Here is a 54,746-nt window from a genome sequence, read left to right on the forward strand (position 1 = left end):
CGGCCTTGCCGAACACGCTTTCCACTTCGGGTACGGTCTTGATGAGCCGGTCGGTGAGCTGGAGCAACTGACCTGCCTTGGCGGTCGAGATGCCGGGCAGCGCGGAAGGCATGTAGAGCAGGTCGCCCTCGTTCATCTGCGGGATGAACTCGCCGCCAAGCTGACTGATCGGCCAGAGGCTGGTCGCAAACACCAGGCCGGCGATGACCAGCGCCTGCTTCGGCCGCGCCAGTACCCAATCGAGCGCGGGACGATAGATGCGGGTGAGGACGCGATTGATTGGATTGGCATTCTCGGATGGGATGCGACCGCGGATCAGCAACCCCATCAGCACCGGGATCAGCGTGATCGACAGGATTGCAGCGCCAGCCATCGCATAGGTCTTGGTAAAGGCGAGCGGCGCGAACAGGCGCCCCTCCTGACCCTGAAGCGAGAAGATCGGCACGAACGAGAACGTGATGATGAGGAGGCTGAGAAAGAGCGCCGGGCCGACTTCGACCGCAGCGGCGGTGATGACGCGCCAGCGCTCAGCACCCGCTAATGTTTCGTCCGGATGATCGTGCGCCCAATGCTCGAGATGTTTGTGCGCGTTTTCGATCATGACGACGGCCGCATCGACCATTGCGCCGATGGCGATGGCGATGCCGCCCAGGGAGAGGATATTGGCGTTCAGTCCCTGCACGCGCATCGCAATGAAGGCGATGAGGATACCGAGCGGAAGCGTAAGAATGGCGACCAGCGCCGATCGAACGTGCCAGAGGAATAGCGCGCAGACGAGCGCCACGACGATGAACTCTTCGATCAGCTTACTGCGCAAATTGTCGACCGCGCGATCGATCAGGCCCGACCTGTCATAGGTGGTGACGACCTCCACGCCGGGTGGCAGGCTCTTCTTCAATTCCTCGAGCCGGGTGCGTACCCCGTCGATCACCTCGCGCGCGTTCTTGCCCTGGCGCATCACGATGACACCGCCTGCAACCTCACCCTCGCCGTTGAGCTCGGCCAACCCGCGCCGCATTTCCGGACCGATCTGAATTGTGGCGACGTCGCCGAGTGTCACGGGGACACCGCCAACCGTCTTGAGCGGCACGCTGCGGAAATCGTCGAGCGTCTTCAGATAGCCGGTCGCGCGGACGATATATTCCGCCTCGGCCATCTCGAGAACCGATCCGCCGCTCTCCTGGTTGCCGCGCTTCAGTGCTTCGGTCACCGCCTCGTGGGTGATCCCGTAAGCGGCCAGCTTCTGCGGATCGAGGACGACCTGATACTCTTTCACCATGCCGCCGATGCTCGCGACCTCGGCGACCCCCGGCACGGTCTTCAACTCGTAGCGCAGGAACCAGTCCTGGATGCTGCGGAGTTGTGCGAGATCGTGACGCCCGGTCCGGTCGACCAGTGCATATTCATAGACCCAGCCCACCCCGGTAGCATCCGGGCCGAGCGATGCCTTTGCACCCTCGGGCAGACGGCTTTGCACCTGGCTCAGATATTCAAGGACCCGGCTGCGCGCCCAATAGAGATCGGTAGTGTCGTCGAACAGCACATAGACGAAGCTGTCGCCGACGAACGAATAGCCGCGCACGACGCGCGCGCCCGGCACGGACAGCATCGTCGTCGCGAGCGGATACGTGACCTGGTTCTCGACGATCTGCGGGGCCTGGCCCGGATAGGTGGTGCGGATGATGACCTGGACGTCGGACAGGTCGGGCAGCGCATCGACCGCGGTCGAGCGCAAAGCGCCCACCCCGACGACGATCAGCGCGAGTGCTGCGAGCAGGACGAGGAAACGCGCCTTGACGGACGCCTCGATGATCCGCGCGATCACTTCGTGTCGCCCGTGATCGGGCGCGCGGCGATGCCGGTCAGGCTCGCCTCGCTGTCGAGCAGGAACTGGCCCGATGCGACGACCTTCTCGCCTGACGCCAGTCCGGCTAGGATTTCGGTCTGGCCGCTTGCCTCGCGCCCGATACGGACCTCGGCTGGTCGGAAACGACCCTTGCCGTCGGCGAGCATGACGAGCGTGCGCTTGCCGGTGCGGATCACGGCTTCACTCGGCACCAGCAGCGCGGTGTCGGAAGTGCCACCCAGGTGAACGGTCGCGAACATGCCGGGGCGCAGGCGACCGCCCGGGTTACGCAGCTCGACCCGTACCGTGAGCGTCCGGCTGTCCGCCTGCGTCGTCGGCAAGACGGCGATGACGCGGCCGGTGAAGCGCTCGCCGGGGAACCCCGCCAGCTCGGCATTCGCGGTCTGCCCGACTTTGACTGCGGTTGCGCGCACTTCCGGCACCGCAGCGTTCAACCAGACCGTGCCGAGGCCGTTGACCTGCGCGAGCGTCTGCCCGGGCGCGAGCGTGACCCCGGCGCGCGCATCGAGTGTCTGGATAACCCCCCCGATCGGGCTGCGGATGGTGGTCATCCCGCGCCCGCCCGCCACGCCGCCCGGAATGCCGATCAGTCGCAGACGCTGGCGTGCGGCAGCGATCAACGATGGATCGCCGGTTTTGCGCACCGCTTCATATTCGCCCTGCGCGCCGCCCCATTCGGGGACCAACACGTCGGCGATCGGCGCCCCGGCACGGATTATGTCGCCCGGTGCGCGGCCATAGACGCGTTGGATGAAGCCTGCGGCACGTGCCTGCACGATTGCGATGTCGCGCTGATTGAAGTCGATTGCGCCGGTCACATCGAGCGTGCCGGCCAACGTGCCGGTGGTTGCGGTCGCGAGCCGGATGCCGAGGCTCTGCATCGCCGAAGGGTCGATCGTGACGCTTGGCTTTGCCGTTGGGCCGCTACTCGCGTCGGCATATTTGGGGACCGTCTTCATCCCCATAGACGACAGGGAATCCGGATTGTCGTAATGCTCCTGCGGCACCATCGGGTCGTAATAATAGAGCGGCTTGCGAGGAGTATCCGGTGTCCCTGCGGAAGGTGCCCCATTTCGCGAGCCGGCCAGATAATAGCCTCCAGCACCCGCGACGAGGGCGACAGCGGCAAGCGTCGCAGCGAGCTGCGACGGTTGAAGTGACGTGGTCATTGGTCGGCGCTCCCGAACAGGAGAATGAGCCGCGCGCCGTCCGCGGCGACAGTCGCCTCGCGATCGAGCGTGGTGAGGACCGCGTCGGCAAGCGCGGCGTGCGCGTCGGCGATATCGGTGAGGGTGGCGCGCCCGGCGCTGTAACTGCCGGTCTCGAGCGTCACCCGCTGCTCGGCGAGCGGCTGCAGCACGTCGCGCGCGCGCGACCATTGCGCGTGGTGCATCGCGTGATCGGCAAGACCTGCTTCGAGATCGGCGGTCAGTTCGCGCAAACTGGCATCTGCGCTGGCGCGCGCGCTGTTGGCATCGGCAGCGCGGGCCGCGATCAACGGTTCCTGGCGCCGCTTTTTGAATAACGGCAGGCCGATCGTGACGCCTGCAGACACATAATCGCCGAACCGGGGATCGCGGCGTTGGTAGGACAGATCGACGCCGAAATCGGGACGCCGTTCGGCCTCGGCCAAGCGAAGGTCGGCATCCGCGCGACCGATCGTGGCACCGGCCAACACCAGAGTCGGATGCTCGCGGAGCGATGCGCGCAGGCGCGCAGGCTCGACCGTGAAGTCCGGGATCGGACCTGCGATGTCGGGGTCGGCTTCGCCGGTCCAGCGCGTGAGGTCGGCGCGCGCGCGGCCGACCATCGACACCAGTTCGTCGCGCCGGTCCTGTAATTTCGCAACGGCTTCGCGCCCGGCGAGCACCTGTGCTGGCCGAGATGCACCCGACGCGACCGCACCGGGTGACGCTTTGACGAAGCGGTCGAGGCGTTGGAGCACCGTGTCGAGCGCCGTAAGTCTACGCTCGGCATATGCGAGACTGATCCATGCAAGCGCGGCTTGGACCTTGACGATGCGGGCTTCCACGCCGGTCTCTGCGTCGGCGACGCCTATGTCCGCTTCCGCGCGACCACGTTGCGCGCGACGCTTGGCAAGATTGGGAATGTCCTGCGAGACACCGACGCGCACCCAGGTGAAGTTATCGCGCTGTGGCGCGAACGCGAGCGGTCCCGAGATCGGAAAGCTGTCGATCCCGAGCGCGAGCTTCGGATCGGGCAACTGTCCTGCGGCGCTTCGCGACGAACGCATAGCATCGGCACCGAGCGACTTCGCCTTGATCGACGGCGCATCGGCAGCGGCTTTTTGCAGCGCCGCGTCGAAGGTCATCGGTCCAGCAATCGCCGGCATACTGACCGACGCGAGCGCGAGCCATACCAGCGCGCGCGACGCACGGCGGCGTAAGAAGGTTCGCATGTCGTCATGTCCTGATCCTTGAGTTCACATCGCGTCGTACCCGGCGCATGCGCGCCGGGTCGCGTGACGAGCACGCGCGCGGACTTGAAATCAGATCAGGATCGAAGGAGGTTCTGGCTCGGGGGCGGTCGAACGGCCGCGCAAGGCTGCGAAGATACCGATCTGCTCATCACGATCGGAGTGCGCCGCAGCCTGGAGAACCATCGATGCGTCGGACAGCATCATCGTCCCGCCCGCCGCCATCATGGCGATGCAGCCGGCCAAGCCGCACTTGCACGGCTTGTGGGCTGCATTCTTCTCCGCCGCTGACATGCAGTCCGGCATGGATGCCATGTCGCTGGGTGCCATCGCTGCCATGTCCATCGCCCCTGCCGGGGCGGCAAGCGCTTGGGCCGGCTGCTGCACAGCCAGTCCGACCATCACGCCGATCAGCATCAGGAAAAGGAACAGGCGTTTCACATGCACTTCCTGCGGGGTGCCTCTCAACCTGTCAATCGGCCAAGTCTTCTTCGTGGGATCATCGATTTGGTTACATGATGAAATCGAAAGCCCCGCCCTGTTGCCCGTGCTTGGGGAAACAGAGCGGGGCAACACCCGTTATTGCGGGCGCTTACCGTGCTTGCGGAGCCACGCCTGTAGCCCTGCAATATCCTTTTCCTGTTTGGTGATCGTCATCTGCGCCATCTGCCGCGTCTCGGCATCCTTGGCGTCGCGCACCGCGACACGCGACATGGTGATCGCGCCGCGGTGATGCTCGATCATCTTGCGGGTCCACATTTCCGATGGGTCGCCCTGCTTTGCGGCCATCATCTTCTGGTGCATGTCCATCTCGGCCTGACCGTACGGATTGCCAGCCATCATCGTGGCCATATCGCCGTGGTTCATGCCCTTCATCTGGCTATGATCCATGCCCTGCATCCCGCCCTGCTGCGCGAGCGCGGGGGTGGCGAGGATCGCGAAGGCTGCAAACATCGGTATCAAACGCATTCTCGATCTCCTCGGTGATTACTCAACCTTCTACGCGGCAAAGCATCGCATCCCTCACGCCGTCAGCGGATCGGCTGCAGGGTGTTCACCCCGGCGCTCTCGTCGGTTTCGGGCGGGGGAGGGGGAACCTGCTTGTCGCGGTAGGACGGTAGGTCCGGCGCGCCGTTCGGCATGGGGTGCGCTTCCAGCCGCGCAATCATCCGCTTCATGTCTGTGATTTCGCGAACCTGGGCATCGATAATCCCGTCGGCCAGTCGGCGAACCTCAGGGTCTTTGATATGCGCCCGCTCGCTCGTCATGATCGCGATCGAGTGGTGTGGGATCATCGCCTTCATGTAGCTCACGTCGTCCACCGTCTCCTGGCTGCGGACCAGCCATAAGGCGAGCACGAAGACCACGGCGCTGCCAGCAAGAATCGCCAAATTGACGGTCCGGTTCTTATACATCGACCACATGAAGCCGAGCATGATGACGGCCATCGTCGCTCCCATGACGACGGCCATCCATGTTCGGGTCTGGCTATATTCGACGTGACTCCACGTGTAGGTGTTCAGATACATCAGCCCGAACATCACGACGGTCGAAGTCGCGATCATCGCGGCAAAACGACCGTAACCCGTTCCGCTACTTTTCTCGTGGTTGTCCATCTTCGTGTTTCCCTATTTGTGCCCCCGCGTCTTTCATCGTCAGAACCACACCCGCACACCGGCCACGAAGCTGGTGGTGGTCGGATCTTTGCCCTCGGCGCGTGTGAAATCGGCGGTACGTCCGGTCTGTGCGACATAGGAGACGCCGATATAGGGCGCGAACTGCCGCCTGATGTCGTAGCGGAGCCGGAGCCCCAGCTCGGCGTCGGTCAGCCCCGCGCCAAGCCGGTTTTCGGGCACGTCCTGCGCCGATAGATTGAACTCGACCCGCGGCTGAAGGATCAGCCGCTGTGTGATGCGCTGGTCGTAATACCCCTCGAGGCGACCGAGCAGATCCCCCTTGGTCGACAGGAACAAAGCGCCCTCGACCTCGAACATATAAGGCGAAAGACCCTCGAACCCGACGGTCGCATAGGTGCGGTCGGGTGACGGCTGGAAGTCGTGGCGGACGCCTGCCTGAAGGTTGAAGTACGGACCGACGGCTCGACTGTAGAGCGCCTGGACTTCGGCACTTTCGACACCCTCGCGTAACGCGCCCTCGCCCTCGCTCTTCAGCCACAAGCGATTGATGTCACCGCCGAACCACGCCTCGCCATCCCAACGATATCCGTCGCGGCCTTGGCGTGCCTGATATTCGGCAAGATTGAACATGGCCTGGTAGAAGGGCTGGCCGCCTTGCTCGAACATCATGTCGTGCCGCGCCTTGGCCATATCGGCCGGCGCGAACTGACGATCGGCGTAATGATCCATCGGTGGCGCGGGGGCCGGTGCGTTCCCGGCGGAAAGCGCCGTGCCGGTCTGCTCCATTTCGGGCATCGCCATCCCGACCATGCCCGGCATGGCCTGCATATCATGACCGCTGTGCTGGTCGCCGGACATATTCATCCCCGGCATTGCCTGCTGGGCGCCCTGTGGAGCCGTTTGGCCGCTCGCGGGCATCACCATTCCCGGCATGGATTGGGACGCGCCCGGCGCTGGCTTTGAGGCATCGCCGGGCATGGTCATGCCCGGCATCGCCGAATGGTCCATGCCCGCCATGCCGACCATCGGGTCAGCCGTTGCGTTCGCGGGCGCCTTGCGCTTCGCGGCAACGGGCTTTGCCTTGACGCGCTTGGCTGGCGCGGACGATTTGGCCGCAGGTTTCTTCTGAGCCGGCATCGTCATGCCGGGCATGTTCATGCCCTGCATCGACTGCGCAGCGACCGGAGCCGCGAGGGTGAGCATGGCGCCCGACGCCAACATGGGAGCGAGGCGCGTCATGCGGCGTCTCCCCGCGGACGGACACTCACGGTTCGCATCATGCCGGCGTGCATGTGGTAGAGGAGATGGCAGTGGAACGCCCAATCGCCGACCGCATCGGCGGTAAAATCCCACGTTACCTTGCCGCCTGGCTGGACGATGACGGTGTGTTTGCGCGGCGCGTGATCGCCGTGCCCCGTCACCAGCTCGAAAAAGTGGCCGTGGATATGGATTGGGTGCCCCATCATGCTATCGTTGATGAGGTTGATCCGCACACGCTCACCTTCGAGGAAGGGAATCGGCTCCATTTTGTCAGACATCTTCACGCCGTCGAACGACCACATGAAGCGCTCCATGTTGCCGGTCAGGTGAATGTCGAGGCTGCGGCTGGGAGCCCGCACGTCCGGGTTGCGTTCCAGCGCCATCAAGTCCCGGTAGACCAGCACCTTGTGGCCGACATTCTCAAGCCCCTGACCGGGGTCGCCGGTGCGATCCATCGGCATCGGCGAGATCGTCTGGACACCCGGTCCTTTCTTGACCTGCGGGGCTTTGGAGAAGTCGCGCATCTTCATTGACCCCATGTCCATGCCGGCCATGCCCTGCTGGCCACCCATCGAACTGTGGTCCATCCCCGCCATGCCGCCCGCGCTGCCGCCCGTCGCCATCGCACCGTGGTTCATCGCCGAATGATCCATCCCTGACATCGTGCCGCCTTGCGGCATTCCGCCCATTGCCATCGCGCCTGCTGCCGTGCCGGCGCCGAGGGTGGTGAGACTGGCGGACGGGTTTTTCTCATTGGTCGGGTCGGGGCCGCGCATCCCGCCGCTCGACACATCCATGCCGCCCATCGACGACATATCCATGCCCATGTCCTTCATCGTCGCGAGCGGGCGCGGACGAAGCGCAGGCACCTCGGCCGCCATGCCGGGGCGCGGGGCGAGGGTGGCGCGCGCCAGGCCGGATCGGTCGATTGCCTCGCCGACAAGCGTGTAAGCGCGGTCGTCGACTGGAGTGACGATTGCGTCGTAGGTTTCGGCAACACCGATCTGGAACTCGTCCACCTCGACCGGCATGACGTTTTGCCCGTCAGCCTGGACGATGCTGAGCTTGAGACCGGGGATGCGGACATTGAAGGTTGTCATCGACGATGCATTGATGACGCGTAGTCGCACGCGCTGCCCGGGCGTGAACAGCGCGGTCCAGTTGTCGCGCGGGCCGTGACCGTTGACAAGATAGGTATAGGCGGGGCCGGTCGCGTCGGAAATATCGGTGGGGTCCATCCGCATCTTGCCCCAATCCACACGGTCCTTGAGCGGCTGATCCTTGCCGGAAAGCAGGCCGGCGAGGGTCTGACGCTGATAGTTGAAGTGACCGGGGTCGACTTTCATGTCGCGGAAGATGGTAGCGGGGCTGAGCTGGCTGTGGTCGGACAGCACGATGACATGTTCGCGGTCGGACTGCACCGGATCGGCGCCGACAGGATCGATCACGATCGGCCCGTAATGCCCAAGCTGTTCCTGAAGCCCGGAATGGCTGTGATACCAATACGTGCCGTTCTGCCGGATCGGAAACTCATAGAGGAAGCTCGAACGGGGCTTGATGCCGGGGAACGAGATGCCGGGTACCCCATCGAACTGCGGGGGAACGAGCAGTCCGTGCCAGTGGATCGAACTGTCCTCGTCGAGATCGTTGATGACATTGAGCCGAACGGTCTGCCCCTCGCGCAACCGGATCAGCGGGGCCGGCACGGTGCCGTTGATGCCGATCGCCTTGGACGCGCGGCCATCGATCATCATCGTCTGGCGCGCGATGCGGAGCGTAATGTCGTTGCCGGTGACGGTCGGCAGCGGCGTGATGATGCCTGCCGAATTGGTCTGCGCCCATGCCGGCATGTAGGCCGACAGCGCGAGTCCGCCGCCTGCAAGGGCGGCACCGCGTAGCATCTGGCGGCGGTCGATAATGCGGCTCATACGATCCTCAAGGCTTTCGATCGGGGATGTCCCTCTAGCCTTGATACGCGGTGCGTCGTGCTACCCCTCAACGATCGCCTAATTGCTCGAGCAGCTTGGCACGTGCGCGATAAAGCCGTGTTTCCACAGCCTTCTCGCTGATCGACAACACCGCAGCGGTTTCCGCCTGGCTCAAGCCTTCGATCGTCCGCAGCACCAGCGGCTCCTTCAAGGCAACGGGGAGGGCAGCAATGGCGCGCGTCACCCGGTCCAGCTCCTGCCGATCGCTGGCGGCGTCGTCGATCGGCACCTGATCGTCCGTAACCGCCTCGGCCTCGATGCCGACCGGGATCGCGAATGAGAGGAAGCGGCGCACGGTCCGCTTGCGTCCCCAATCACGGCATTTGTTGAGCGCGATCGTGGAAAGCCACGCCCGCATCGACCGATTGCCATCGTAACGCGGCATGGCTTGGTGGGCAGCAACGAAGGTCTCCTGCAACAGGTCCAGCGCCTCGTCGGGTTCACCGACGCAGGCGCGGACCATCCGGAAAATCGGTTGCCGATGACGACGCATGATCTCGGCAAAGGCCGCTTCCCGCCCCGCGATGCTGAGCGTCGCAAGCTCGGCCTCGGTGAGCGAGGTCCAGTCGAGGCTCAACGCTGATCGTCGGTGAGCGCCTTGACCACCGCCTGGTCGAACTGCCCGGTCTGGTTAGGCCGGAGAAGCTGTCGCATGGCGAATATATGCGCGAGCGTCGCCTTCTGGAGCTCGCCCATGACGGCGTGGCTCCGATCGACTGCCGCGACAACGCGCGGCCCGTTGCCGTGTTCGACTTCGATAGCCTCCGCGAGACGGGCATTGTCGGCCCGCAACTCCAGCTCGAAGGCGCGGCGTTGGACCGCGAAGCGCTGTTCCAGCGCTTGCAGGCGTGCCTGCTGGTCTGCGTCCAGCGCCAGCTTGTGATGCAACACCTCGTGCAGCTCCGCGCCGGGCTGCACCGGCGAGGGGAGAAGTGCCCGTCCGATGAACACACCGCCGATCGCCGCTACAAAGCAGGCGATCACGCACAATATCAGCCGGACGCGACCGCTCATGGCGCGCCGGCGAGCAAGACCGACGGGGCGAGCGGCGACATTGGCCCGAGTGGCGAAAGCGCAGAAACCGCTCCGGCCTCTCTGGCCGGAAAGCCCGCGCCCAAGACGCCCATGACGAGCGCTACGGCGATCGTCACTGCGCCGATGCCCGTGCCGGCTCGTGCCGCTGGCCGCGCCGCGATGCGCGCAAGCACTCTGGCTTCCATTCCGTCGAGGCTGGCGGGCACGGGAGCGTGCGCCATCCTCGTCAATACTGCGTCGAGGTCATCCATGTCGTTCACTCCACCCCTCTAGCATAGGTTACGCATGCCGCAGCCCAATCCCTCAACACGACCTTTCGAGGGGTAGTCGATTGGGGCGCGTAACGTAGGATAGTCCCCGTTACGAAGGAGCCATCCATGCGCCGCTTCCCTGTCCTGATCGCCACTGCCGCAAGCCTTGCACTCGCCGGCACCGCCTACGCGCACCCCAAACTGCTGTTCGCGAGCCCGTCCGCGAATGCGACCGTTGCCAAGCCGACGCATATCGAGCTGCATTTCAGCGAAAAGCTGATGCCAGCCTTTTCCAAGGCAGAACTGACTATGGCGGCCATGCCCGGGATGGCAGCCATGAAGATGGCCAGCGTAGCAAAGCTGGGGCCTGATGGCCGTACGCTGATCGTCACTCCCAACGGCTCGCTCCCGCACGGCCGCTACAGCGTGGCATGGCAGGTGGTGTCGACAGACACGCACAAGGTCGCCGGAAGCTATTCCTTCGCGGTGAAGTGAGACGATGACCGATTGGTCGCTGATCGGCATCCGCTTCGCGCTCTACCTGACGCTGGCGGCGCTGTTCGGCCTCGCTGCATTCGGCATCTATGGGCTGCGAGCTGACGAGCGCGGTGATGCGCTCGCGCTGCGCGCATGGCTGGTCGGCAGCGCCGCCCTCGGCCTCTTATTCTCGGCCGCCTGGATCGTGCTGATGGCCTCCTCGATGGCGGGAACGCCAGCGTGGCCGATCGATCGCGAAGCGATCGGCGCGCTGCTCACCGGGTCTGCGATCGGGGCGGCCTGGAAGCTCCGCATGGTCGTGCTTGTTGTCGCAGGTGTGGCGGCAATGATGATTGCCCGCCACGTAATCTGGCTGTGCATCGTCGCGCTTTGCGGCGTCGTTGCGATCGGCACGCTGGCATGGACCGGGCACGGTGCGATGGATGACGCCGCGATCGGCTGGGTTCACCTCGGTGCCGATATTCTGCACCTGGTCGCTTCGGCGACTTGGGTCGGCGCCTTGTTCGGCCTGATCCTTCTTGTCTCGCGGCCCGCTGCGCGGGTCGATGCAGCACACCTCGAACTGACGCACCGCGCGCTGTACGGGTTCGGGATGGTCGGAACGGTCGTGGTCGCTACGATCGTCGTCACCGGCTTGATCAACGGCTGGATGTTGGTCGGTGTCGACCGCCTCACGGACCTCGGCAAGTCGCTCTATGGTCGGCTCCTGCTCGCCAAGCTGGTGTTGTTTGCAGTTATGCTCGGTCTTGCCGCCCTCAACCGCTTTCGGTTGACGCCGACTTTCGAGCGATCCATCGTCAGTGCCGATCATCGCAGGGCTATTAGTGCGTTGCGCGCGAGCCTCGTAACCGAGACCGGGTGCATCGTCGTCATCCTCGGACTCGTCGCCTGGCTGGGGACCCTCGCTCCCCCTGCATCGGCGATGTGAGGATCGGCCGGGCGGTCCTCGTGGCTCCCGGCCTCCTGCTCTGATGGATCAATCGGAGGACCACTCCCGTTTGTTTCCAAGGGTAACCGACCCCGGCCGCGTAGAGTCTAGGTAGGCGGGCTTGACCTTGACACGATGTCAGACCCTACATGCCCTCGGGTAGAAGGAGTCTCACGCCATGAACGACCCTCAGTCCCATACGCCTCAAGCCAGCGGGTGCGGCTGCTCCGGGCAGAGTACCACGGAGCCTGCGGCCGCGACTGTCTCTCCCGCGCCAGCGGCCTGCTGCTCGGGTGGAGCGGCTGAGGGGCCTCCCGAGACGGCGAAAAACGAAGAACATCACCCTCAGGCTGGAGGTTGCTGCGCTGGCGGCAAGGTCTCTGAAGGCGCAGCGACGGTTACGGACCCGGTGTGCGGGATGACGGTCGATCCGGCGAAAACGGCGCATCATGCCGAACACGCCAGCCAAACCTACCATTTTTGCAGCGCTGGTTGCCGGACCAAATTCGTCGCCAACCCTGACGCCTATCTCGGCGACAAGCCGAAGCCTGAGCCAACGGCGACGCCGGGGGCTATCTGGACGTGTCCCATGCACCCGCAAATCCGCCAGGAGGGACCGGGGACATGTCCGATTTGCGGCATGGCGCTCGAACCGGAAGAACCGTCGCTCGATGATGGGCCTAATCCGGAGCTGGTCGACTTCACGCGTCGGCTGTGGGTGGCGGGCGTGCTCGCCGTGCCGCTGCTGGCAATCTCGATGGTCGCCGAAATGCTCGGCATCCATGTCGTCAGTGCTGCCGCATCGCCTTGGGTACAGCTTGCGCTGAGCGCCCCGATCGTACTGTGGGCGGGCTTGCCGTTTTTCCAGCGGGGATGGACCTCGCTTCGCACCCGCCATCTCAATATGTTCACGCTGATATCTATCGGGGTCGGTGCAGCCTTCCTATACAGCCTGGTCGCGACGGTCGCGCCCGGCATCTTTCCGCCGACCTTCCGCATGCACGGCGGCGTGGTCCCGGTCTATTACGAGGCGGCCGGAGTGGTGGTAGCCTTGGTGCTGCTCGGACAGGTCCTCGAACTGCGTGCCAGAGCGGCAACAGGACGCGCGATCCGCGCCCTCATGGACCTTGCCCCCAAGACAGCGCGCCGACTGCGCGCAGACGGGTCCGAGGAAGAAGTCAGCCTTGCCGACGTGGCGGCCGGTGACCGGCTACGCGTTCGTCCCGGGGATGCCATCCCCGTCGACGGCGTGGTAATCGAAGGACGCTCCTCGGTCGATGAATCCATGCTCACTGGCGAGCCCGCCCCTGTCCTGAAGGAGGTCGAGGCGGCCGTCACGGGTGGTACGGTCAACGGCACGGGCAGCCTGGTCATGGAAGCGCGCGCGGTCGGGTCGGATACGATGCTGGCGCGGATCGTCCGCATGGTCGCGGACGCGCAGCGCAGCCGTGCGCCGATCCAGGCAGTCGCCGATCAGGTGTCTGGCTGGTTCGTGCCGTTGGTCGTGCTGGTTTCTATCGCGACGTTCGTGGTGTGGTCGCTGGTCGGTCCTGAGCCGCGCATGGGCCACGCCATGCTCAATGCCATTGCCGTGCTCGTCATCGCCTGCCCCTGCGCGCTGGGTCTCGCTACGCCCATGTCGATCATGGTCGGGACGGGCCGCGGGGCTCAAGCCGGCGTTCTGGTGAAGAACGCCGAAGCGCTACAGGGGCTAGAGAAAGTCGATACACTGGTCATCGACAAGACGGGAACGCTCACGGAAGGCAAGCCTAAGCTCATCGCGGTCCAGACGATCGGCGCCGTCATAGAGAACGACATGCTCGCCCTCGCTGCGGCCGTCGAAGGGCAATCGGAACACCCGCTCGCACACGCGATCGTCGTTGCCGTCAAGGATCGAGAATTGCAGCTCGGCACGGTCACGGACTTCGCCTCGCAAACCGGTCGAGGAGTCAGCGCCACGGTCGATGGCCGTTCGGTCGTGATCGGGAGCGCCGAGCAAATGAGCCGAATTGGCGCCGATCCCAAGGCGCTCGATGCCGATGCCGATCGTCATCGCGGCGAGGGTGCAGGCGTCATCCTGGTGGCGATCGACGGCGCTCTTGCCGGCTTGCTCGCGGTCGCCGATCCGGTGCGCGCCAACGCCAGAGAGGCAATCGCTGCGCTTCGCCAGCAGGGGCTTCGCGTCATCATGCTGACCGGTGACAATCAGACGACTGCCGATGCGGTCGGCCGCGCCGTCGGCGGACTCGACGACGTGCGCGCCGGTCTGCGCCCGGAGGACAAGGCGCGTATCATCGGCGAACTGAAAGCGTCCGGTGCCAAGGTCGCGATGGCCGGCGACGGAATCAACGATGCGCCCGCTTTGGCGGCTGCCGATGTGGGCCTCGCGATGGGCACGGGAACAGACGTAGCGATCGAAAGTGCCGGCATAACGCTCACGCGCGGCGATCTGTCGGCGATCGTGCGAGCGCGGAAGCTCGCCCAGGCGACGATGCGGAACATCCGCCAGAACCTGTTCTTTTCGTTCCTGTTCAACGGGATCGGCGTGCCGGTCGCGGCCGGGGTGCTCTACCCCGTGGCGGGCATCCTCCTCTCGCCGATGCTGGCCGGCGCGGCGATGGCGCTCTCGTCCCTCACCGTGGTCCTCAACGCGCTGCGGTTGAACACGGTGAAGCTATGAACATCGGGGCGGCATCGGATGCCAGCGGCGTCTCGCAGCGCATGATCCGCCATTACGAGAAGATCGGTCTCGTGCCCGCGCCGCCCCGGCGTGGGAGTTACCGCGACTATGCCGACCCCGACGTTCACCGCCTTCGCTTCATTGCCAACGCGCGTGACCTCGGGTTTCCGATCGAGGAAATTAGGACACTGCTCGGGCTGTGGTCCGATCGCAGCCGATCCCGCAGTGAAGTCAAAATGCTAGCGCAAGCGCGCGCTGATGAACTCGGGCGTAAGGCGGCTGCGCTCGAAGATATGCGATCGACGCTGCTGGAATTGGTGAACCGCTGCCACGGAGACGATCGACCGGACTGCCCGATTCTTCGCCGCATGGAAGCATGAGGTCGCGCCGAGTCGCTAGGGCGACGAGCAACGCCGTCCCGCCACGGTCGTTGCGAAGAGCGAAGCGTGATCCGCAGCGACGCTGCCCGGCCGCGGATCGCGTCCATCGTTCGTCCCATCTCGCGCGCGATCTCACCGATGGTCTGCTTGGCCGCCACGCGCCGGCGTAGCTCGGCGTCGGTCTCGGCGGTCCAGCGTGTGCCAAGCCGACCGGTCAGCTCAATATCTCCTCGATCAGGAGGAGCCCCAAAAAGCCGATAAAGAACATGGCGCTGATGAGTGGGGTATCAGGCTTCTCGTGCGCCTCGACCAACAGCTCCTCGGTGACGAGGTAGAGCAAAGCCATCAGCCCGAAACTCAGAAACCCAGCGATGACGACGGGCGAGAGTAGTGCAACGGGTGTTGCCAGCGCCGCACCAATCGGGAGCAGCAGCGCGATCCCCACTGTGATGACGACGATGCGGGCCTTTGACCGGATCGTTTCACCGAGTTCGGTCGTCACGGTCAATCCGAGGAACAGCACCTCGAGCGTCAAGGCGATGGTGAGCAATATGCCCGCCTTGCCGCCGGCGACGAACGCCAGCCCTAGCACCAGTCCATCGATCAGGATGTCGACGCCGACTGCGCCGAGCATCGCTATAGGCCCCTTGGCCCGACCCTCGATGGCTTTCAATGAAAGCATGACGATGATGCCGATCGCCCCCCCGATGAAGGTCGCGATGGGCGAGCCTTCGTGCATCACCTGCGGAAGGATCTCGACTGCCGCTGCGGCGAACACCACGCCTGCCGCCAGATGCTGCATCGCGCTTACGACGGCTTCGCTCGGTCGTCTGGTAACGGCAACCAGCGAACCGAGCAGTACGGCCGCGACCGGGATCAGGGTGAAAACTATTGCCTGCATGTCGGGAGCCTCAAACGGTCTTGTCGGATTCGAGCGCGCACGGCGTACCCGGGTCGGTCTCGATCTGGATCGTCGCGTGGTCGATCCCGAACTTTTCCTTCAGATCTGCCGCGACGCCGGCCGTGTAGGCGTCGCCGGGATGCGATGCCGTAACCGGCCTCGATGATGACGAAGCCGAGATTAGGGCTGTGCCGATCGCGAACGCCTTGCCGAAGCTCTTGGGGGCATGGCTGTGCCCATGCTCCCCGTGAGCGTGGCCGTGATCGTGATTACCCGGTTCGCTATGGTCATGGGCGTTTCCGCCCGCATGATCGTGCATGATCTGTCTTTCAGTGTGCCGGAGCAGGCAGCGGAGGCAGTTCGAGATGGCCGTCCGACGATGCCGGCAGCGTGCGCGCGCCGAAGCGGGCGTAGAGCGTCGGCAACACGAACAGCGTCAGAAGGGTCGCGGAGATCAGACCGCCGATGACGACGGTCGCGAGGGGCTTCTGCACCTCGGCACCGGCACCGTGTCCCAGCGCCATCGGGACGAACCCGAGCGACGCGACCAGCGCGGTCATGGCAACCGGCCTGAGCCTGGCTAGCGCCCCTTGGTGCGCCGCCACGGCCCGTTCCACGCCGTCGCGCATCAGGTCGTGGATGGAGGACACCATCACCAACCCGTTGAGGACTGCGATACCCGAGAGCGCGATGAAGCCCACGGCTGCGGAAATGGAGAACGGCATTCCTCGCAGCACCAGCGCCAGCACACCACCCACCAGCGCCAAGGGCACGCCGGTGAATACGATCAGCGCGTCCCGTACCGAGCCTAACGCCCCGTAGAGCAGCAGCATGATGACGGCGAAGCAGATCGGGACGACGATCGCCAGCCTGTCGCGCGCGGATGCCAGATTCTCGAACTGGCCACCCCATTCGAGATAGGTGCCCGGGGGCAGCTTCACCTTGGCGTCGATCGCAGCGCGTGCGTCCGCGACGACACCCGCCACATCGCGGTCGCGGACGTTCGCCTGCACCACGACACGCCGCTTTCCGTTCTCCCGGCTGATCTGGTTGGGACCGTCAACGACGGCAATATCCGCGACCGTCGACAGCGGCGCGAAACCGCCGGCTGCGGTCGGCACGGGCACCTGGGCGACCGCGGTCAGATCGGATCGTGCGCTTTCCGCCATGCGGATTACGACGGGGAAGCGGCGATCTCCTTCGAAGATGACGCCAGCCTGACGTCCCCCGATCGCAGCGGCAACCGTGTCCTGTACGTCGCCGGCGGTCACCCCGACCCGCGACATAGCGGTGCGGTTGGGACGGATGTCGAGCATCGGCAGACCTTCGGTTTGCTCGACCCGGACGTCTGCGGCGCCGCGTGTCCCGCGCAGGATGCCGGCAATGCGATTTGCGGTCGCGTTCATCTCGCCGAAGTCGTCGCCGAACACCTTGATCGCGATATCGCCGCGTACGCCGGCGATCAGTTCGTTGAAGCGCATCTGGATGGGCTGGGTGATCTCATAAGCGTTGCCCGGCAGGGTGGAGAGACGCTTTTCCAACTGCTCGACCAGCGCCTCCTTGGACAGACCAGGGTCAGGCCATTCCGTCTTCGGTTTCAGGATGACGAACGTGTCGGTCGCGTTCGCCGGCATCGGATCGGACGCGATCTCGGACGTGCCGGTGCGCGAAAAAGCGAACCGGACTTGCGGCGCCTTGGCGAGTGCCTTTTCAACCTGGAATTGCATGGCCTGGCTCTGGTCGACCGACGTGCCCGGGATGCGGACCGCCTGTACGAGGATATTGCCTTCATCGAGCTGGGGCAGGAACTCCTGGCCCAGGGTGGTGAAGGCGACACCGGCAAGCGCGAGCGCGCCGACCGCGACACCGATGGTGAGGCTCGGCCGGCGCATGGCCGCGCCGAGTCCCGGTTCGTAGCGTCGCCGCAGGAATGCGACGATGTGGCTTTCCTTCTCCTCGACCCGCTTGCTGAGCCAGATGGCGATGGCTGCGGGCACGAAGGTCAGCGACAGGATGAAGGCGAAGACGAGCGCGATGATGACGGTCAACGCCATCGGCTCAAACATCTTGCCTTCGACGCCGGAGAAGGTGAGGAGCGGCGCATAGACGAGGATGATGATCGCCTGCCCGTAGACGGACGGGCGGATCATCTCGCGGGCGGACGCGGCGACTAAACCGAGCCGCTGTTCCATCGTCAGCTCGCCGTCGCGGCCGTGCTGCGCCTCGGCGAGACGGCGGAGCGCATTCTCCACGATGATAACGGCGCCGTCGACGATCAGGCCGAAGTCGAGCGCACCGAGGCTCATCAGATTGGCGGAAACTCCGGCTTTCAGCATGCCGATGCTGGTGAGCAGCATCGTGATCGGGATAACGAATGCAGCGATCAGTGCCGCCCGGAAATTGCCGAGCAGCGCGAACAGGACGACGATGACCAGAACCGCGCCTTCGGCGAGGTTGCGGGCAACCGTAGCAATGGTGGAGTTTACCAGTTCGGTCCGGTTCATCACCGGCTTCACCACCACATCGACCGGCAAGGATCGGCCGATCTGGGTCAGCCGCTCGGCCACGCCCGTCGATACGGTACGGCTGTTCTCCCCGATCCGCATTACCGCCGTCCCGACCACGACTTCATGGCCGTTCTCGGACGCGGACCCCATGCGGAGCCCCTGCCCAGTGCGCACGGTCGCGATCTGGTTGAGCAGGATCGGCACGCCCTCGCGCGTGGCAATGACGGTGCGGGCGAGTTCGTCGGCGTTGCGCACACGTCCGTCCGAGCGGACGGCAAGCCCTTCACCGTTGCGGTTGACGACACCAGCGCCGGCGCTGGTGTTGTTGCGCTCGAGCGCGGTCGACAGATCCTGCAGCGTGAGGCGCATCGCCGCCATCCGCTGGACGTCGGGAACGACGAGATATTCCTTGGTGTAGCCGCCAAGGGAGTCGACGCCAGCCAGGCCCGCCGTGCTCTTGAGCTGCGGCGTGACGATCCAGTCCTGTACGGTACGCAGGTAAGTCGCCTTGTCAGCATCGCTGACGAGGTGATCGCCTTCCGGGGTGATGTAGCTGCCGTCGCGTTGCAGGCCGGGTTCGCCGTTACGGTGACGAGTCTGATCCAGCTCGCGATATTCGACCGTCCACATGAAGATATCGCCGAGACCGGTCGCGATAGGCCCCATCTCGGGATTCACCCCCTGCGGAAGGTTTTCCTGGGCGGAGCGCAGGCGCTCGGCGACCTGCGCCCGTGCAAAGAAGATATCGGTCTTTTCTGAGAAGACCGCCGTGACCTGGGCGAAGCCGTTGCGGCTGAGCGACCGGGTATAGTCGAGTCCGGGGATGCCTGCGAGCGACGTCTCGACGGTGAACGCGACCTGCTTTTCGATCTGATCCGGGGAAAGAGCAGGGGCAACGATATTGATCTGCACCTGATTGTTGGTGATGTCTGGCACGGCGTCGATCGGAAGCTGGCGCAGCGCGCCGATCCCGACCAATGCCGCGGCGACGGTGAAAAGCAGAACCAGCCAGCGCTTTTCGACGGACAGGGTGACGATTCTACCGATCATGGCTCAGTCCTCGTCCTTGGCTGCACTTTTGCCGAGTTCGGCCTTGAGCGTGAAGCTGTTGGTGGAGGCGATCCGCTCGGAGCCGGTGAGGCCCGATGTCACTACGACCTGACCACCGTTGGTCCGGCCCAATGTCACGGGCATCGCGCGGAATCCTGTCGGGGTCCGGACGAAAACGAACGACTTGTCCTCGATCATTTGCACCGCGGCCGAAGGCACGGCGACGGTGCGGTCGCCGCCTGAAGGCACGAGGATCGACACGTTGACCGTCTCGCCGACCCGCCAGGTGCTGCCGGCGTTATCGAGCGTCGCGATCACAGGCACCAGCCGGGTCGTCTCGTCCAGCACGGGCGAGACAAACGTCACCCGACCCTCCTGACGCCGACCGGGGGCCGTGACCTCGACGCGCGCGCCGGGCTTCACCCGGCCTGCATCATTCGGCACCAGCGACGTTGTGACGGTGACTTTCGAAAGATTGGCGACGCGGAACAGTTCGGCGTCGGCCGCGACCGTCTGCCCGAGCGTGGCGGACCGTGCGATGACCTGACCGCCGATCGGAGAGCGCACCGCAATGCGGTTAAGCGCACCGCCCCCGCTCCCGGTCGCAGACAACTGCTGTTGCGCCAGGCGCAGTGCGATACCGGCTTCCGTCGCAGCGGTCCGCGCGGCGACAAGATCCTGTTCGGGCGAGACGCGCTCGGCGAACAGGCGCTGTTCGCGGCGCAGGTTGGACCCGGCGAGGGCGGCACGTGCGCGCGCTGCCTCGACTTCGGCCTTGAGCGATGCTGCTTCCCGGCTCTCGATAATCGCGAGCGGATCGCCGCGGCTGACGGATTGGCCGAGATTGCGGGTGAGCGAGACGAGGCGCCCTCCGACCGAGGCCGACACGACCTGTACGCCCTGTGGATCGCCTTCGATCGTCGCGGACAGCTCGATCGCGCCGGCTTCGCCGCCCACGGTCGGGCGCGTTACTTCGATCCCGGCATCCGCGATCTGCGGCGCGGATAAGGTGACGACATCCTTGGCCGCTTCCTTGGTTTCGCCGGCTTCGGTTTTCTCCGTCTTTTCAGCTCCGGCTTTCTCGCCGGCTTCGCCGTTGCTGGCGCCACTACCGCAGCCCGCAAGGATGAGAGCAAGGGTCACGGGTGCAAGCGCCCGGATGATGATCTTCGTCATTGATTGGTGTCCTCGAACGAGGGCGCGGCGGCTACGAGCCGTTGGAGGCGTGCCTTCGCGTCATGATAGGTGGCGAGCGCGTCGATCGCGGCGGTTCGCGTTTCGGACAAGGTCCGCTCGGCATCGAGAAGGTCGAGCTGGCCGAACTTGCCTTCGCGGTAGCCGATCCGGGCGATCCGCGCGGCCTCGGTTGCCGACGCGAGCGCCGGTCCGCTCGCATTGCGGGCGGACGTGGCCGCATTCGCCACCTCGACTTGGGCGCGTGCGATATCCTGTGCTGTATCCAGCTCGGCTACACGTCGAAACGCCTGCGCCTGATCGCTCTGGGCGCGGGCCTGGGCAACGGCCGCCTTCCCGTTGTTGAAGACGGGGAAGGGGATCGACACCCCGAATACTGCCGCGACGTCGTTGGTCGCCTCGAGACGACGCGCGCTGGCGCTAAGCGTCACGTCGGGGACGCGCTGGGAGCGTGCGAGCCGCACCTGTGCTTCGGCTGTGGTCGCGTCCGCGCGCGCGGCGGCAAGAGCAAGCGTACCAGCGGTCGCAATCGGCTGCGCCGGACCATAGCCCTCGACGCGATCAAACCACGCCATATCGAGGGCGCCGGTGACGGGTTGGCCGATGCGGCGCGTCAGGTTCTCGCGTGTGACGTCTGCGAGACGCTGCGCGCGCTCGACGGCGGTTTCGGCATTGATGCGCAGCACGTCGGCTCGCTGCTGTTCGAGGGGCGACGCCCGCCCCGCCTGCACGCGGACGCCGGCTGCGCGCAGCGCTTCCCGGGCGATGCCGGCCTGCTCACGCGCCGTGACGAGGCGACGGTCGGCGGCCGTCGCTTCGATGTAGAGTTGCGTGACGGCAAGCCGTAGATCGGCTTCGGCCAAGGCAGAGCCGATCCGGGCGCGGCTACCGAGCGCGTCGGCGACTGCGATCCGTGCGGACCGCTTGCCCCCAAGCTCGATAGGGAACGCCAGGCCTGCCGTTGTCTCAGCGCTGCGCACCCCGCGATATTGGCCGCTGCCCGCGACGTTTTCGGTTTCCGCGACGATCGAGGGGTTGGGGCGATAGCCCGCAACGGTGCGACCCGCCTCTGCCGCCCGGACCCCGGCCGTCGCCGCGTCTAGCGCCGGCGCGGTCGCCCCGGCGAGCGCCAGCGCCTGTTCGAGCGTAAGAGTTGGACCGGTCGATATCGGTTCGGAGGATTGCGCCTGCGCGATCGACGCGCACGACGCCACGGCCAATAGGGCCGCGATTAAACGCTGCATGGGTAAGGATCTCCTGACAAACACTGGAATCCGCGCGGGTTTGCCGGGCGGAGCTTATACGTCGGTCAGGCTTGGGGAGGTCGCAGCGCCGGGTCCGACGGCGCCATCGTCATCGGACCATTGTTCCAAACTGAGGGCATTACGCGCAGATCCGTAGCGGATGCGACTGCATCAGATGCCATCGGAACGCCGATATCATGGCCATGGCATCCGCCATGATGATGGGGATAGCCCTTCTGGCTGTCCGCCGGCACCTGGTCGCCATCGCCATTGGCATGGCCGATCGACGTAGAGGCAGATACTTCCACGGCCGGCCCCTCGGCCGCGTGCGCGACCGATCCAAACCCGAGCGACAGCGCGAGCATCAGACAGAGGAAGAAAGCGGACAGGCGCTGCATCGGCCCGGCTCGTAGCAGCTTACCGATTGCCATGTAATGATCCTTGGAAATCGGCGGGCGCGGATCGCGGGTAAGACCGCAACTCGGAACGGGCCTGTCGCATGATCTGGAAGCCGCCAGCCAGTCCCAGCGTCGCCATCAGCGCTGCGACAACAAGGTCGGGCCACGCACTGTTCAGGCCGAACACGCCGCATGCGGCCAGGACGACGGCGATGTTGCCGATCGCGTCGTTGCGCGAGCAAATCCAGACTGATCGCATGTTCGCATCACCGCTGCGGAAGCGGTAGAGCATCACTGCCACCACGAGGTTCGCGATCAAAGCCACGATGCCGACGATGCCCATCATCTCGGCATGCGGCACAGTTCCGTGAACCGCCGCCCATCCTGCCGCGATCAGAACATAGAGACCAAGTAGCGCAAGAGTCGCACCTTTCAGGACCGCCGCGCGGGCGCGCCAGGCGAGGGCCATACCTGCGACGCCCAGACTGATCGCGTAGTTCGCCGTATCGCCGAAGAAATCGAGGGCGTCGGCCTGAAGCGCCTTCGAGCCGCCTGTGATGCCGGCGACGATTTCAACTCCGAACATGGTGCCGTTGATCGCAAGCGCAATCCAAAGCGCACGCCGCCATTTTGGGTCGTTGAAGGTGCCCGTCTTGTCGGACGCGCAACTCGTACAGGCCATGTTCGCCACCTCGATAGAATTGATCTGGCAGCCTATATGCACCCTCTAGTCGCTAGAGGGTCAAGCGCCATGTCCGAAAAACTGACGATTGGGAAGCTGGCCGGCGCAACCGGCACCAAGGTCGAGACGATCCGCTATTATGAGCAGATCGGTCTGCTCCCGGCTCCCGCGCGATCGGCAGCGAACTACCGGACGTATGACACCGCGCATCTTCGTCGCCTGTCATTCATTCGACGCGCGCGGGATCTAGGATTCTCGATTGACCAAGTGCGGGAATTGATGGGGCTTGCCGATCGGCGCGACCAATCCTGCATGGCCGTCGACGTTATTGCCAACCAACACCGCGACGCCATTACGCGCAAGATCGCCGACCTGACGGCTCTGGCAGGCGAACTGGATACGCTGATCGATTCCTGTAGCCGCAACACCGTTGCTGATTGCCGGATCATCGAAGCCTTGGCGCCGACCGTCTAGGCAAGCACCGACCGCTACTGCTCCGCGAAAAGACAACGCCCTATGCGGGGCGGGGCCCAGGCAACACGTCGTTTCCGACGATCGCTAATGGCGCACCCGGTCCTCGCAATCGGCCACTGGTCGTCACGCCTGCGGCACTCGGTTGAGCTTATTAGATCGCACCAATACGGCTGAGACCACTTAGACCGGAATAGGCCATATAGCCGGCGATTACGAGCATAAGGCCGGCCGATGCGTACGGTGCCTTGCGCGCGAAATCGCCGAAGCCGGACCAGCGCTTTTGGATCTGGTTGACGCTGAGCGCGGCGATCACACCGGCGCTGACCATCGTCACCGCCAAGCCGACGCTGAACGCGCTGACCAAAACGACACCAAGCGAGAGGCGCTTGAGTTGGAGGCAGAGCAGGAGAACGGTGACGGCTGCGGGGCAGGGGATAAGCCCGCCCGTGAGGCCAAACAGCGCGATCTGGCCGGTCGTCACCTTCCGGTCGGCGAAACGGCGACTGATGTCGGAGGCATGGGCGCGCTCGTGCGCGTCCATGTAGGCGTTGTCGCCTAAAACCTTGAGGCCATCGCTCGGCGCTGCGTGGTCATGTTCGTGTTCGTGTTCGGCGAATGTGAGATCGTAGTCGTGGCTATGACCGCCATGCCCGAGCGACACCCGTGCCGCGAACGCGTGCGGCTCCGGTATTTCTTCGACGCTCTCAAGGAAATCGCCACGATCGACGAAGCGGAAGGTCTGCGACCGTCCCTCGTCGCGGGTCGTGGTGACGGTCACGTCATCCGCCTTCCAACCGCCCTTGCCGAAGTGCGCGCGCCAGCGAGGCGGTACGCCGTCCTCGAAGATTTCGAGACGCATCATGCCGTGGCCGGTATCGATTGAGCGGACCTCATCCTCGCCGTGATGATGATGGTGATCGTGCGCGGCCTCCGCCTTCTGGTCCGCACGCGTGCGCCAGACCATCCAGAGGCCGATGCCGAGCACCATAACCGCGGAACCAAGCAATAGGTAAGGCTCGGTCGTCTCGGTGTTGATGCCGCGGCCAAGATACTGTCCGCCGAGCGCAATCCCCCAAACGATCGCAGTATGCGACAAGGCCGCGCAAAGACCGAGCAACACGGCTTGGCCAACCGTGCCGCGCACCGCGATAATGAACGCGGCCATCATCGTCTTGGAATGACCGGGCTCCAAACCATGCAACGCGCCCAGCAGTAACGCGCTCGGAATGAACAGCCATAGGTTCGTACTGCCCTGCTGAATAAGGTCTGCAAACGAGGTCATCATGCTTCCCGATGTTTCAAAACACCCAAACGATAGCTGTGCCTGGGTGCCGAGGTCGGCCTCCTATATCCCCCAGGGGGATACAGTATATCCCCCTGGGGGGATGCTCGACAATCGTTCAAGGAATGTCCTACATGGGGTGACATGGCCCACAGCGATCATTCCAATCATCCTGCGATCATCAAGCGCCTGAACCGTGCGAACGGCCACCTTCGGAGCATCGTCAGCATGATCGAGGAGGAGCGCCCGTGCGTCGACATCGCGCAGCAGCTTCAGGCGGTCGAAAATGCGATCGCCAGCGCCAAGCGCGCGCTGATCAACGACCATATCGATCATTGCCTTGTCCACGCGGAAGAGGGCGAAGGGACCAAGGCCGCGGTGGAACAGTTTAGAGCAATCTCGAAATATTGGTGACACGGCTCAAAACGAAGCCGAACGTCACCACCACCAGCGATCTCGTCCTTCTGCAGCTTCGATGATTCCCCTGCATCGCCGGTAGCGGCTCGTGCCGAATGTCACGGCAAACACTTTCACTGCCGTTGATATCCGCTATGCTGGATATATGGAAAACGAATCGGCAATCTCCGCACTCGGTGCGCTCGCACAAGGTACACGTCTAGACGTGTTTCGCCTGTTGGTGCGCCACGAGCCGGATGGCTTGGCGGCGGGCGAAATTGCCCGCCAGCTCGACGTGCCGCAAAATACCATGTCCGCACACCTCGGCATTCTGGCCCGTGGCGGACTGGTACGATCCGAACGGCATAGCCGCTCGATCATCTACCGGGCCGATCTCGACGGCCTGCGCGCGCTCACGCTGTTCCTCGTCAAGGATTGCTGCGCCGGCAATGCGGAACTGTGCGCTCCGCTGATCGCCGAGCTTACCCCTTGCTGCTGAAAGGACGCCCCTTGGCCGTCGATATCGTCGTCTATCACAACCCCGAATGCGGCACGTCGCGCAACACCCTTGGCCTGATCCGCAATGCCGGCATCGAGCCGCATGTCGTGGAGTATCTGAAAACCCCGCCCTCGCGCGCGTTGCTGGTCGAGCTGATCGAGCGCGCCGGGATCACGCCCCGCGAGCTGCTGCGCGAGAAGGGCACGCCCTATGCGGAGTTGGGCTTGGGCGACACGTCGCTGTCCGATGATGCGCTGGTCGACGCAATGATGGCGCATCCGGTCCTTATCAACCGGCCGCTGGTCGTTTCGCCGCTCGGCGTAAAGCTCTGCCGGCCGTCCGAAGCCGTGCTCGATCTGCTGCCGGACGATCAGCTCGGCGCATTCGCGAAGGAAGACGGACAACAGGTGGTCGAAGCCGCGGGACAGCGCGTCGCCTGATGCTCCTTGCCGTCCTGATCTTCGTCGCCACGATCGCGCTCGTCATTTGGCAACCCAAGGGCCTCGGCATCGGGTGGAGCGCGATGGGTGGTGCCATCGTGGCGCTGCTTGCGGGCGTAGTCACGCTGTCCGACGTGCCGGTAGTGTGGGGCATCGTCTGGAACGCGACGGCTGCGTTCGTTGCAATTATCGTCATAAGCCTGCTGCTCGATGAAGCCGGTTTCTTCGAATGGGCGGCGCTGCATGTCGCGCGCTGGGGGAGGGGGCATGGTCGCCGGCTGTTCGTTCTGATCGTGCTGCTCGGCGCGGCGGTGTCCGCGCTGTTCGCCAACGATGGCGCGGCGCTGATCCTGACGCCGATCGTCATCGCCATGCTGAGGGCGCTGGGCTTCAAGGACAAGGCGACGCTGGCGTTCGTCATGGCGGCCGGGTTCATCGCCGACACGGCCAGCCTGCCACTGGTCGTGTCGAACCTCGTCAACATCGTGTCGGCCGACTTCTTCAAGATCGGCTTCGGCACATATGCGTCCGTGATGGTGCCGGTCGATCTGGTGTCGATCGCCGCAACGCTGGGCGCGCTGCTGCTTTTCTTCCGGCGCGACCTCCCAGACAACTATGACGCAGGCGCGCTGCGCGCGCCCCGCGAAGCGATCCGTGACGTCGCGACCTTCCGCGCCGGATGGATCGTGTTGGCGCTGTTGCTCGCCGGCTTCTTCCTGCTCGAACCGTTTGGCGTGCCGGTCAGCGCCGTCGCCGCTGCCGGCGCGATCCTCCTGCTGGTAATCGCGGCGCGGGGCCAAGTGATCCAGACCGGCAAGGTGCTGCGCGGCGCGCCGTGGCAGGTCGTGATCTTTTCTCTCGGCATGTACCTGGTCGTCTACGGACTGCGAAACGCGGGTCTGACCGACCATCTGGCGGTGCTGCTCGATCGCACCGCTCAAGGCGGCGTGTGGGGCGCCGCATTCGGCACAGGCGTGATCGCGGCCGTCCTGTCGTCGGTGATGAACAACATGCCGACCGTGCTGGTGGGCGCGCTGTCGATCGACGCGGCCCATGCCACGGGGGCGGTGAAGGAAGCGATGATCTATGCCAACGTCATCGGCTGCGATCTCGGTCCCAAGCTGACGCCGATCGGCTCGCTTGCGACTCTTCTGTGGCTTCATGTTCTTGGCCAAAAGGGCGTGCGGATCGGATGGGGCTATTACTTCCGGGTCGGTGTCACGCTGACGGTGCCGGTGCTGCTCATTACGCTGGCGGCGCTCGCGATCAGGATCAGCGTCGCGTGACGAGAATGGCAGCCTCGTTGCTCGATCCGGGCGAGCTCGCCGGGTTGGCATGGTGTCTCGACGCCGCGAACCTGCCGAGCGCCGATCTTGCCGATCCTGGCCGCGTGTTCTTCCGGTTCGAGGCGGATAGCCTCGTCGGTTATGGCGGCCTCGAGGGGGAGGGGGCCGACCGCCTGCTCCGCTCGATTGTCATCCTCGCCGATCGCCGCGGGCATGGCCTGGGGCAGGCGTTGGTCGCCTCCCTCGAACAACAGGCCCGCAACCTCCGTGTGGAGCGCCTGCATCTGCTGACGACAACGGTTGCACCGTTCTTCCGAGCGCTAGGCTATGCCGACGCCGATCGCGGTGCCGCTCCCCAAGCCGTCGCCGCACCGCGCGAGTTTACCGCGCTGTGCCCCGCATCGGCCGCCTATCTCGTGAAAGCTCTCTGATGCCGCTCCGCACGCTCCACGATCCCGACACCTTGCCGGCGCTTGATCCTGCCTATGCCATCCAGCGGCCGGCCCTGGGGCTCGGATCGCTCGATCCCGCGCCGCGTATCCTGTTGCTCTAAGGTAGCTTACGCGAACGGTCCTTTTCCCGGCTGTGCGTCGAAGAAGCGGCGCGCCTGCTCCGCTTCTTCGGGTGTGAAACGCGCATCTTCGATCCTTCCACCCTGCCGCTCCCTGACCAACACGCCGGCGACGATCATCCGGCTGTCCACGAGCTGCGAGAGTTGTCGCTATGGTCGGAAGGACAGGTGTGGTGCAGCCCCGAACGGCACGGCCAGATTACGGGTATCATGAAGCTGCAGATCGATCATCTGCCGCTGTCGATGGGCAGGATGCGACCGACCCAGGGGCGCACGCTGGCAGTCATGCAGGTGTCGGCGGGGTCGCAGTCGTTCAACAGCGTCAACACGCTGCGCGTGCTGGGCCGCTGGATGAGGATGGTCACGATCCCGAACCAGTCGAGCGTCGCCAAGACGTTCAACGAGTTCGACGATGCCGGGCGCATGAAACCGTCCAGCTACTATGACCGGATCGTCGACGTGATGGAGGAACTGGTGCGGTTCACGGTGCTGCTGCGCCCTCATGCGGTCCAGCTCGTCGATCGCTACTCGGAACGGAAGGAAGCCGGCGTGCCGATCGACACGGCGACGGATCTGTCGAGCGTTGCGACCGCCCCCCAAGGATAGCCTGACAGATTTCAGCGCTAGTCGACGTCAAAGCTGACGACGCTCGGCGAGCAGCCGCTTGGTGGTCCCTGCGCTGGCGGGCCTCCGGGGCGGGGTGCGGCGCATGACGGGCTCAGTGCCGCGCATGCGCGCGGGGCGATAGGTGTGCCACGTGGCACACCTCACGGGAGGATCGTCATCCGTCAGGGCTGAGACGCCGGTGCGGTGGCTCGGTTGGCAGAAACGTGCCGATAAAGCCGGCTCCGGCGGAGTCGTGCCGCAAGCCCCTTAAATCAGGCCAGATCGCTTCTGCGTCCCAGCCGGCCAAGAAACCGCTTTGGAAGAGACTTGCGAACGGCATCGTAGGGAACGCTTGCCAGTGCGCCTTCATGCGGGACGGCCAGAATGTCCCGGGATTGATCCGCCTGACGAAGCAGCTGGCCACGGCCACGACACCATTTACACGCGTGCGCCGCTCCAGATCGCCATCAATATGCACGAGCTGCGGTGCCTCGAACGGCTTGCGCTCCAACGGCTAATGATGCCTGCGTTCCACAGACGGGCATGATGCGCGCTGATGTTGCGCACGAACGCGAGCGTCTTGATCCAGCTCACCAGCGTGTTGGGAAGAAGGCCGTAGCGCTTGCCGGTGGCGGCACGATCGTTGGGATGCGCCATCTCGAGCAACCAGGACAAGGTCTCGAAATTCCATGCCTCGACTGCCATTCATATCGGCACGACCAAGCCGCGCGGTTTGAGAAGCGCGATCTGATCGGCGAAACTAAGGAGAGGGCGTGGTATAGGGCGCAAGCATCCGGCCCAGATACGGAGAAGGCCGCCCCTTGATGCCAGCGGCAACAGAGGGGAGGGCCATGTTGCGTCCGATATAGGCCTGGATGCATGAGGGTTCAAATAGGATTTGAAAGCCGGTCAGGGAGTTATCTAGCTTTCTTCGGGGGATGACCGCGCTCCTGCAACTCAACGTCGCCGGAACGACTTGGACATCGCGACCCGAAGATGCGCTGCTGATCGGCCAATTACGTCGCAGTGATCAACGCGGTCCGTGGCGCCATGCAGGCATGATCTGAGAGAGAGTGTGCCACGTGGCACACCTGCAACGTTTGCTGGGCGCCATTCGGCTGCGATTGTAGAACGCGCTTTGATATCGACGGCGATCGCGCGACCGGCTGTAGCGGAGAGAGGCCACAGGCGTTATCTTGAGATAACGATTTAACCTTGCCGCAGGAGGGTAGGATATGGCGACCCACGCGATAATTCAGCTTGGCAACCCCAAGGTGAGAAGGCGCAAGACCCGCTTCGGAAGCGTGACGGTGACTGCACCCGCGCCTTCCGAGGCGGTGGTCCAGCACAACGTGAAGGCCAGCACGCAAGCGCTCGAGCGGGTAACGGGACGTTTGGCCAAAGCCGGCGTTCGGCTTTACGCCAAGAAGGACGTGCCCCTCTATTCGCTCGACAGCGACAATCCCGAAGTGATGATCCGCAGGCTCAACGGTAAGGTCGAGCGAGGCAGCTTCGTCGATGGTACCTTCAGGGCGGCGGGTTGACGCCTGCGCTCAAAGCAAGCCGCCAAGTTCGTGAAACCCAAGATAAGCACAAACGCCCTTGCGATCAGTCCCACGGGAACGCCGTAAGGCAGGTATTGCGGTTTTCTTCTCCGCTGCCCTTATATATATAGAGTGAACCTGCGGCGGCTTATCGGGCGTGTCCGTTTCCCGAGAGGGTACTAACAGACTGGGGCCGCCCAAAAAAGGCGGCCCTTGGTTTATCTGCTCTCGAGGAGTGCCACTCCACGCGCAGATCATTCCCGGCGCTTGAAGATTTCATTTCGCGACTCTAGCCGCAGCAACTCGCCACGCCCCCGGTCAGCCGAGCCTCCTGAATGGGCGGGCATGGGATGTCGGCAAACGAACAGTAGACGCAGCAATCACCAGCGTTCGGCCGGAGCACTGCGGCACAACCCTTGCAGTCGTAGAAAAATTGGCACGCATTCGTCGGCATCGTCTCGGTTTCCACGTGTCCGCACTTCGGACAGGTAATCGTCGATCTTGGTTCGATCGCCGTCGCGTCAGCCCCCCGGCTCATCGTGTCGCAATCCGTGCGGGATAACCGACCTTGGTCGAGGCCGCCGCGATCCCTGCAGGCGTCGCGCGCGCCGGGTCGTAATTCACTGTCGCGATCTTGGTCGAGAAATCCACAGTAACGTGGGTGACGCCGGGCACGCGTCCCATCGCCGCCTTCACCGCGATCGGGCAGGTCGGGCATGTGAGATTGCTGACCGCAAACGTGACGCTTCGTTCAGGGGCGGCGATGGCCGCTGAGGGCAGGCAGAACGCAGCGAGTGTGAGCACGAGATGTCGGTTCATCGGGATTCCTAGTAGAAAACGGGTGCCCACCACCGAGTGGTAAGCGCGAGAATGACCAGCACGGCACCGAGCCAGAGCACTGTCCGGGTGAGCGTCCGGCGACGGATGCTTGCGCAGGCCCCTTCAGCGCATCTGTTTGGCTGCCCGTGATAGGCGTGCCAGAGACCTACTGTGATCAGCCCCAACGTCACGACCGCGAACAGCGGGGTGTAGGGCTCGAGCACAGCAAGATTGCCGATCCACGCACCGCTGACGCCGATCAGGACGAGACTAAGAGGCAGCAAGCAGCAGGACGACGCAAGCAGCGCGCCTGCGATGCCGCCTGCGGCGAGCCAGCCGGCACGGCGATCACTCAGGCTGCCGGATGTTGATGGTCGATCCATTCCAGGTTCCGATCCTTGTATGAAAAGACTATAGGGTCTGTAGTGACTACAGGTTCAAGAGGTATTTTAATGGTGATTGCGGGACGGTCCAGGAAGCGTGGCGACGTTGCCCGGCGGTTCGGATGCAACATCGAGACCGTGCGTCACTACGAGAAAATCGGGCTGCTCGACGCGCCGGATCGAACAGCGTCTGGGCACAGGCTCTATTCGGCCGACGACGAGGCGCAACTCGCGTTTATCCTACGCGGTCGTCAACTCGGCTTCTCGATTGACGAGCTGCGAGGGCTCCTGAGTCTAGGCGGATCTGGTTCCGAGGCCTGCGGCGAAGCCAATGCGCTCACGCAGCGTCATCTAGCCGACGTGCGCGCCAAGCTGCGCGATTTGGCGCGATTGGAGAAGACGTTGGTCGCGATCTCTGCGCAGTGTGAGCACGGCGAAGACGGCCTGGGCTGCCCCATCCTTGAGGCATTACAGGCCGGACCGGAGGGTCAATGACCTGTTCTAAATAGTGCCGCGACGTGCCTAACGCCTGCCCGGTCAGGGCAGCCCGCATCAGCCTAGCGATCGTCAACCGTGAGGGCAGCAATTTATCGAAGTTCCGAGGCGTGCCGGCGGGGTGTGGCCTGAAGCGGAGGTCCCGTCGACTAAGCGCTTGTTCCAAGCGCGCATCCCTTCGGCATTGTCGCCCGCTGGCCAAAGTCTGCTATTCGTTAGCGACAAGGCGTCTCTTCAGGTTCTGAGCAGCATTCTTCAGGGATCCGCCGCCCTTCAGCACCTGAGGCGCGATCGGTTTGGTAAGATCAACGCCCTTTTCCAATTTCAGGCGGCCGTTGAGCGCACCGACGCCGCGCACGGTCTGAAAACGACCTGTTTTCGGGTCACGAACCGAAGTGCTGGTTGAGGTAGGCTGCGCCCTGGCCATAGCTCAAATATACTTCGTCGCTCGCGCTGAAGATAGGTGTGCCACGTGGCACACCTCCTCTACCAGGAATTCAATCTACACGCACTCGCGCTGCAAATCGCTTTTTTCCTACAGCATCTAGATACGCCATACCTGCGGCGGTCTAGCGGCCCTATCCGTCTCCCCGAAGGGCATTCGCAGACCTGGGCTGTCGTCTGGGCCGCAGCGAACCCTCGACAATCGTTGCGCGACGTCGCACATCCACGCGGACCGCAGCATTGCGCTAACGGGGCTGCCGTGGTGATCGGTCGTCAAAAGCACGAACCGGAATGCTCATACGCGGAATGCTACTTGAAAAAGGTCCGGCTACACGCCGTGAGTTCGTGCTTTTGACGACCGTTCGTGCCTGACCAGCGTTGCGCAGAAAGCTGCATCCCGCATCCAGGACGAGCGCGTACGTCGGCGTTCCTCTGTCTTTTACTCGGACGATCTTGGCTTGTTGAGCGAGCAGGTGCGCGACACGGCCGACTCGTTGACCGGGATTGATGCGATGGCCAGACGGCACCAAATGGCGGTCGCAGCGGAGTTGGTTAGGGGTTAGCGTTCCGTAGCCGTAAGTTCGTAGCCGTTTGAAGAACCCGAGAAGATTTTGATTCAGGCCGACCTCATTATTGCCGCAGATAACGCATGAACTCAGCGGCGACCGTCTTGTAGGTAAAGCTGAAGTATAAGCGTTGGCATCAATCTTGGTGGAACGCCCTCGTCAAGCATCATTGCAAACATCTCATCGTCATTTGCCGTCGGTACAAGCCCCTCGATGACCAGATTAGCGCGCGCTTCCGCCAGATCGTCACGCCAAAGTGCAATTTGATCCGGTGTGCCACGTTCAAACGTCATCGAGCGGATCTTCGTTTGCATCTTAATCAGATCGACATCCCCCATTATGGGTCGCCTCCGCACGCTTGAGGGTGTCTTTGAACCTATACGACCGATGCAGATCGAAAAAGGAAAGTGTCAGCGTTTGCGGCGAACCGTGTCGCAAAGCTCATTCTCCGGGTCACACTCCGCACGTCATATGCCCCGCATCATAATTAGCGATAACGCTGATTCCCGCTAATTACATGCTGGCCTCAGATTGATCGGTCGGGTATCGATTCCGACGGATCCGGGACGGCTGCTCGCGCGGCTCTCTCGATTTGAATGAACGCAACGCAGGAGGTCGGCATGGCCGACGATGGTGGCATCGATGACGTGGCGCACGTCGATCCTTCGGATCTGGCTGGTATCGTGGCTGACGCACTGGTGGTGGTCGACCAGGTCCAGTCGCTCGAGCCTTATCTCCCGCAGCTTGCGCCCGACGATCGCGAACGGGTCGACGACTATGTCCGCCGGGCCTCGGCCGACGCGACGTTGCGCGCTTACAAATCGGATTGGCGGCTGTTCTGCGCCTGGTGCCAGGAAAGCGGTTATCGGCCGCTCCCAGCGACGCCGGCGACGGTCGCCGCGTTCCTGACGCTGCTCGCCGAGAGCGGGTTCAGTCCTCAAGAGCTTCGTCGGACGAAGCGCGGGACGGTGCTGGCGCGTAAGGAGCCGGTGCCGCTCGGCCGCGCGACTATCGGCCGGCGGCTCGCGGCAATCGTGTTCGCGCACCGCGCCGCCGACGTCGAGCCACCTACCTCCCAACCTGATGCATCGCGACTGGAGCGCGCGATGCGCGGCATCCGCAAGGACAAGCGCGGCGAGCTCCCCGGCAAGAAGCGACCTGCCGACGGCGACGTGCTGCGCGATATGGTGCGTGCGATCGTCGATGAGGATCTGCGCGGCCACCGAGACCGCGCGCTACTCGCCCTCGGCATGGCCGGCGCGTTCAGGCGTTCCGAGCTTGTGGCGATCACGGTCGGGCGCGTAAGCGAGGACAGCCGCGGGCTGCTGGTCCGCATCGCGAACTCGAAGACTGACCAAGAAGGCAAGGGCCACACCGTCGCGATCCCCGATGGTCGCAGGCTCGAGCCGGTGAGGCATTACCGCGCCTGGCTGGAGAAGGCAGGCATCACCAGCGGGCCGGTGTTCCGCAAACTGACACCACAGGGTCGGCTAACCGACAAGCCTATGAGCGCCCAAGGCGTAGCGTTGGTGGTAAAGGCGGCTGCGGTCGCTGCGGGCTACTCGCCCGAGCTCTTCTCAGGCCACTCGCTCCGGGCGGGCTTCCTCACCGAGGCCGGTCGCCAAAATGCCAACTTGTTCAAGATGAAGGAGCATAGCCGGCATTCTTCGCTTGAGATGGTCGCGGAATATGTGCGGGATCATGAACGGTTTCGCGAGCATGCCGGCGAGAGCTTCCTATAAACGACCTACACGAGGCTATTAATTAAAGACCCTCCCCAACTCCCGAACCCGTTGATATGCTGCACTCGAAAGGTCTAGATCCGACTTTTGCGCTATTTCGCTAGTTATAGTTTGATAAACCTTCGGATTTTGCTTCTGCCCAATTGTTGCATTTCAGCCCGTCCGTACATCCTCTGGGCTATTCGGCGTGTTTTCCGAGACGCCGGTGGCAAGTTTGCTCAGCTCCCCGTTTATTACGTCAAGTCGCGCGCGAAGTTGCGTGCGATCGGAGGAGAGCCGCTCGCCATCGAGCGTTGGGGTTCCCGAAAGGGTCTGGACAATGCGTTCGCGTTCATCCTCCAGTTGGGAGGTTCTGATGACGACGTCATTGGCGTCGTTCGCCTCTCGCAGGCGGCGCTTGGCGCGCTCGTCTCCAAGCAGGCTCTTTTCCACTTCGTCGACATTTTCACGGATTTCCTGATGGCGCTCGGCAGCTACCCGAAGGAAGTTCGTGAACTCATAAATCAGGAATTCCTGGCCGGCAGTTTCGCTATGAAATTCCTCCACTAACTCGGGGCGCGGCCCCAGCTTGCGCCCCCTATAGAGCCACCACCAATCCTCCTTCACGTCGTCGGAAATGAAGACGATCGGCCGCTTTTCCTCCTTAGCCTTGGCGATCATGTCCTTCCAGATGATGAGATCGCCGAACTTATCGAGATCACCGTCCTTTTTGATATCCTTGAACCCGGGCGGGATCTTCTTAGCGTATCGATCCTCGCCTTCTTTTTTGATCGCCGCGAAGCGATCAGCAGGCCACTTTTCACCCACTCGACCCTCCAGCAGAGCGGTTAGCTCGTCCATCGCGGTCTGGATCGCATCCTTGGGGTGCGATTGGGCCGCCGCGGCCATGCGGGCGTGGAAGTCGGCCTGAAAGGTCCCGATCGCGGCGAGTTCCCTTTCCACCTCAATGACGGGGTGCGCCCTTAACTGTCGGAGCTTTTCCTCGATTTGCTTCAGGAGACCATCATAGTCTGCGGTCAGACGCTGATAGGTGTCTTGAGCACCAAATTCGACGTCAAGACGGTTTCGATGAAACTCCAGGCCAACCTGGTACGGTATCCAGAGGGACTCGCGCAGGATCGTGAACACCCGAATTAGTTCGTTCCGGACTTTTGCTGGGTGACGCAGGCAGTGAAGCAGGACATTCGCGTCCGGAACGAATATCGCCGTCTCCCAAAGCGCGGCAATGTGATCGGCATCGCGGGTGTACCAACCGGGAAACTTGTCCTTCATTGTCACTCCAACCACGCCAGTTTATCAACCCCCAGAAGCGAGGCCGCCTCTCGAACCAGGGATCGGGATTTCTCGCTCTCGGTCTTGCCGCTCTCTAACAACACGATGCCGAAGGCGGAGTATGATCTTGCCGCGCGACTCCGCTCGAAGACAGCCATGAGCACCGATTTCCAATCTCGGCTCCGACCCCAGCCCACTATTCGTCCGTCTTCGAGCCGTCGACCATGAGGTTTGATAAAGGTTTGTAAGGATCGATCTGTTTCGGTCAGATCCAAAAGCCGCCAAACCTCGGATTCGTTCAAGGATAAGCGCGCCCTTACATATGGTTTCACCAGTGAGTCTTTGATGTAAACCCGGACCTTTCGGGCATCCATGACCTGGGCCAACTGACCGCCGATTGCTTTGTCGCGGGTCCACTGCTCATAGTATCGGGCGCGCTCGACGTCCTGCAGCGCCATCCAGCCGAGATCGTCGCATTGTTCCCAAAGCTTGTCCCGCATCGCGTCGCGTATCTTGGTTGGGATAGCCGTCATTGAATTCCCCCTCCCGCATGTGGCGGAGGAAAGTCGAACTCGGGCAGTTCAAGTGTCGGATCCCCCTCGCGCGTGAAGAGGTCCGCCTGATCTTTCATCCAGTCGAGCATGAAGCTGCCGGCACCCTCGTCGCGAAATTGGATCACACCGGGCAGGCGCAGGCGCTCGACATCGCCGCGTACGGCCTTTTCAAGCTCGACGACCTCGGCCAGGCGTCGCAGATCACTGACGAAATCGAGCACAACGACTTTTGTTTTCCGTGGACTAATTCTTAGCCCGCGTCCGAGCTGCTGCACGAAGATACGGCGGCTATGAGTGACGCGCATGAAGACGATCATGTCGACATCGGGGACGTCCACACCCTCGTTGAAAAGGTCGCGTGTGGTAACGACGTCGAGCGCGCCCTTGCGGAAATTGGACATCACCCGATCGCGCTCGCGGGGGGTCATGTCGCCGGTGATCGGTTCCGCCCTGAACCCGAAGAGGCGCAGCATTGCCGCGAAGCTCTTGGCGTGAGCGACCGACGAGCAAAAGATGATGGCGGAACGGCGTTCCTCCTCGTCGAAAGTCTCGCGGATCGAACGCGCCGCCTCCTCGTCGCGGCTCGGAAGGAGCAGCAACTTATTCAGTTGCGTGAGCGAGTAGCTGTTACGCGACTGGGAGCGCACGAAGGACCAGTCGATGTTATCGGCGAGGAGACGGTAGTCCGCCTCGCAAAGAAAGCCTCGGCGTAAGCCCTCCGCTATCCCGATGCGAACCACCGGCGGGCCCAGTAAATGATCGATGTCATATCCATCGCCCCGCCAGGGAGTTGCGGTCACACCTCCGATCATTGCATCGGTCATTTGGTCGGTGACCCGTCGAAAACTGTCCGAACCAACGTGATGGGCCTCATCGATCAGGACGACACCGAATTCGGGCAGCAGATCAAGCCGCGAAACGGCGCTCTGAACTGTCGCGAAGGTGATCCCTTCCCAAGCGCTGGGGAATTCGCCACCCATCATTCGGTGGGTCGGAACCCACTTGGGGAGTTGATCCCAGAACGCCCGCTGCAGCTGGTCGACCAGTTCGCGTGTCCCAGCCAGAACCAAAACCCTCGAGCCGGAAATTGCCTCATCGCGAAAGAGCTGCGAAACGCTTTCCGCCAACACCACTGTCTTGCCGAGCCCCGTGGCCAGCACGACCTGACCACGACCGGTCTCTCTTAGCGTGCCGATGAATTTATCGACGGCTTCCGACTGATAGTCGCGCAAGTCGCGTCTGCTCTGGGGATATTCGGGGCTACGCCGCGCCATCTCGAGCAGCGTCGCCGGCTCCAAAATGCCGATCGTTATGCCGAGAGCGGCCCAGCGCCGGATCGCGTACAGCATCGCCGGTCCCGCCCGCCGGCTCGTCGCGACGTAGAGACGGTCCGCTTTGTAATAGCGGCCGGCCTCGCCGACCTGATCCACCGCGCCTGCGGAGGGGTATCCGTTGGTGGTGAACTTACACTGGATAACCCATAGTTCTCCGTTCTTCACACCCAGGACGTCCGCGCCCGCGTCCCCCGCTCCACCAATGAGCCGCACATCGTCAAAACCGTTGCAGACGAGCAATCGGGCGATATCACGCTCAAACGCCTGCCACGAACCGTGCAGCAAGCTTTGGGTATTTAGGAACGGTTCGGGGATCACACGTCTGTGTCCGGTCTTAATAACCGCAGAGAACAGGTCGCCCGGATCACCGCGTCCCTGGAGGCACGAGCGAGATCGGCGGGTGTCTGATCGGCCAACCAGATCGCGTCGCCGAGGTAGGCGTCATACCGGGCCACTGCGGCGGCTTTCGCGTCCTTAGTAACGTCGCTCGCCCCGAAATCGAGAGACGCATAGGCGTCCTCCCAATAATTGCCGTCGAGGAACAGATCCGGATGGCGCTGGAAGAGTCGGCGAACAGCGGCACCGTCTGCATACTCCCAAAACCGACCGTCTTGGATCAGGGCGCGCGGGTCGGAGACGCCACGTCCGGCCATGCGGCGGGCGACACCCTCTTTTTCGCGCTCGGTCAGTTCCCCATACATTGTGTCCGTCGGCTGCCCGCTGACGAGGCCGGCCGCCGCACGGCAAATCTCCGTTAGCGTGTTGCCCGCGACCGCTATGATGTCCTGTTCATCCAGCTTGGTGTCGACACAATATTCGGCCCGCAGGTCGGCGAGCACATTCGCCACGGTTGCCTCCAAACTGTGCCCCTTGATGAATTCAATCGTGCGGTAGGTTAGGTCTACCAGCAGGGCATCCAGCGGCGTCATGGTCGTCGAGCGAAATACCTCGTGAGAGGTGTCGACGAGAAAGGCGTATGTCCGCGTCGCGACATCATCCAGCCGCACCGTCCAAGCCTGGCCAGTCGGAAGTTGCGGATCCGCCGGATCAACCGCGAACGCCTCGACATCGAATTCGGCCCGGTAAGTCGGATGAATGTATTTCCTAGTGAGCTCGAAAATCGGACGTCTCGCCGGAGGCGGCGCGGGTTCGGACGACGCCGGAGGCGGCGTGGTATCAGGTTGTTCAGGCGCGCCCGGCTCGCCGGGCTCGCCATCGCCACCTTCGCCAAGAAAGCCGTCCGGAATCGCCGCACCGTCACCGGTACCCGGCGTGTCGCCGAGAATCTTCGCGTCCTGCTCCTCAACGCGCTGCCACCATCGTTCGTCGGTGAGGTAGTCCGCGTCGGCAGCCGCGAAGAAACCGGCCATCTCAACGGCGCGATCGTTGTCCTGCACGACCATGATCCGAGACCACAGTCCGTTCTTTCCTTGCGGGCTGGTCCGCCGAAAGGCTTGGAACAGCTTGTAGAGCGGACTGTGGTTGCCCCCGTATCCCTTGAGCCTCGCCGCGTTAGGTCGAAGCGGCCCCTCACCGCGCACGACCCGGACCATTTCACCCCATGCCGGGTCGTCCCGCTCGAAGCGGTTCTTCGTGTAGCTAACTTGGCAGTGGTCGAGGTGGATTTCGCCGATGAAGCGGCCCCGACTTCTCGGATCGTCGATCGGATACTCGCTGTCCTGCGTTTCCCCGTCGTTCCAGATGAAGAGATCCTTGTTTCCGATCTCAATCTTTCGGCCATTGCGGATGAAGTCAATTCCGAAGTCGGATTTGTCGAGATAACGCTGCAGGCCGACCCAACCTCGGACCCTTCGAGGCGTCTCGACAATGGAGCAGGACGCGCTGCCGGTCGGGCATGACTCCTGATCGGATGCCAAGGTTCGCATACAATGCTGGCAGTAGCGCCGAGGCGCGAGCGCCACGTCGAACTGCTCAATGGCGTTGACGGTCGTTCCGTCCGGCAATTCAACGGAACGACTGGCGTCCCAAACGCACGGCCGCAACGGCATGACGCGAGCGCCGCCCAGCATGAGCCTTATCGTGCCCGCGTCAGAGTTAGAAAGAAGCGCCGAGTAGGTCTTCGCCAGATGTTTTTTGATCGTGGTGCGATTGTTCGCACGCGCCAGATAGGCCCTCTGCTCGGGCTTCAGGCGTGAAATGACAATCTCCGTGCCGTGATCGGTATGATCCGCCTTAGGACGAGTCTGACGCGGCACTCGATAATTGTTCGATGCGCGCAACTCCTCGAGATCGATGCGAACGCCTACTTGCTCGGGATCGCCGCTTCGGCTGGTCCAGACCTCAGTGACCACGCCGAGGCGCGCGGTAGCGATGTTGAAGCCCATGCCGAAGAGGCCAAGCTTCGAAAGCGGGTCGTTTCCGGTCCAGCCCGCCCGCAACGCGTTCTCGAGTATCTCGAGGGACATGCCCGGTCCGTTGTCTTTCACCGAGACGCGCGCCGCGTCGGTGTCCGCCATAGGTATGGTGACGGAAATTTCCGGTCGCGTGATGGGCGTCCCCGCCCTGGCGGCATCGATGAAGCCGTCGATCGAGTTATCGATCAATTCCGCGAGACAGCGCCACTGCTCGAGCGTGATCTCGCCCAGCATTTGGAGCACGCGTGGCGCCGGCGTCAGATCCAGTTCCTGCTGCATTCTAAAACGGCCTCCCCAATATCACGGTGGGGTCGCCAATGCTCCGCCAGCCGAGCGAACCACATTCACCAGTTCCGCGAGATGATCCTGGTCGAGCTGGCACTCCCAGATTTCGATCACTCGCCAACCCTGGTGCTGAAGCCTAGCCGCAACGGCTTCGTCACGCGACCGATTTCCGTTCAGCTTTGGTTCCCAGAAATCCTGGCGCGTTTTTGGTAATCTCGCGCGTTTGCAATTGGGATCGGGGTGTTGGTGCCAAAAGCAGCCATGGACGAATATCGCCATGCGTTTGCGGCGGAAGATGATGTCGGGTTTGCCTGGGAGATCCTTGGCATGAAGGCGAAAGCGGAGCCCGGCGGCGTGCAGGGTTTTCCGGACGATAAGTTCGGGCTTCGTGTCGCGTGCGCGAATGAGCCGCATCTGCGCGCTACGCTTTGGGTCGACCGCCTCAATCTTCGGCGCCACCCGCTTCCTCCGAACTGGGTCCTGTCGCGTCGCCGACAGGTGGGGTTTCGCTGCCCTCGGCGATCTCTCCATCCTGGCGGAAACCGCTCAGCATTTCCTCCAGCAGACTGGCGTGATCGGTGCGGGGCGGTGCCCGCTGCAGCGTGGCGTCAACCCGAACCTTGATCTCGTCAGGACTGATCGAGTCGACGAGCCGTGAGTCCAATGCCCATTGCCGCCCAGGATGCACGACGTCCCAAGGAGAGCGCTTGTTGGCCCGTGTGGAGGCGGCGTCACCGTGTTTGCTCATGCCCCAGCATGCTTTCGTCTCCTGGTTCCAAAGCGGCCAGAAGGTCCGGATCAAATGCTTTTCGGCAACGAGCTGCGCGTTAGTCGCGCACACGAGCCGCCGACAGCTGAAATCATCAAGAAGGATCGCGTGAAGGCCCGACGGTAGCCGATCGGCGTAACCGGCGACGGTGGCGATCGTGCCGGCGTGCTCCAGCAATCGCGCGGTGAGCTTCGCGCCTTGCTCGCGGGAATTGCTCGCATCATCGTTCTGCGGATCGGCCTTGCCGACATAGATCGGCGTTTCGGTGCCGGATATCGCCGCGTAGAGCGGATGAGCGCCGGTGTAGTAAATCGCGTAGACCCCCGACCCATACGCGGATTTGATCGTGCTCAGTGGAATCATCGGCTGCGCCAGCAACGCCAACGACACCATTCGGCCGACAGTCTTTGGATCGGAGGGATCGAAGGTTGCGGTGGGCATGCGAACGGGATCGGTGCGCGACCGCGCCGCCTCCACCGCGTTGGCGTGCGCGGCCAGGCTTTCGCGAATCCGGCGCACAACCGCTTGTGGCGGGTTGTCACCCGCCGCTGCGAGTACGCCGGCCAGCGCCTCCTCCAATGCTTTGATCGCGGCCCGATCGGGTGACAACGCCATCAATACCCCTTCAAATGCCTAAAGGGGCACGTAGTCGCAACTCAACCGTCTTGGTTCCCCACCAAGCCTTGTTAGGCGGCGCGGCGACGAGGAGCCAGCCCGACCTTGCGGGTGTTCAGGAGGCGGCGCAGCCAGCCACCGGCGGCCAAGGCGAGCGGCACCGGGACCGCGTTGCCCATTTGCCGCATGCTCTCGCTCCAAGAGCGCGGAAACTCGTAGGCGTCCGGCAAGCCGACCAGCCGAGCCGCTTCGCGCTTCGTGAAATAGCGCACAGACCCATCGTCTCGAACCATCATGTTCTCACCGCCGGGCACGCCATGGTCACCCGCCTTGAGGGCTTTCGCGGGCAAATCGAGCGGACTGCCCGTGTGTCCGGGATAAACCCGCGCGCCCGGCTGCAGAACATGGTTCCGCAGTCCATCGGGATCGCCAAGATCGGACAGTGCGTCGCGAACCGTGACCCAAGCCGCACCGACGGGCGCTACCTTCGTTTGCAGTAAACGTGCGACGGTGGCTTGATCCTGTCGAAGGGACGGCGCCTTACGCGGCTTGATACCGTGCCGCTTCCAATATTCGCCGGTGACATATTGCTCCCACAACAGGCGTTCGCGTGAATGGGTCGCGACCATCGGCATCGGCGTCACACCCTCGTTGGCCTGAGCGCCGAAAATCAGGACGCGATGCCGTATCTGGGAGGCGCCAAAATCTGCGGCGTTCACGATCTGCCAGCAGACCTCGTAGGCGCGCGGTTGCGAATTCGCGCGCAGCCGAGCGGTATGGTCAATATATGACTCGCCCGGTCGACGAGCCACCGACGGTCGTTCGAGGTGCGCGAGAATCCATTCGAGATAATGTCTGAATTTCGGACCGGCGAGATTTCGGACGTTCTCGAAAAGAAAGGCGCGGGGCGCACCGTCCCGGATCGCCCGAACCGCCTCGGGCCACATGTCGCGGAGATCTTCCTGGCCGAGCTTTTTGCCGCCGATGCCGAAGGGCTGGCATGGCGGACCACCGGAAATCAGATCAAGCGCCATATGCGCCGACCAATCGATATCGCGCACGTCGGTACGCTCCATCGGCCAGTGCGCGACGTGCTCGACCTTTCGATCACGATTATAATGCACTGTGGCTACCGCGTCTGAGTCGAACTCAGCCATAAGAAGGTGACGGAAGCCCGCCTGCGACATGCCGAGGGCAAGCCCTCCACATCCGGCGAAGAGTTCAGCGCTGCGCATCTTCGCCCCTTTCGAAATCCAATGGCAGCATCGGACCGCCCGAAGCCTGCTCCAAAAAACGTTCCACGGCCCGGCGAACAAGCCACGCGACCTTCACACCCTCGGCCTTCGCCAAACGGTCCAATTCCAACTTTTGCAAGCGGGACAATGTAGTCGTGACGCGTTCGGCGTCCTTTCCATCCTTGCCCATTTATGGCCTCGCAGCGATCCGCGGCATTCCGCGGCGCGGTCACTATGCCCTACTTGCTTCCGCTACTCAATACCGGCCGAGCCATTGCACATAACGAAGAACATAAGAAGAACAATCTTTTTGTCTCATTTGGGCTCGGCTACCCCCAGTCGGAGGAGCGTCTACGAGGTCGGCGCAACTTTCACGAGAGTCGGCGGGCTCAGCCAGATGCCAAGCGCTTTGTCGTTCGGCGAGTTATCACGGCGGAACTCCGTCTCGGTAGAGAATGCGGATGTGGACGAAAGGGAGATGCGGGGCGCGATCGCGTCGGCAAGGGGGTGCGAGGTGCTAATAGCGCACCTTTATGTTCGGAAGCGTCGGCGCCGCTACGGAGAGGCTGCAACCGAGTAGCCCGTGTCGTCTAAGGTTTGACCGCGAGCTTGTTCGTCAGTCGGTGATGTAGCCGAACTCGTCGAGAATTGCCCGCCACTCGTCGAGGGCGTCGCCGAACGCGACGTAGCCCGGTTCGGCTTCGGTGCTCGGTACCTGGCGCAGCGCGATGTCCCACCAAGCCACATCCTTGTGCTGATGCATGAAGCCGAACAGCTCAAGGCCGTCCTTGCATGCGTCCTTCGCCGCATGCAGCGGGTCGGGGACGAAGCTGGCGACCATCGCCGTGCCATTCTCCCATCCGGTGTCACGGTAATCGGCATGCTTGATCGTGTTCGCAATAGCCTCGATCGCCGACTGCCACGGCACGCGGGCGGCGATGAACGCTGGAAAGTCGTCGAGGGTCGCCATCCCGGCAGGGAGGGCCTTGCCACTCTGACGCACTTCGCGTGTCAGGGTCTTCCGGGTCCAGTCGCGAAGTGCGACCATTGCGACACAGAAGTCGAGCGCCGTGTAGACGACCGCCTCGCTATCACAGGGCCGCGACATGATCGCGTCTTCGTACCGGTCGAAGTTCCAGTCTGCCTTGCGGAACTTGTCCCACGGCGATCGGATTGAGGTGAGCAGTTCGGGGTGGTTGGCCCAAGGGTGCGGGCCGGATGTGCGGCAATTCATCGCCGAGGAGTAGCGGGTGCCGATGCGGCGGCGAAGCACTGATCATGGCAGGCGCATCGAATTATATTGCGGGTAAAGACGCTGACTTCGTAAGGTTGGTCCAACCGAAGGACCGTCCAAATGCCTATTAATCGCTCAAGCTGGTATCGCGTAACCAGCAAGAATTCTCTGCCGAGTCTGCCTTGCCCGTATTGCTCAACCGGCAAGCTGAAGCAACTTGGACAGCCCGATGTCGTGGAGCCAAAGTTCTCGGCTGACTATCGCACCAACAATCCCGAGGACTGGGAAGTCGACAATCTGGTCGAGCGCTGGTCGGCACGCCTGCGTTGCGATGAGCCCAACTGCGGCGAGATCGTCCATATGGTCGGTGACACCGACACCGTCGAGACGGACGTCCAGGATGAGGATGGCCAAATGTATTGGGGTGCGCGCGAGGACGTGCTGCGCATCCGAGCCGTGTTCCCAGCACCGCCGCTGTTTCGGATCTCGGACAGCGTGCCGCGCCGTGTAAAGCGTCAGCTCGAACTCGCCTTCCGCCTCTACTGGATCGACACCTCGGCCTGCATCGCCCGATTGCGTACCGCCGTCGAAGCCCTGCTCGACGAGCAGAAGGTGCCGAAGGAGCGGATGCTCACCAAGGGCCCGAACGCGGGCAAGATGCACCGGATGAACCTAGAGCAGCGGATCGACTCGTTCACCGCCGGCGCTCTTCACAACGCCCAACTGCAGGGTCTGCGGAACATCGGCAACCTCGGAACGCACGGAACCGATGACGTAGAGGAGGAAGACCTGTTCAACGCGATCGACGTGCTTGAATTCGCGCTAACCGGCATCTACGACACGAAGACGATCAACGCAAAAGCCGCTCAGCTGAGAAGCAAGAAGGCGGCGGATTGACAGCGGCTTAGGGGGCGTGCGCTGCTGCAGCGGCCGTGTGCCTCACAGTGAAACAGGCGGCTTGGGTCTGCGGACCCGCTGGGGCATGCGCTCCACGTCGAGCAACAGACCCTGCTCGTCGTTCTTGGCGTCGAGGATCTCTCCGAGGCTTTCGCCGAACCCCAGAACGAAGAAGGTCATGGCGTACGTGCCCAGCGCGACGGTCGGATCGCCTTTCTCCAGTTTGAGATACGTGCTCTTGGCTACACCGATGCGTTCGGCCATCATGACCACCGTGAGGCTGCGCTTTTTGCGCGCCAGGGCGATATCGGCGCCGAGCTTTGTCAAGCTGCGCCTCACGCGGGGCGGAAGTGTATCAGCGACGGTCGATCGCATTTAGCGTCTCATAAAAGCGCCCATATGGGCAATACGGAGGGTTATACACGACCTTATACCGGTCTCGATATATCGCGGGTTCTGCAACACTACTCCCAAACTTCAACAGTGCCGGTCGCACATGCCCGCTCGGCGGCACCAACCGACATGGCAATCTTATACGTAGCGTGGGCCGTGACCGCTTGCTCTTCCAGCTGCCGGCACCGCAGGGCGTGGTACGTGCAAGTCGCATGGCGCGGGGCTATGTCGTTGGTCTACCGATCGGACCGAGCAACCTTCACGAGGCAGAATGAAAGCCCTAGACGCCCTCAAGGCTGCACCCCCTGAGGTGCGCGCAGCAGCGCTTGCCGTTCTCGATCAGGTGTCGGCGCCATTGACCGACCGACAACTCGCCAGCGCCTTTCGCGCACATGGCATCGGGCTGCTCGATGCCAAACGCATGGCACGAGCCCTGCGCAAGCTCGATATCATCGCGGTCGCCCCTCGCGGCCCTTGAAGCTCGAGCATTGTGGGCTTCGGACTGGCACGGACGCGCCCTGTCGGGCTACATTCGAAGTCGCGCCAAGAACCAGACGCAAGAAGGTAGACGATCATGACGGAAGCGACCTGGGGTGAAAGCGCGAAGACGCCCGAGATAAACTGGCGGATGAGCGCGTCGCTCGAAAACGTCCCGCGCGGCGATAGCGACGTCGCTGAAGTCACCAACCTCGAGCGGGCAGTTCGGGATTGGCGGGAGCTTGACCCCCAGCATCAAGCCGCGGCCGTCCTGACGGTAGAGCATCCCGTCCAGATCGACGGCGCCTCCAGCACGACGTTTGCCGGAGAAAGCATCGCAGCACTGGCGGACCACCTGCCCGCTTCCAGCCCGACCGAGGAGTAAGCCGGCATGGCCAACCCCAGCGTCCGTTTCGAAATGGGGGACTATTACTGGGTTGCCGAACGCGAGAGCGTCGGCTTCACGGGTACCACCAACTTAGGAGCCGTCGAGTTCCTCATCACCAGCGAGGCCCTGACGCAGCTGCTTGATCCCGATCGCGATACGCTCGATTCCGAAACTGCCCTCGAGGTCTTCATCGAGTTCGAGAGTGACATTCACCGCATAGCACAGCGCGAGTTCGTCAAGCGGCTCGGCGGGGAGCCCCCGATCCTGCTGACTGCGGCCGACGTAGAAGGCTGAAGCCGCGGCGGAAGGAAGAGCCGGTCGAATCGATCCCTGGCCTCCGACGGGCGCCACCCCCGGAGGTGCCTCAGCCAACGATGCGGGCGGGACACATTCTCACTGATCCAGCACTTCCTCATATCGGCCTGCGCGACGTAGCTGACGGACAATGCCATTGAACGCAGCGGTCACGCCCTGTGCCCGGCCGATCTCGTTCTCCTGGCGCGCCGCGTCCCAGTAGAGCTCGAGCGGCCAGCGTTCCGGGCAATGCGGTAGCAGGCACCGCAGCGCCAGACGAACCTCCACGCCGTCCACGCGCGCGTCCGAGCAGCGGGCGACGCCGCTCCGCAGAATATGGACTGATAGCGCGATGACGACGCGCTGGTGGCGAGCGAGCTTTGCCATCGCTCAACGAAAGTCATGCGATTTGAAGCGGACGGCGTCCTCGGGATCCATGCCCTCAGCGTGCGGCGGCCAGTAGCAGTTCCGCGGCTCCGGCTTCCAACCCGCGTCACCCCGGTCAGGCGATCCGGCATGCTTGGCCCCATCGCCGCGGCCGGTCCGATGGGGGAACGACATCTCGCCCACGCGGTGCAGCAGGTCACCATGGTCGATGATCCGGTCGCAGATGACGTGGATCACCTCGCCCTCTTTCTGCACCCTGCCCTTCATGCCGATCATCGATGCGGACATGATAGTCCGGCGTTGCCGCTCGAACCGATCCGGCCACAGAATACCGTTGGCAATCCCGGTTTCGTCCTCGATCGTAATAAACAGCACGCCCTTGGCGGAGCCGGGCTTTTGGCGGACCAGAATGATCCCGGCGACCTCGACGTGCCGGCCATCCCGGATGTTCGCGAGTTCCGCGCATTTGGTCACGCCACGCCTGGCCAGCTCATCGCGAACGAACGTCAGCGGATGCGCCCGCAGCGACAGCTGCAGCGAGCGGTAATCCTCGATCACCTCGCGCCCGTCCGTCAACGGACGGAGTGCGACGGACGGTTCTCTCCCTTCGGCGCTGATCGTCTCTGCAGCGCGATCCGCAGCGGCGAACAGCGGCAGTGGCGCCTCGCCGAGGCCCCTCACCTTCCACAGGCCCTGCCGCCGGTCGGCGCCGAACGCGTGAAACGCATCGGCATCCGCGAGCTTCTCGATCGCGGCGCGCTGGACGCCGGATCGACGCCACACGTCCTCGATGGAATCGAACAGCGTCGTGCTGCGTGCGCCTACAATCGCGGCACCGTCGGCGTTCGACAGGCCGCGCACCTGGCGAAGCCCGAGCCGCACCGCGAGGTAGCGGCCGCCTGTCGGCTCCAACGTGCAGTCCCAGCGGCTCGCGTTGATGCACGGGGGCCGCACCTGGACATCGTGCGCCTGAGCGTCGCGCACGATCTGCGCGGGCGCATAAAATCCCATCGGCTGCGCGTTCATCAGCGAGGCGCAGAAGACGTCGGGATGATGATGCTTCATCCAGCTCGACGCGTAGGAAATCTTGGCGAAGCTCGCCGCGTGGCTTTCCGGAAACCCATAGGAGCCGAAGCCCTCGAGCTGGCGGAAGGTGCGTTCGGCGAAGTCGCGCGGATAACCGCGCGCGACCATGCCCTCGACCAGCTTTTCCGAGAAATGCGACACGCCGCCGGTGACCTTGAAGGTCGCCATGGCGCGGCGCAGCTGATCCGCCTCGGCCGGCGTGAAGCCCGCACCCACGATCGCGACCTTCATCGCCTGTTCCTGGAACAGCGGCACGCCGAGCGTCTTTTCCAGCACCGCGCGGAGCTCCGGCCGGGGATATTCGGGCTTCTCCAGCCCCTCGCGCCGACGCAGATAGGGATGAACCATGTCGCCCTGGATCGGCCCCGGTCGGACGATCGCGACCTGGATCACGAGATCGTAGAACCGTCGCGGCTTCATCCGCGGCAGCATCGACATCTGCGCGCGGCTTTCGATCTGGAAGGTGCCGAGCGTGTCTGCCTTCTGGATCATCGCGTACACCGCCGGATCGTCGTCCTGGAGGTCGGCCAGACAGACGCTGATGCCTTTGTCCTGCTCGAGCATGTTGAAGGCGCGGTTCATGCAGCCGAGCATGCCGAGACCCAGCACGTCGACCTTCATGAACTTCAGCGCGTCAATGTCGTCCTTGTCCCACTCGATGATCTGGCGATCCTCCATCGCGGCGGGCTCGATCGGCACCAGGTCGTCGAGCCGGTCGTGCGTCAGCACGAAGCCGCCGGGATGCTGGCTCATGTGACGCGGCACGCCGATCAGCTTGCGGGCGAGATCGAGCGTCAGCCGAAGGCGGCGGTCGGCAATGTCGAGATTAAGCTCGTCCACCTGCTTCTCGCCAACGCCTTCGGCCGACCAGCCCCAGACGAGGCCCGCTAGCGAGGAGGTCAGATCCTCGGGCAGTCCGAGCGCCTTGCCGACGTCGCGCACCGCACCGCGTGCGCGGTAGCGGGTGACCACGGCGGTCAGCGCCGAATGGTTGCGGCCATAGGTCTCGTAGATCCACTGGATGATCTCCTCGCGCCGCTCATGCTCGAAGTCGACATCGATGTCGGGCGGCTCGCGGCGCTCCCCCGAGACGAAGCGCTCGAACAGCAGCTCGTGCTTGATCGGGTCGATCGAGGTGACGCCGAGCACGAAGCAGACGCAGGAGTTGGCGGCAGAGCCGCGGCCCTGGCACAGGATGCCGCGCCGGCGCGCCTCGCGCACGATCGCATAGACGGTCAGGAAATAGGGCGCGTAACCGAGCTCCCCGATCAGTCGCATCTCGTGGCCGATCTGGTCGGTATAGGCGGCCGGGACGTTGCCATCGAACATCCGCTCGACCGCGTCGGTGGCGAGCTTCTGCAGCGCGTCCTGCGCGCTCAAGCCATCGATCAGCCGCTCGTGGGGATATTGATAGGCCAGCTCACCAAGATCGAAGGTGCAAGCCCGGTCGATATCGACGCTGGCGCGGAGCGCATCGGGATAGTCACGAAAGCGCCGGACCATCTCCTCCGGCGATTTGAGCGCGCGATCGGCGTTGATCTCACGGCGGTAGCCGAGCTCGTCGACGGTGCATTTCTCGCGCACGGCCGTGACCACGTCCTGCAAGAGACGGGCCTCGGGCGCATGGTAAAGGACGTCACCGGTTGCGACCGCGCGGACGCCGGCGCCGCCAGCCTGCCGCGCCAGCGCATCGATGCGGACGGCATCGTCCGGGCGCCGTCGCTGGAACAGCGCCATGTATCCGCGCCGCCCATAGACCGTCTTCAGGTCGGCAAGGCCTGCGAGGTTCGCTTGATCCGCCTCGTCTGGCAGCAGGATAGCGATGATCCCCTCCGACCATGGCTCGAGGTCGTGCCAGTGCAGCAGGCAGCCCCCCTTCCCCGCCCGCTTCTTGCCGACGGTCAGGAGCCGCGTGATACGTGACCAGGCGGGGCGATCGGTCGGATAGAGAATCAGGCGGCGCCCGCAGGACAGATCGACGCGCGTGCCAGCGATCGAGCGGACCCCAGTCGCCTTTTGCGCTTCCCAGGCGCGCACGACGCCCGCCACCGTACCGATGTCGCTGATCCCGATCGCCGGGTAGCCGAGCAGTGCCGCCGCCGCGAACAGCTCGTCGGGGCTCGACGCGCCGCGCAGCAGCGAGAAATGGGTGAGCACCTGAAGCTCGACATACGGCGCGCTCATGCGAACACACCGTGGATCCACCAGCTGAGATCGCCGGTATCGTCGTGAGTGCCGTCACCGCGGCGGAATACCCAGAAACGGCCGCCGGCCTCATCCTCGACGCGGTAATAGTCCCGGACCGCCCAGGTCTCGGCGTCGCGGCGCCACCATTCTCCGTGGATCCGCTCGGGGCCGTCGCCGGCGACGACCTTGTGCGCCTGGCCCCGCCACTCGAAGCGGCGCGGCGGTTGGTCAGGCAGCAGAGCGATGACGCCCCATAAGGGTTCCGGTCTGGCGAACAGCCGCACCGGCCGCCGCCATGTCGGCCACCCTGCCGGCATTTCAACCGGGTCGGCGCGCGCGACCGCGCGCTCCGGCACGTGGCTCGGGATCGGCGCGATCCGATAGACGGCATTCGCGCCGATGCGGCCGGCGACGACATCGACCAGCCGTGAAGGGTCACGCACCAAGACTTCGCCGGCAAGCACCGCCCCTAAATCGACCGCATCCAGCGGTTCGGTATGCGGCGCCACCAGCACGAATTGTTCGAGGCCCAATCCTGGATCGATGCGCTCGATCCTGAGCTTCATGAGGCGCAGAAGATGGGAGACGTCGCGTGTCGGCCGCGACGTGCCGACGGCAACCACCTGTTCGGTCCCGTCGACACACAGCCCCGACAGGCGGAGCGACCGCGCACCGAGCCCCCTCGCTTGCAGCACCGCGGCCAGATCGCCGAGCAGGTCCTCCATGACCTGCGCGATGGCCTCTGCCGTGCCGATCGGCTCCAGCAGGCGGCGCTCGACGGCCGGAACCGTGACATCTTCGCGCGGCGTGATCGGCTCCGCAACGCCGCCCAGCGCCTGATCGAGCCGAGTGATGGCGGGCAGGCCCAGCCGCCGCGCGAGCGGGCCGCGCGCCACCGGCAAAAGGTCTGCGATGGTTTCGAAGCCGAACCGCTTGGCCGCGCTGAGCGCCGTGCCGGTCAGCCGCAAGCCGGCGATCGGAAGCGGCGATATCGCTCGGACCGTACCACCGGCCGGCACGATCGTCAGATCTTCCCGGCCGTACCGGGCAAGCGCGTGCGCAGCACCGGGCGTGTCGGCGACCGCAACGCGCGCGGTAAACCCGGCACGCTGGCAAAAGGCGCGCAGGCGTCGGCAAAAGCGTTCTTCCCCGCCGTAAAGGTGATCGCATCCGGCGAGGTCGAGCCATAGGCCGTCGGTCGGCGTCGCGGCGGCAATGGGCGACCAACGCCGAACGGCAAGCAGCGCCAGGCGATCGAGCAGGACCGCGTCCGCCTCTGGTTCGGCGGGCCGGAAGTCGAGATCGGACACCAGAGCGCGGGCATGGGTCGCGGCCATTCCGACATGGATGCCGAGCGAGGCCGCCGCAGCGCACGCCGCCACGACTTCCTCACGCCGCCCGACCTTGCCGACAAGCGCCAGCGGAGCGTGAGCGGTTGCGGGCCGTGTCACGATCATGGCCGGTCGCGTGACCGACTGGTCCTTGTACGGATGGCTCGCGGCTTCCGATCGCCGCACGAGTTCGCGCATAGGCGGCTGTGCATGCGCCGGAAGCGCGGCTATCTGCCCGGCAACCTCGGCCTTGGTAGGCGATTGCGCCCGCGCCCAGCGCGCACCCGGCCGCCATCCGCCACCCCTCGGGACAGAGCATTCACCCGGATCGTCGTCGACCGGAAGCGGGAGCGCCGGCCGCTCAGGCCGCGGCGTGGCGTGCCGGTCCAGCCGTCTCAGCCGCTCGATGGCCAAGTGCGGCAGGAACAGCGAGACAACCCGTCTCATCGCACCCCTCCACGATCAATGAGAAGGACCCGCCGGTGCGTTGGCGCGCCAGCTCGACCGACCAACGGGCGCGTCCCACCCCGGCAACCGTGAGCCGCTGCGACGGGGCGCTGGCGATCCGCCAGCGCGTCCAGGCGGCGGAGGGCTCGCCGAGCGGGTCTTGCGAGCGGCCCCGCCAGCGTCGCAAGAGCAGCACGGGAATGTCGGCTTCGGCAGCGACAAGCTGCAGGCGGCGCGTGGCGACCATCGAAACCTTTGCCGTCTCGGCCACCACCGCTGCCGGCGTACCATCCCGGATCGCGTCCTCGACGACCGCCAGGAGAGCGGCGTCGTCCCCAGGCTGGGCGTAGATCACGTTCGCCGAGCACAACCCGGCTTCCGCCAAGCCGGGCGCGTAGAGATCGTTCCGGCAGCTTGCCCAAAGCACCGGGGCACGCATGTCTTGCGCTTCTCGCGCGGCGACACCGGCAAGGAACAGCGTGGCAGCCGCATCGTCGACCAGCGAACAGGTCCGTGCCGCGACCTCGTGCAACGCTCCAGCCCGGAGCCCTCCCCCGTTCAGCCGGTTGTCCAGGTCACCCACGCCGAATGGCAGTACACGGTAATCGGCGATCGGCATGGCGATGCTTCGTAGGTGCGCAATGCTCTGGGGAAGCGAATCGAGGGCGGCTGACATAGTGGCTAGACTCTAGATGTTCGCTTTATGTTCCGTTACCGCCGGCGATCGGTCAACGGGGTTTATGTCTGTTGGATCGAGTCTTTGCGCTTGACGGCAGCCAAGGGCCGAACGGTACGGGGTCGTAACGAAAACGGTCTGCTCAGCGCGATCCACAGTGGTTTGGCGGGATAACCGAGTGCGACCACGGGAATGACGCGGAGAACTCCAAGTACGCGTTGCCAAGAACGGCTACGCAACAGACCAACAACAAACCGAGAAGATTTCGCTTTCGTTCTGCCCCCGGCTGACTCATAGAATCAAGATGCCGATCCGCCCTGAAAACCGCTGGCTCTATCCGATCGACTGGCCGCAGCTTTCGGACGTGATCCGGTTCGATCGGGCCGGCGCACGCTGCGAGCATTGCTCGAGACCGCATATGCGGCGCGTCGTGCATCTTGGTGACGGCCGCTGGTGGGACGCCGAAGCCGCGTGTTGGCGCTCCGGCGGTGGCAAGCGGATCGCGCTCAAGGGCGGCTTCGTCCTCGCGTCGGTGCGAACGACCTATGTCGTGCTGGCCTGTGCGCATCTCGACCACGATCCGGGCAACAGCATGCCCGGCAATCTCGCGGCGCTTTGCCAGCGCTGCCATATGATCCATGATGCGGCCGAGCATCGATGGCGGCGTTGGTGGAACGTCTTTCGCCTGTGCGCGATCCGCGACCTCTACGAAGATCCGCGCGTCACGCGAGAGCGCAGCGCGCGTTAGAAATCCAGCCTGCGGCTTTGCATCGGCTCGGCCGCCAGCTCGGCGATCGCCCCCTGCCCGCACCCGGGCTGATACACCTCGACCACGTCATGATTAGCCAGTTTGCGGACCATCAGGCGGGCGCCCGCGACGTGCGCCTCGTCGAGCAGCATCATTGTATCGTCGCTCGCCATGGCTAAGGTCCGGCCAGTTCCACAAGGGAGAGTAAGTAGCATGAACATCGGTGAGCTGGCGAAGGGTGTCGCTGGGACGACAGGCACGAGCGAGGCGCAAGCCAAGGCCGCGATTGCCGCCGTGTTCGAGCAGATCGCAGGCGCGGCCGCCAAGGGCGAAGAGGTCTCGATCGCCGGCTTCGGCAAGTTCTCAGTAAAGGATCGTCCTGAGCGCCAGGGCCGCAATCCGTCGACCGGCGAGGCGATGACGATCGCTGCATCGAAGAAGGTCTCGTTCACGCCCGCCAAGGGCCTGAAGGACAGGCTCTAAGACCAGAGGGCCGGCGGGCGAGCTCGCCGGCACCACGATAGGGTGCTCGGATGTGCAATCGATACAGGCTGACGGCAAAGCAGGCGGAGATCGCCGCGACGTTCGGCATCCGCCCGCCTTACGAGCCCGACGAGACGTACCCGGTCCCCGACATCTTTCCAACGGGCAAGAAGACGCCGTTCTATGGCCAAGTGGTCATCCAGGACGGCGCCGACCGGAAGATCGAGCGGATGGAGTGGGGTGTACCGACCCAGGTTCCGAGTAAGCGCGACGCAAGCGTCAAGCTCACCAAGTACGTGACCAACGTGCGCAATCTCAGTTCGAGCTTCTGGCGGTCGATGCTGACAACGCCGGCGCGTCGTTGCCTGGTGCCGGTCACGGCGTTCTCCGAGTTCGGGATCGCGCCTGGCGAGGACGGAAAGAAACCGCTGCACTGGTTCGACGTGCCTAGCCGCCCGATTTTTGCGTTTGCCGGAATCTGGCGGCCGACCGATCGCGGAAATGCTTACGGGTTTTTGACCACCGAGCCGAATGCGATCGTCGCGCCGATCCATCCAAAGGCGATGCCGGTCGTTCTTCACGACGACGATTACGATCGCTGGCTATCGGCACCATGGGACGATCTAAAGGGGCTCGTCGCCCCCTACCCATCCCAGTTGATGCGGCTTGGCTGACGCGCCCATGATCCCCGTAATCCAGCTGCCGCCGTTGCAGTTTCATGCGCTTCGCTGGCGCGCGCGCCAGGCATCGTTCCAGTCGTCGTGATGCTCGGGCACGCGGCTGATGAGCTCGCGC

61 protein-coding genes and 1 pseudogene (2 of these 62 running past the window's edge) are annotated in these 54,746 nt (G+C 63.9%); 21 read left to right on the plus strand and 41 right to left on the minus strand.

Going from position 1 to position 54,746, the window contains the following annotated elements; genetic code table 11:
• The 11 genes from SJY41_RS22410 to SJY41_RS22460 form a co-directional block, all read right to left on the minus strand.
• A protein-coding gene (locus SJY41_RS22410) for an efflux RND transporter permease subunit (RefSeq protein ID WP_380784521.1) crosses the window boundary here: on the minus strand, window positions 1-1,825 show its 5' portion. It extends 1,337 nt beyond the left edge of the window; 1,825 of the gene's 3,162 nt are visible here — the first part of the coding sequence; it begins with the start codon at window positions 1,823-1,825; its stop codon lies off the left edge, out of view.
• On the minus strand, window positions 1,822-3,036 hold the full coding sequence (locus SJY41_RS22415) for an efflux RND transporter periplasmic adaptor subunit (RefSeq protein WP_380784522.1): 1,215 nt from the start codon (window positions 3,034-3,036) through the stop codon (window positions 1,822-1,824). Before SJY41_RS22415 ends, SJY41_RS22410 begins: the two co-directional genes overlap by 4 nt.
• Complete coding sequence (locus SJY41_RS22420; RefSeq protein ID WP_267382064.1) at window positions 3,033-4,286, minus strand: TolC family protein; 1,254 nt, start codon at window positions 4,284-4,286, stop codon at window positions 3,033-3,035. The genes SJY41_RS22415 and SJY41_RS22420 overlap by 4 nt, the downstream gene beginning before the upstream one ends.
• Window positions 4,287-4,376: 90 nt before the next feature.
• Window positions 4,377-4,745, minus strand: coding sequence for a hypothetical protein (locus SJY41_RS22425; RefSeq protein WP_267382065.1), 369 nt, complete (start codon window positions 4,743-4,745; stop codon window positions 4,377-4,379).
• 138 nt (window positions 4,746-4,883) lie between these two features.
• Entirely contained in the window at window positions 4,884-5,258 is a 375-nt protein-coding gene (locus SJY41_RS22430; RefSeq protein WP_267382090.1) for a DUF305 domain-containing protein, read from the minus strand.
• 77 nt (window positions 5,259-5,335) lie between these two features.
• Window positions 5,336-5,920: a DUF305 domain-containing protein gene (locus tag SJY41_RS22435; RefSeq protein WP_267382066.1), complete on the minus strand. Its 585-nt coding sequence runs from the start codon at window positions 5,918-5,920 to the stop codon at window positions 5,336-5,338.
• 39 nt (window positions 5,921-5,959) lie between these two features.
• Complete coding sequence (locus tag SJY41_RS22440) at window positions 5,960-7,180, minus strand: copper resistance protein B (RefSeq protein ID WP_267382612.1); 1,221 nt, start codon at window positions 7,178-7,180, stop codon at window positions 5,960-5,962.
• Window positions 7,177-9,129: a copper resistance system multicopper oxidase gene (locus SJY41_RS22445; protein WP_267382067.1), complete on the minus strand. Its 1,953-nt coding sequence runs from the start codon at window positions 9,127-9,129 to the stop codon at window positions 7,177-7,179. Before SJY41_RS22445 ends, SJY41_RS22440 begins: the two co-directional genes overlap by 4 nt.
• A 67-nt stretch (window positions 9,130-9,196) precedes the next feature.
• Entirely contained in the window at window positions 9,197-9,766 is a 570-nt protein-coding gene (locus SJY41_RS22450) for an RNA polymerase sigma factor (RefSeq protein ID WP_010165211.1), read from the minus strand.
• Window positions 9,763-10,203 (minus strand): periplasmic heavy metal sensor, encoded by a 441-nt coding sequence (locus SJY41_RS22455; RefSeq protein ID WP_267382068.1) that lies wholly within the window; start codon window positions 10,201-10,203, stop codon window positions 9,763-9,765. Before SJY41_RS22455 ends, SJY41_RS22450 begins: the two co-directional genes overlap by 4 nt.
• Window positions 10,200-10,475, minus strand: coding sequence for a hypothetical protein (locus tag SJY41_RS22460; protein WP_267382070.1), 276 nt, complete (start codon window positions 10,473-10,475; stop codon window positions 10,200-10,202). Before SJY41_RS22460 ends, SJY41_RS22455 begins: the two co-directional genes overlap by 4 nt.
• Before the next feature lie 126 nt (window positions 10,476-10,601).
• Here SJY41_RS22460 and copC point away from each other — a divergent pair, with 126 nt between their 5' ends.
• From copC to SJY41_RS22480, 4 genes are all read left to right on the plus strand, one after another.
• On the plus strand, window positions 10,602-10,970 hold the full coding sequence (copC, locus tag SJY41_RS22465) for a copper homeostasis periplasmic binding protein CopC (protein ID WP_267382071.1): 369 nt from the start codon (window positions 10,602-10,604) through the stop codon (window positions 10,968-10,970).
• Between the two features lie 4 nt (window positions 10,971-10,974).
• Complete coding sequence (copD, locus tag SJY41_RS22470) at window positions 10,975-11,901, plus strand: copper homeostasis membrane protein CopD (protein WP_267382072.1); 927 nt, start codon at window positions 10,975-10,977, stop codon at window positions 11,899-11,901.
• Window positions 11,902-12,310: 409 nt separating this feature from the next.
• On the plus strand, window positions 12,311-14,581 hold the full coding sequence (locus SJY41_RS22475; protein ID WP_380784524.1) for a heavy metal translocating P-type ATPase: 2,271 nt from the start codon (window positions 12,311-12,313) through the stop codon (window positions 14,579-14,581).
• Complete coding sequence (locus SJY41_RS22480) at window positions 14,578-14,961, plus strand: MerR family DNA-binding protein (protein ID WP_267382074.1); 384 nt, start codon at window positions 14,578-14,580, stop codon at window positions 14,959-14,961. The genes SJY41_RS22475 and SJY41_RS22480 overlap by 4 nt, the downstream gene beginning before the upstream one ends.
• Window positions 14,962-15,175: 214 nt before the next feature.
• Here SJY41_RS22480 and SJY41_RS22485 read toward each other — a convergent pair whose 3' ends face one another.
• The 7 genes from SJY41_RS22485 to SJY41_RS22515 form a co-directional block, all read right to left on the minus strand.
• Entirely contained in the window at window positions 15,176-15,862 is a 687-nt protein-coding gene (locus SJY41_RS22485; RefSeq protein ID WP_267382075.1) for a ZIP family metal transporter, read from the minus strand.
• A gap of 10 nt (window positions 15,863-15,872) precedes the next feature.
• Window positions 15,873-16,181, minus strand: a complete 309-nt coding sequence (locus tag SJY41_RS22490) for a hypothetical protein (protein WP_267382076.1) — start codon at window positions 16,179-16,181, stop codon at window positions 15,873-15,875.
• 10 nt (window positions 16,182-16,191) lie between these two features.
• Window positions 16,192-19,419: an efflux RND transporter permease subunit gene (locus SJY41_RS22495; protein ID WP_267382077.1), complete on the minus strand. Its 3,228-nt coding sequence runs from the start codon at window positions 19,417-19,419 to the stop codon at window positions 16,192-16,194.
• A 3-nt stretch (window positions 19,420-19,422) separates the two neighbouring features.
• Complete coding sequence (locus tag SJY41_RS22500; RefSeq protein WP_267382078.1) at window positions 19,423-20,595, minus strand: efflux RND transporter periplasmic adaptor subunit; 1,173 nt, start codon at window positions 20,593-20,595, stop codon at window positions 19,423-19,425.
• Entirely contained in the window at window positions 20,592-21,857 is a 1,266-nt protein-coding gene (locus SJY41_RS22505) for a TolC family protein (RefSeq protein ID WP_380784525.1), read from the minus strand. Before SJY41_RS22505 ends, SJY41_RS22500 begins: the two co-directional genes overlap by 4 nt.
• A gap of 65 nt (window positions 21,858-21,922) precedes the next feature.
• Window positions 21,923-22,288: a hypothetical protein gene (locus tag SJY41_RS22510; RefSeq protein WP_380784526.1), complete on the minus strand. Its 366-nt coding sequence runs from the start codon at window positions 22,286-22,288 to the stop codon at window positions 21,923-21,925.
• Window positions 22,275-22,937, minus strand: coding sequence for a cation transporter (locus tag SJY41_RS22515; protein ID WP_267382093.1), 663 nt, complete (start codon window positions 22,935-22,937; stop codon window positions 22,275-22,277). The genes SJY41_RS22510 and SJY41_RS22515 overlap by 14 nt, the downstream gene beginning before the upstream one ends.
• Window positions 22,938-23,006: 69 nt before the next feature.
• Between SJY41_RS22515 and SJY41_RS22520 the strand changes: the two genes are divergently transcribed.
• Complete coding sequence (locus SJY41_RS22520; protein WP_267382082.1) at window positions 23,007-23,411, plus strand: helix-turn-helix domain-containing protein; 405 nt, start codon at window positions 23,007-23,009, stop codon at window positions 23,409-23,411.
• Window positions 23,412-23,562: 151 nt separating this feature from the next.
• Here the strand turns inward: SJY41_RS22520 and SJY41_RS22525 are convergent, their stop codons facing one another.
• On the minus strand, window positions 23,563-24,693 hold the full coding sequence (locus tag SJY41_RS22525; RefSeq protein ID WP_380784527.1) for a nickel/cobalt efflux transporter: 1,131 nt from the start codon (window positions 24,691-24,693) through the stop codon (window positions 23,563-23,565).
• 144 nt (window positions 24,694-24,837) lie between these two features.
• Here SJY41_RS22525 and SJY41_RS22530 point away from each other — a divergent pair, with 144 nt between their 5' ends.
• The 6 genes and pseudogenes from SJY41_RS22530 (at window position 24,838) to arsH (ending at window position 28,491) form a co-directional block, all read left to right on the plus strand.
• Window positions 24,838-25,107 (plus strand): metal-sensing transcriptional repressor, encoded by a 270-nt coding sequence (locus SJY41_RS22530; protein ID WP_380784528.1) that lies wholly within the window; start codon window positions 24,838-24,840, stop codon window positions 25,105-25,107.
• 148 nt (window positions 25,108-25,255) lie between these two features.
• Entirely contained in the window at window positions 25,256-25,588 is a 333-nt protein-coding gene (locus SJY41_RS22535) for a helix-turn-helix transcriptional regulator (protein ID WP_267382095.1), read from the plus strand.
• Between the two features lie 11 nt (window positions 25,589-25,599).
• Window positions 25,600-26,028, plus strand: coding sequence for an arsenate reductase (glutaredoxin) (arsC, locus tag SJY41_RS22540; RefSeq protein ID WP_267382084.1), 429 nt, complete (start codon window positions 25,600-25,602; stop codon window positions 26,026-26,028).
• Window positions 26,028-27,314, plus strand: coding sequence for an arsenic transporter (locus SJY41_RS22545; RefSeq protein WP_267382085.1), 1,287 nt, complete (start codon window positions 26,028-26,030; stop codon window positions 27,312-27,314). The genes arsC and SJY41_RS22545 overlap by 1 nt, the downstream gene beginning before the upstream one ends.
• Window positions 27,315-27,319: 5 nt before the next feature.
• On the plus strand, window positions 27,320-27,745 hold the full coding sequence (gene arsN2 / locus SJY41_RS22550) for an arsenic resistance N-acetyltransferase ArsN2 (protein WP_267382096.1): 426 nt from the start codon (window positions 27,320-27,322) through the stop codon (window positions 27,743-27,745).
• Window positions 27,745-28,491: pseudogene (gene arsH, locus SJY41_RS22555) on the plus strand (arsenical resistance protein ArsH). Before arsN2 ends, arsH begins: the two are co-directional and overlap by 1 nt.
• A 438-nt stretch (window positions 28,492-28,929) precedes the next feature.
• On the opposite strand, the gene SJY41_RS22560 reads toward arsH, so the two are convergent.
• The gene (locus tag SJY41_RS22560; protein ID WP_262827251.1) at window positions 28,930-29,196 is read right to left on the minus strand and encodes an Abi family protein; all 267 of its coding nucleotides are present in this window, start codon (window positions 29,194-29,196) and stop codon (window positions 28,930-28,932) included.
• Window positions 29,197-29,726: 530 nt separating this feature from the next.
• Between SJY41_RS22560 and SJY41_RS22565 the strand changes: the two genes are divergently transcribed.
• Window positions 29,727-30,035, plus strand: a complete 309-nt coding sequence (locus SJY41_RS22565; protein WP_262827252.1) for a hypothetical protein — start codon at window positions 29,727-29,729, stop codon at window positions 30,033-30,035.
• A gap of 289 nt (window positions 30,036-30,324) precedes the next feature.
• Here the strand turns inward: SJY41_RS22565 and SJY41_RS22570 are convergent, their stop codons facing one another.
• The 3 genes from SJY41_RS22570 to SJY41_RS22580 are packed head-to-tail and all read right to left on the minus strand — an operon-like array spanning window position 30,325 to window position 31,237.
• The gene (locus SJY41_RS22570) at window positions 30,325-30,573 is read right to left on the minus strand and encodes a GDCCVxC domain-containing (seleno)protein (protein ID WP_276589107.1); all 249 of its coding nucleotides are present in this window, start codon (window positions 30,571-30,573) and stop codon (window positions 30,325-30,327) included.
• Window positions 30,570-30,854 carry a heavy-metal-associated domain-containing protein gene (locus tag SJY41_RS22575; RefSeq protein ID WP_133192460.1) on the minus strand — a complete coding sequence of 95 codons (285 nt, stop codon included), beginning with the start codon at window positions 30,852-30,854 and terminating at the stop codon, window positions 30,570-30,572. The genes SJY41_RS22570 and SJY41_RS22575 overlap by 4 nt, the downstream gene beginning before the upstream one ends.
• Window positions 30,855-30,862: 8 nt before the next feature.
• Window positions 30,863-31,237 carry a mercuric transporter MerT family protein gene (locus tag SJY41_RS22580; RefSeq protein ID WP_262827253.1) on the minus strand — a complete coding sequence of 125 codons (375 nt, stop codon included), beginning with the start codon at window positions 31,235-31,237 and terminating at the stop codon, window positions 30,863-30,865.
• A gap of 69 nt (window positions 31,238-31,306) precedes the next feature.
• Here SJY41_RS22580 and SJY41_RS22585 point away from each other — a divergent pair, with 69 nt between their 5' ends.
• Window positions 31,307-31,732 carry a MerR family DNA-binding protein gene (locus tag SJY41_RS22585; protein ID WP_262827254.1) on the plus strand — a complete coding sequence of 142 codons (426 nt, stop codon included), beginning with the start codon at window positions 31,307-31,309 and terminating at the stop codon, window positions 31,730-31,732.
• Between the two features lie 208 nt (window positions 31,733-31,940).
• Here SJY41_RS22585 and SJY41_RS22590 read toward each other — a convergent pair whose 3' ends face one another.
• Together SJY41_RS22590 and SJY41_RS22595 are read right to left on the minus strand one after the other, a co-directional pair.
• Window positions 31,941-32,159 carry a hypothetical protein gene (locus SJY41_RS22590; RefSeq protein WP_262827255.1) on the minus strand — a complete coding sequence of 73 codons (219 nt, stop codon included), beginning with the start codon at window positions 32,157-32,159 and terminating at the stop codon, window positions 31,941-31,943.
• Window positions 32,160-32,831: 672 nt separating this feature from the next.
• Entirely contained in the window at window positions 32,832-33,080 is a 249-nt protein-coding gene (locus SJY41_RS22595; protein WP_380784529.1) for a hypothetical protein, read from the minus strand.
• A gap of 282 nt (window positions 33,081-33,362) precedes the next feature.
• Here SJY41_RS22595 and SJY41_RS22600 point away from each other — a divergent pair, with 282 nt between their 5' ends.
• Window positions 33,363-34,484 carry a tyrosine-type recombinase/integrase gene (locus tag SJY41_RS22600; protein ID WP_380784530.1) on the plus strand — a complete coding sequence of 374 codons (1,122 nt, stop codon included), beginning with the start codon at window positions 33,363-33,365 and terminating at the stop codon, window positions 34,482-34,484.
• Between the two features lie 153 nt (window positions 34,485-34,637).
• Here SJY41_RS22600 and SJY41_RS22605 read toward each other — a convergent pair whose 3' ends face one another.
• The 9 genes from SJY41_RS22605 to SJY41_RS22645 form a co-directional block, all read right to left on the minus strand.
• Window positions 34,638-35,756, minus strand: coding sequence for a PIN-like domain-containing protein (locus SJY41_RS22605; RefSeq protein ID WP_380784531.1), 1,119 nt, complete (start codon window positions 35,754-35,756; stop codon window positions 34,638-34,640).
• Window positions 35,757-35,758: 2 nt separating this feature from the next.
• Complete coding sequence (locus SJY41_RS22610; RefSeq protein ID WP_380784532.1) at window positions 35,759-36,289, minus strand: hypothetical protein; 531 nt, start codon at window positions 36,287-36,289, stop codon at window positions 35,759-35,761.
• Entirely contained in the window at window positions 36,286-37,962 is a 1,677-nt protein-coding gene (locus tag SJY41_RS22615) for a DEAD/DEAH box helicase family protein (protein WP_380784533.1), read from the minus strand. Before SJY41_RS22615 ends, SJY41_RS22610 begins: the two co-directional genes overlap by 4 nt.
• On the minus strand, window positions 37,959-40,298 hold the full coding sequence (locus tag SJY41_RS22620; protein WP_380784534.1) for an ATP-binding protein: 2,340 nt from the start codon (window positions 40,296-40,298) through the stop codon (window positions 37,959-37,961). The genes SJY41_RS22615 and SJY41_RS22620 overlap by 4 nt, the downstream gene beginning before the upstream one ends.
• Window positions 40,299-40,319: 21 nt before the next feature.
• Entirely contained in the window at window positions 40,320-40,763 is a 444-nt protein-coding gene (locus SJY41_RS22625; RefSeq protein WP_380784535.1) for a very short patch repair endonuclease, read from the minus strand.
• Window positions 40,747-41,688: an Eco29kI family restriction endonuclease gene (locus tag SJY41_RS22630; RefSeq protein WP_380784536.1), complete on the minus strand. Its 942-nt coding sequence runs from the start codon at window positions 41,686-41,688 to the stop codon at window positions 40,747-40,749. The genes SJY41_RS22625 and SJY41_RS22630 overlap by 17 nt, the downstream gene beginning before the upstream one ends.
• Window positions 41,689-41,759: 71 nt before the next feature.
• A complete protein-coding gene (locus tag SJY41_RS22635; RefSeq protein ID WP_380784537.1) occupies window positions 41,760-42,923 on the minus strand; it encodes a DNA cytosine methyltransferase in 1,164 nt (387 codons plus the stop codon).
• Window positions 42,910-43,113, minus strand: coding sequence for a CopG family transcriptional regulator (locus SJY41_RS22640; protein WP_150290000.1), 204 nt, complete (start codon window positions 43,111-43,113; stop codon window positions 42,910-42,912). Before SJY41_RS22640 ends, SJY41_RS22635 begins: the two co-directional genes overlap by 14 nt.
• A gap of 426 nt (window positions 43,114-43,539) precedes the next feature.
• Window positions 43,540-44,196, minus strand: coding sequence for a hypothetical protein (locus tag SJY41_RS22645; protein WP_380784538.1), 657 nt, complete (start codon window positions 44,194-44,196; stop codon window positions 43,540-43,542).
• A 195-nt stretch (window positions 44,197-44,391) separates the two neighbouring features.
• Between SJY41_RS22645 and SJY41_RS22650 the strand changes: the two genes are divergently transcribed.
• Window positions 44,392-45,054: a DUF4145 domain-containing protein gene (locus SJY41_RS22650; protein WP_380784539.1), complete on the plus strand. Its 663-nt coding sequence runs from the start codon at window positions 44,392-44,394 to the stop codon at window positions 45,052-45,054.
• A 42-nt stretch (window positions 45,055-45,096) separates the two neighbouring features.
• Here SJY41_RS22650 and SJY41_RS22655 read toward each other — a convergent pair whose 3' ends face one another.
• Window positions 45,097-45,381 (minus strand): helix-turn-helix domain-containing protein, encoded by a 285-nt coding sequence (locus SJY41_RS22655; RefSeq protein WP_380784540.1) that lies wholly within the window; start codon window positions 45,379-45,381, stop codon window positions 45,097-45,099.
• Window positions 45,382-45,718: 337 nt separating this feature from the next.
• Here SJY41_RS22655 and SJY41_RS22660 point away from each other — a divergent pair, with 337 nt between their 5' ends.
• From SJY41_RS22660 to SJY41_RS22670, 3 genes are all read left to right on the plus strand, one after another.
• Window positions 45,719-45,925 carry a hypothetical protein gene (locus tag SJY41_RS22660; protein ID WP_380784541.1) on the plus strand — a complete coding sequence of 69 codons (207 nt, stop codon included), beginning with the start codon at window positions 45,719-45,721 and terminating at the stop codon, window positions 45,923-45,925.
• A gap of 96 nt (window positions 45,926-46,021) precedes the next feature.
• The gene (locus tag SJY41_RS22665) at window positions 46,022-46,309 is read left to right on the plus strand and encodes a hypothetical protein (RefSeq protein ID WP_380784542.1); all 288 of its coding nucleotides are present in this window, start codon (window positions 46,022-46,024) and stop codon (window positions 46,307-46,309) included.
• 6 nt (window positions 46,310-46,315) lie between these two features.
• Window positions 46,316-46,606 (plus strand): DUF1488 family protein, encoded by a 291-nt coding sequence (locus tag SJY41_RS22670; protein WP_380784543.1) that lies wholly within the window; start codon window positions 46,316-46,318, stop codon window positions 46,604-46,606.
• Window positions 46,607-46,705: 99 nt separating this feature from the next.
• On the opposite strand, the gene SJY41_RS22675 is transcribed toward SJY41_RS22670, so the two are convergent.
• From SJY41_RS22675 to SJY41_RS22690, 4 genes are read right to left on the minus strand one after another with little or no spacing between them, the layout of a single operon-like run.
• A complete protein-coding gene (locus tag SJY41_RS22675) occupies window positions 46,706-46,993 on the minus strand; it encodes a hypothetical protein (protein ID WP_056626057.1) in 288 nt (95 codons plus the stop codon).
• 3 nt (window positions 46,994-46,996) lie between these two features.
• Entirely contained in the window at window positions 46,997-50,263 is a 3,267-nt protein-coding gene (locus SJY41_RS22680) for an error-prone DNA polymerase (RefSeq protein ID WP_380784544.1), read from the minus strand.
• Window positions 50,260-52,044, minus strand: a complete 1,785-nt coding sequence (locus SJY41_RS22685) for a Y-family DNA polymerase (protein ID WP_380784545.1) — start codon at window positions 52,042-52,044, stop codon at window positions 50,260-50,262. Before SJY41_RS22685 ends, SJY41_RS22680 begins: the two co-directional genes overlap by 4 nt.
• Window positions 51,959-52,720 (minus strand): ImuA family protein, encoded by a 762-nt coding sequence (locus SJY41_RS22690; protein ID WP_380784546.1) that lies wholly within the window; start codon window positions 52,718-52,720, stop codon window positions 51,959-51,961. Before SJY41_RS22690 ends, SJY41_RS22685 begins: the two co-directional genes overlap by 86 nt.
• Window positions 52,721-53,024: 304 nt before the next feature.
• Between SJY41_RS22690 and SJY41_RS22695 the strand changes: the two genes are divergently transcribed.
• Complete coding sequence (locus SJY41_RS22695; RefSeq protein WP_380784547.1) at window positions 53,025-53,468, plus strand: hypothetical protein; 444 nt, start codon at window positions 53,025-53,027, stop codon at window positions 53,466-53,468.
• On the opposite strand, the gene SJY41_RS22700 is transcribed toward SJY41_RS22695, so the two are convergent.
• On the minus strand, window positions 53,465-53,623 hold the full coding sequence (locus tag SJY41_RS22700) for a hypothetical protein (RefSeq protein WP_380784548.1): 159 nt from the start codon (window positions 53,621-53,623) through the stop codon (window positions 53,465-53,467). The two genes, SJY41_RS22695 and SJY41_RS22700, sit on opposite strands and share 4 nt — an antisense overlap.
• A gap of 58 nt (window positions 53,624-53,681) precedes the next feature.
• On the opposite strand from SJY41_RS22700, the gene SJY41_RS22705 reads away from it, so the two are divergent.
• A complete protein-coding gene (locus SJY41_RS22705) occupies window positions 53,682-53,951 on the plus strand; it encodes an HU family DNA-binding protein (protein ID WP_380784549.1) in 270 nt (89 codons plus the stop codon).
• Between the two features lie 50 nt (window positions 53,952-54,001).
• Complete coding sequence (locus SJY41_RS22710) at window positions 54,002-54,625, plus strand: SOS response-associated peptidase (RefSeq protein ID WP_380784550.1); 624 nt, start codon at window positions 54,002-54,004, stop codon at window positions 54,623-54,625.
• Between the two features lie 42 nt (window positions 54,626-54,667).
• On the opposite strand, the gene SJY41_RS22715 is transcribed toward SJY41_RS22710, so the two are convergent.
• Window positions 54,668-54,746 carry the 3' portion of a toprim domain-containing protein gene (locus tag SJY41_RS22715; RefSeq protein WP_380784554.1) on the minus strand. It continues 791 nt past the right edge of the window, so 79 of the gene's 870 nt are visible here — the last part of the coding sequence; the start codon falls outside the window, past its right edge; the stop codon is at window positions 54,668-54,670.

Source organism: Sphingomonas sp. R86520, from assembly GCF_042466285.1.
GTDB lineage: Bacteria > Pseudomonadota > Alphaproteobacteria > Sphingomonadales > Sphingomonadaceae > Sphingomonas.

Excerpts from the sequence above, each read along its gene's own strand:
- SJY41_RS22415 (WP_380784522.1), bottom strand. The coding sequence starts at position 3,036 with ATGACCACGTCACTTCAACCGTCGCAGCTCGCTGCGACGCTTGCCGCT.
- SJY41_RS22420 (WP_267382064.1), bottom strand. The coding sequence starts at position 4,286 with ATGCGAACCTTCTTACGCCGCCGTGCGTCGCGCGCGCTGGTATGGCTC.
- SJY41_RS22430 (WP_267382090.1), bottom strand. The coding sequence starts at position 5,258 with ATGTTTGCAGCCTTCGCGATCCTCGCCACCCCCGCGCTCGCGCAGCAG.
- SJY41_RS22435 (WP_267382066.1), bottom strand. The coding sequence starts at position 5,920 with ATGGACAACCACGAGAAAAGTAGCGGAACGGGTTACGGTCGTTTTGCC.
- SJY41_RS22440 (WP_267382612.1), bottom strand. The coding sequence starts at position 7,180 with ATGACGCGCCTCGCTCCCATGTTGGCGTCGGGCGCCATGCTCACCCTC.
- SJY41_RS22445 (WP_267382067.1), bottom strand. The coding sequence starts at position 9,129 with ATGAGCCGCATTATCGACCGCCGCCAGATGCTACGCGGTGCCGCCCTT.
- SJY41_RS22455 (WP_267382068.1), bottom strand. The coding sequence starts at position 10,203 with ATGAGCGGTCGCGTCCGGCTGATATTGTGCGTGATCGCCTGCTTTGTA.
- SJY41_RS22460 (WP_267382070.1), bottom strand. The coding sequence starts at position 10,475 with ATGGATGACCTCGACGCAGTATTGACGAGGATGGCGCACGCTCCCGTG.
- copC (WP_267382071.1), top strand. The coding sequence starts at position 10,602 with ATGCGCCGCTTCCCTGTCCTGATCGCCACTGCCGCAAGCCTTGCACTC.
- copD (WP_267382072.1), top strand. The coding sequence starts at position 10,975 with ATGACCGATTGGTCGCTGATCGGCATCCGCTTCGCGCTCTACCTGACG.
- SJY41_RS22480 (WP_267382074.1), top strand. The coding sequence starts at position 14,578 with ATGAACATCGGGGCGGCATCGGATGCCAGCGGCGTCTCGCAGCGCATG.
- SJY41_RS22485 (WP_267382075.1), bottom strand. The coding sequence starts at position 15,862 with ATGCAGGCAATAGTTTTCACCCTGATCCCGGTCGCGGCCGTACTGCTC.
- SJY41_RS22490 (WP_267382076.1), bottom strand. The coding sequence starts at position 16,181 with ATGCACGATCATGCGGGCGGAAACGCCCATGACCATAGCGAACCGGGT.
- SJY41_RS22495 (WP_267382077.1), bottom strand. The coding sequence starts at position 19,419 with ATGATCGGTAGAATCGTCACCCTGTCCGTCGAAAAGCGCTGGCTGGTT.
- SJY41_RS22500 (WP_267382078.1), bottom strand. The coding sequence starts at position 20,595 with ATGACGAAGATCATCATCCGGGCGCTTGCACCCGTGACCCTTGCTCTC.
- SJY41_RS22505 (WP_380784525.1), bottom strand. The coding sequence starts at position 21,857 with ATGCAGCGTTTAATCGCGGCCCTATTGGCCGTGGCGTCGTGCGCGTCG.
- SJY41_RS22510 (WP_380784526.1), bottom strand. The coding sequence starts at position 22,288 with ATGGCAATCGGTAAGCTGCTACGAGCCGGGCCGATGCAGCGCCTGTCC.
- SJY41_RS22515 (WP_267382093.1), bottom strand. The coding sequence starts at position 22,937 with ATGGCCTGTACGAGTTGCGCGTCCGACAAGACGGGCACCTTCAACGAC.
- SJY41_RS22520 (WP_267382082.1), top strand. The coding sequence starts at position 23,007 with ATGTCCGAAAAACTGACGATTGGGAAGCTGGCCGGCGCAACCGGCACC.
- SJY41_RS22525 (WP_380784527.1), bottom strand. The coding sequence starts at position 24,693 with ATGACCTCGTTTGCAGACCTTATTCAGCAGGGCAGTACGAACCTATGG.
- SJY41_RS22530 (WP_380784528.1), top strand. The coding sequence starts at position 24,838 with ATGGCCCACAGCGATCATTCCAATCATCCTGCGATCATCAAGCGCCTG.
- SJY41_RS22535 (WP_267382095.1), top strand. The coding sequence starts at position 25,256 with ATGGAAAACGAATCGGCAATCTCCGCACTCGGTGCGCTCGCACAAGGT.
- SJY41_RS22545 (WP_267382085.1), top strand. The coding sequence starts at position 26,028 with ATGCTCCTTGCCGTCCTGATCTTCGTCGCCACGATCGCGCTCGTCATT.
- arsN2 (WP_267382096.1), top strand. The coding sequence starts at position 27,320 with ATGGCAGCCTCGTTGCTCGATCCGGGCGAGCTCGCCGGGTTGGCATGG.
- SJY41_RS22560 (WP_262827251.1), bottom strand. The coding sequence starts at position 29,196 with ATGGCAGTCGAGGCATGGAATTTCGAGACCTTGTCCTGGTTGCTCGAG.
- SJY41_RS22565 (WP_262827252.1), top strand. The coding sequence starts at position 29,727 with ATGGCGACCCACGCGATAATTCAGCTTGGCAACCCCAAGGTGAGAAGG.
- SJY41_RS22570 (WP_276589107.1), bottom strand. The coding sequence starts at position 30,573 with ATGAGCCGGGGGGCTGACGCGACGGCGATCGAACCAAGATCGACGATT.
- SJY41_RS22575 (WP_133192460.1), bottom strand. The coding sequence starts at position 30,854 with ATGAACCGACATCTCGTGCTCACACTCGCTGCGTTCTGCCTGCCCTCA.
- SJY41_RS22580 (WP_262827253.1), bottom strand. The coding sequence starts at position 31,237 with ATGGATCGACCATCAACATCCGGCAGCCTGAGTGATCGCCGTGCCGGC.
- SJY41_RS22585 (WP_262827254.1), top strand. The coding sequence starts at position 31,307 with ATGGTGATTGCGGGACGGTCCAGGAAGCGTGGCGACGTTGCCCGGCGG.
- SJY41_RS22590 (WP_262827255.1), bottom strand. The coding sequence starts at position 32,159 with ATGGCCAGGGCGCAGCCTACCTCAACCAGCACTTCGGTTCGTGACCCG.
- SJY41_RS22595 (WP_380784529.1), bottom strand. The coding sequence starts at position 33,080 with ATGGGGGATGTCGATCTGATTAAGATGCAAACGAAGATCCGCTCGATG.
- SJY41_RS22600 (WP_380784530.1), top strand. The coding sequence starts at position 33,363 with ATGGCCGACGATGGTGGCATCGATGACGTGGCGCACGTCGATCCTTCG.
- SJY41_RS22605 (WP_380784531.1), bottom strand. The coding sequence starts at position 35,756 with ATGAAGGACAAGTTTCCCGGTTGGTACACCCGCGATGCCGATCACATT.
- SJY41_RS22610 (WP_380784532.1), bottom strand. The coding sequence starts at position 36,289 with ATGACGGCTATCCCAACCAAGATACGCGACGCGATGCGGGACAAGCTT.
- SJY41_RS22620 (WP_380784534.1), bottom strand. The coding sequence starts at position 40,298 with ATGCAGCAGGAACTGGATCTGACGCCGGCGCCACGCGTGCTCCAAATG.
- SJY41_RS22630 (WP_380784536.1), bottom strand. The coding sequence starts at position 41,688 with ATGGCGTTGTCACCCGATCGGGCCGCGATCAAAGCATTGGAGGAGGCG.
- SJY41_RS22635 (WP_380784537.1), bottom strand. The coding sequence starts at position 42,923 with ATGCGCAGCGCTGAACTCTTCGCCGGATGTGGAGGGCTTGCCCTCGGC.
- SJY41_RS22640 (WP_150290000.1), bottom strand. The coding sequence starts at position 43,113 with ATGGGCAAGGATGGAAAGGACGCCGAACGCGTCACGACTACATTGTCC.
- SJY41_RS22660 (WP_380784541.1), top strand. The coding sequence starts at position 45,719 with ATGAAAGCCCTAGACGCCCTCAAGGCTGCACCCCCTGAGGTGCGCGCA.
- SJY41_RS22665 (WP_380784542.1), top strand. The coding sequence starts at position 46,022 with ATGACGGAAGCGACCTGGGGTGAAAGCGCGAAGACGCCCGAGATAAAC.
- SJY41_RS22670 (WP_380784543.1), top strand. The coding sequence starts at position 46,316 with ATGGCCAACCCCAGCGTCCGTTTCGAAATGGGGGACTATTACTGGGTT.
- SJY41_RS22675 (WP_056626057.1), bottom strand. The coding sequence starts at position 46,993 with ATGGCAAAGCTCGCTCGCCACCAGCGCGTCGTCATCGCGCTATCAGTC.
- SJY41_RS22680 (WP_380784544.1), bottom strand. The coding sequence starts at position 50,263 with ATGAGCGCGCCGTATGTCGAGCTTCAGGTGCTCACCCATTTCTCGCTG.
- SJY41_RS22685 (WP_380784545.1), bottom strand. The coding sequence starts at position 52,044 with ATGAGACGGGTTGTCTCGCTGTTCCTGCCGCACTTGGCCATCGAGCGG.
- SJY41_RS22690 (WP_380784546.1), bottom strand. The coding sequence starts at position 52,720 with ATGTCAGCCGCCCTCGATTCGCTTCCCCAGAGCATTGCGCACCTACGA.
- SJY41_RS22695 (WP_380784547.1), top strand. The coding sequence starts at position 53,025 with ATGCCGATCCGCCCTGAAAACCGCTGGCTCTATCCGATCGACTGGCCG.
- SJY41_RS22700 (WP_380784548.1), bottom strand. The coding sequence starts at position 53,623 with ATGATGCTGCTCGACGAGGCGCACGTCGCGGGCGCCCGCCTGATGGTC.
- SJY41_RS22705 (WP_380784549.1), top strand. The coding sequence starts at position 53,682 with ATGAACATCGGTGAGCTGGCGAAGGGTGTCGCTGGGACGACAGGCACG.
- SJY41_RS22710 (WP_380784550.1), top strand. The coding sequence starts at position 54,002 with ATGTGCAATCGATACAGGCTGACGGCAAAGCAGGCGGAGATCGCCGCG.